The 55,765-nt window shown below is 66.4% G+C and carries 53 protein-coding genes, 4 tRNA genes and 1 riboswitch (2 of these 58 only partly in view); of the genes, 31 read left to right on the top strand and 26 right to left on the bottom strand.

The genetic code is table 11. The features are described 5' to 3' along the window. Together gorA and gabD are read right to left on the bottom strand one after the other, a co-directional pair. A protein-coding gene (gene gorA / locus AAFN89_RS08430) for a glutathione-disulfide reductase (RefSeq protein WP_347537946.1) crosses the window boundary here: on the bottom strand, positions 1–863 show its 5' portion. 523 nt of this gene lie to the left of the window's left edge; only the first 863 of its 1,386 coding nucleotides appear in the window; it begins with the start codon at positions 861–863; its stop codon lies off the left edge, out of view. Positions 864–892: 29 nt separating this feature from the next. Further along, positions 893–2,350, bottom strand: coding sequence for an NADP-dependent succinate-semialdehyde dehydrogenase (gene gabD, locus AAFN89_RS08425; RefSeq protein ID WP_347537944.1), 1,458 nt, complete (start codon positions 2,348–2,350; stop codon positions 893–895). Positions 2,351–2,488: 138 nt separating this feature from the next. Here gabD and AAFN89_RS08420 point away from each other — a divergent pair, with 138 nt between their 5' ends. Then, complete coding sequence (locus AAFN89_RS08420; protein ID WP_347537941.1) at positions 2,489–3,538, top strand: hypothetical protein; 1,050 nt, start codon at positions 2,489–2,491, stop codon at positions 3,536–3,538. 319 nt (positions 3,539–3,857) lie between these two features. Here the strand turns inward: AAFN89_RS08420 and AAFN89_RS08415 are convergent, their stop codons facing one another. The 5 genes from AAFN89_RS08415 to AAFN89_RS08395 form a co-directional block, all read right to left on the bottom strand. Beyond that, on the bottom strand, positions 3,858–6,506 hold the full coding sequence (locus AAFN89_RS08415; RefSeq protein WP_347537939.1) for a valine--tRNA ligase: 2,649 nt from the start codon (positions 6,504–6,506) through the stop codon (positions 3,858–3,860). 139 nt (positions 6,507–6,645) lie between these two features. Further along, positions 6,646–7,287, bottom strand: coding sequence for a DUF2497 domain-containing protein (locus AAFN89_RS08410; RefSeq protein ID WP_347537937.1), 642 nt, complete (start codon positions 7,285–7,287; stop codon positions 6,646–6,648). 109 nt (positions 7,288–7,396) lie between these two features. Continuing rightward, positions 7,397–8,800, bottom strand: coding sequence for a TolC family outer membrane protein (locus AAFN89_RS08405; protein WP_347537935.1), 1,404 nt, complete (start codon positions 8,798–8,800; stop codon positions 7,397–7,399). Then, positions 8,800–9,156, bottom strand: coding sequence for a rhodanese-like domain-containing protein (locus AAFN89_RS08400; protein ID WP_347537933.1), 357 nt, complete (start codon positions 9,154–9,156; stop codon positions 8,800–8,802). Before AAFN89_RS08400 ends, AAFN89_RS08405 begins: the two co-directional genes overlap by 1 nt. 1 nt (position 9,157) lies before the next feature. Next, the gene (locus AAFN89_RS08395) at positions 9,158–9,814 is read right to left on the bottom strand and encodes a protein-L-isoaspartate O-methyltransferase (protein ID WP_347537931.1); all 657 of its coding nucleotides are present in this window, start codon (positions 9,812–9,814) and stop codon (positions 9,158–9,160) included. A 246-nt stretch (positions 9,815–10,060) separates the two neighbouring features. Between AAFN89_RS08395 and AAFN89_RS08390 the strand changes: the two genes are divergently transcribed. Both AAFN89_RS08390 and AAFN89_RS08385 read left to right on the top strand, forming a co-directional pair. Continuing rightward, positions 10,061–10,134: transfer RNA gene (locus AAFN89_RS08390), tRNA-Cys, on the top strand. A gap of 121 nt (positions 10,135–10,255) precedes the next feature. Continuing rightward, a tRNA-Asn gene (locus tag AAFN89_RS08385) sits at positions 10,256–10,331 on the top strand. Positions 10,332–10,374: 43 nt separating this feature from the next. On the opposite strand, the gene AAFN89_RS08380 is transcribed toward AAFN89_RS08385, so the two are convergent. Then, the gene (locus AAFN89_RS08380) at positions 10,375–10,920 is read right to left on the bottom strand and encodes a DUF488 domain-containing protein (RefSeq protein ID WP_347538137.1); all 546 of its coding nucleotides are present in this window, start codon (positions 10,918–10,920) and stop codon (positions 10,375–10,377) included. Positions 10,921–11,104: 184 nt separating this feature from the next. Here AAFN89_RS08380 and AAFN89_RS08375 point away from each other — a divergent pair, with 184 nt between their 5' ends. Continuing rightward, positions 11,105–11,461 carry a hypothetical protein gene (locus AAFN89_RS08375; protein ID WP_347537929.1) on the top strand — a complete coding sequence of 119 codons (357 nt, stop codon included), beginning with the start codon at positions 11,105–11,107 and terminating at the stop codon, positions 11,459–11,461. A 94-nt stretch (positions 11,462–11,555) separates the two neighbouring features. Here the strand turns inward: AAFN89_RS08375 and AAFN89_RS08370 are convergent, their stop codons facing one another. The 5 genes from AAFN89_RS08370 to AAFN89_RS08350 all read right to left on the bottom strand — a co-directional run bounded on the left by AAFN89_RS08370 (position 11,556) and on the right by AAFN89_RS08350 (position 17,888). Further along, entirely contained in the window at positions 11,556–11,996 is a 441-nt protein-coding gene (locus tag AAFN89_RS08370; RefSeq protein ID WP_347537927.1) for a helix-turn-helix transcriptional regulator, read from the bottom strand. A gap of 155 nt (positions 11,997–12,151) precedes the next feature. Continuing rightward, positions 12,152–14,236: an ABC transporter ATP-binding protein gene (locus tag AAFN89_RS08365; RefSeq protein WP_347537925.1), complete on the bottom strand. Its 2,085-nt coding sequence runs from the start codon at positions 14,234–14,236 to the stop codon at positions 12,152–12,154. A 3-nt stretch (positions 14,237–14,239) separates the two neighbouring features. After that, positions 14,240–15,154, bottom strand: a complete 915-nt coding sequence (locus tag AAFN89_RS08360; RefSeq protein WP_347537923.1) for an ABC transporter permease — start codon at positions 15,152–15,154, stop codon at positions 14,240–14,242. Between the two features lie 13 nt (positions 15,155–15,167). Continuing rightward, the gene (locus AAFN89_RS08355; RefSeq protein ID WP_347537921.1) at positions 15,168–16,100 is read right to left on the bottom strand and encodes an ABC transporter permease; all 933 of its coding nucleotides are present in this window, start codon (positions 16,098–16,100) and stop codon (positions 15,168–15,170) included. Positions 16,101–16,229: 129 nt separating this feature from the next. Further along, entirely contained in the window at positions 16,230–17,888 is a 1,659-nt protein-coding gene (locus AAFN89_RS08350; protein ID WP_347537919.1) for an ABC transporter substrate-binding protein, read from the bottom strand. Between the two features lie 344 nt (positions 17,889–18,232). Between AAFN89_RS08350 and AAFN89_RS08345 the strand changes: the two genes are divergently transcribed. The 5 genes from AAFN89_RS08345 to AAFN89_RS08325 all read left to right on the top strand — a co-directional run bounded on the left by AAFN89_RS08345 (position 18,233) and on the right by AAFN89_RS08325 (position 22,129). Continuing rightward, the gene (locus AAFN89_RS08345) at positions 18,233–18,844 is read left to right on the top strand and encodes an NUDIX domain-containing protein (protein WP_347537917.1); all 612 of its coding nucleotides are present in this window, start codon (positions 18,233–18,235) and stop codon (positions 18,842–18,844) included. A 66-nt stretch (positions 18,845–18,910) separates the two neighbouring features. Next, positions 18,911–19,933 (top strand): cysteine synthase A, encoded by a 1,023-nt coding sequence (locus AAFN89_RS08340; RefSeq protein ID WP_347537915.1) that lies wholly within the window; start codon positions 18,911–18,913, stop codon positions 19,931–19,933. After that, positions 19,930–20,652, top strand: a complete 723-nt coding sequence (locus tag AAFN89_RS08335; protein WP_347537913.1) for an alanyl-tRNA editing protein — start codon at positions 19,930–19,932, stop codon at positions 20,650–20,652. Before AAFN89_RS08340 ends, AAFN89_RS08335 begins: the two co-directional genes overlap by 4 nt. Further along, entirely contained in the window at positions 20,652–21,554 is a 903-nt protein-coding gene (gene sseA, locus AAFN89_RS08330) for a 3-mercaptopyruvate sulfurtransferase (RefSeq protein ID WP_347537911.1), read from the top strand. The genes AAFN89_RS08335 and sseA overlap by 1 nt, the downstream gene beginning before the upstream one ends. Further along, complete coding sequence (locus AAFN89_RS08325; protein WP_347537909.1) at positions 21,551–22,129, top strand: GNAT family N-acetyltransferase; 579 nt, start codon at positions 21,551–21,553, stop codon at positions 22,127–22,129. Before sseA ends, AAFN89_RS08325 begins: the two co-directional genes overlap by 4 nt. Before the next feature lie 50 nt (positions 22,130–22,179). Here the strand turns inward: AAFN89_RS08325 and AAFN89_RS08320 are convergent, their stop codons facing one another. From AAFN89_RS08320 to AAFN89_RS08305, 4 genes are all read right to left on the bottom strand, one after another. Then, on the bottom strand, positions 22,180–22,962 hold the full coding sequence (locus AAFN89_RS08320; protein ID WP_347537907.1) for an amino acid ABC transporter ATP-binding protein: 783 nt from the start codon (positions 22,960–22,962) through the stop codon (positions 22,180–22,182). A gap of 15 nt (positions 22,963–22,977) precedes the next feature. Beyond that, entirely contained in the window at positions 22,978–24,093 is a 1,116-nt protein-coding gene (locus AAFN89_RS08315) for an amino acid ABC transporter permease (protein WP_347537905.1), read from the bottom strand. 1 nt (position 24,094) lies between these two features. Further along, positions 24,095–25,288 (bottom strand): amino acid ABC transporter permease, encoded by a 1,194-nt coding sequence (locus AAFN89_RS08310; RefSeq protein WP_347537902.1) that lies wholly within the window; start codon positions 25,286–25,288, stop codon positions 24,095–24,097. A 105-nt stretch (positions 25,289–25,393) separates the two neighbouring features. Further along, positions 25,394–26,425, bottom strand: coding sequence for an amino acid ABC transporter substrate-binding protein (locus tag AAFN89_RS08305; RefSeq protein WP_347537900.1), 1,032 nt, complete (start codon positions 26,423–26,425; stop codon positions 25,394–25,396). A gap of 272 nt (positions 26,426–26,697) precedes the next feature. Here AAFN89_RS08305 and metC point away from each other — a divergent pair, with 272 nt between their 5' ends. Together metC and hisI are read left to right on the top strand one after the other, a co-directional pair. Continuing rightward, complete coding sequence (gene metC, locus AAFN89_RS08300; RefSeq protein WP_347537898.1) at positions 26,698–27,882, top strand: cystathionine beta-lyase; 1,185 nt, start codon at positions 26,698–26,700, stop codon at positions 27,880–27,882. Then, entirely contained in the window at positions 27,879–28,334 is a 456-nt protein-coding gene (gene hisI / locus AAFN89_RS08295) for a phosphoribosyl-AMP cyclohydrolase (protein WP_347537896.1), read from the top strand. The genes metC and hisI overlap by 4 nt, the downstream gene beginning before the upstream one ends. Before the next feature lie 85 nt (positions 28,335–28,419). On the opposite strand, the gene AAFN89_RS08290 is transcribed toward hisI, so the two are convergent. The 3 genes from AAFN89_RS08290 to AAFN89_RS08280 all read right to left on the bottom strand — a co-directional run bounded on the left by AAFN89_RS08290 (position 28,420) and on the right by AAFN89_RS08280 (position 28,935). After that, positions 28,420–28,496, bottom strand: a tRNA-Arg gene (locus AAFN89_RS08290). A 21-nt stretch (positions 28,497–28,517) separates the two neighbouring features. Further along, a complete protein-coding gene (locus tag AAFN89_RS08285; RefSeq protein WP_347537893.1) occupies positions 28,518–28,811 on the bottom strand; it encodes an ETC complex I subunit in 294 nt (97 codons plus the stop codon). A gap of 47 nt (positions 28,812–28,858) precedes the next feature. After that, positions 28,859–28,935 (bottom strand) — tRNA-Pro (locus AAFN89_RS08280). 165 nt (positions 28,936–29,100) lie between these two features. On the opposite strand from AAFN89_RS08280, the gene AAFN89_RS08275 reads away from it, so the two are divergent. Together AAFN89_RS08275 and AAFN89_RS08270 are read left to right on the top strand one after the other, a co-directional pair. Continuing rightward, a complete protein-coding gene (locus AAFN89_RS08275) occupies positions 29,101–29,760 on the top strand; it encodes a class I SAM-dependent methyltransferase (RefSeq protein ID WP_347537891.1) in 660 nt (219 codons plus the stop codon). A gap of 138 nt (positions 29,761–29,898) precedes the next feature. Beyond that, a complete protein-coding gene (locus AAFN89_RS08270) occupies positions 29,899–30,198 on the top strand; it encodes a hypothetical protein (RefSeq protein WP_347537889.1) in 300 nt (99 codons plus the stop codon). 18 nt (positions 30,199–30,216) lie between these two features. Here the strand turns inward: AAFN89_RS08270 and AAFN89_RS08265 are convergent, their stop codons facing one another. After that, a complete protein-coding gene (locus AAFN89_RS08265; RefSeq protein ID WP_347537887.1) occupies positions 30,217–30,690 on the bottom strand; it encodes a DUF192 domain-containing protein in 474 nt (157 codons plus the stop codon). A gap of 331 nt (positions 30,691–31,021) precedes the next feature. Beyond that, positions 31,022–31,125: riboswitch (TPP riboswitch) on the top strand. A gap of 46 nt (positions 31,126–31,171) precedes the next feature. Between AAFN89_RS08265 and thiB the strand changes: the two genes are divergently transcribed. The 4 genes from thiB to AAFN89_RS08245 all read left to right on the top strand — a co-directional run bounded on the left by thiB (position 31,172) and on the right by AAFN89_RS08245 (position 35,352). Further along, positions 31,172–32,173, top strand: coding sequence for a thiamine ABC transporter substrate binding subunit (thiB, locus tag AAFN89_RS08260; RefSeq protein WP_347537885.1), 1,002 nt, complete (start codon positions 31,172–31,174; stop codon positions 32,171–32,173). Position 32,174: 1 nt separating this feature from the next. After that, positions 32,175–33,767 (top strand): thiamine/thiamine pyrophosphate ABC transporter permease, encoded by a 1,593-nt coding sequence (thiP, locus tag AAFN89_RS08255; RefSeq protein ID WP_347537883.1) that lies wholly within the window; start codon positions 32,175–32,177, stop codon positions 33,765–33,767. Beyond that, entirely contained in the window at positions 33,760–34,455 is a 696-nt protein-coding gene (gene thiQ, locus AAFN89_RS08250) for a thiamine ABC transporter ATP-binding protein (RefSeq protein WP_347537881.1), read from the top strand. Before thiP ends, thiQ begins: the two co-directional genes overlap by 8 nt. Before the next feature lie 72 nt (positions 34,456–34,527). Then, positions 34,528–35,352 carry a universal stress protein gene (locus AAFN89_RS08245; RefSeq protein WP_347537879.1) on the top strand — a complete coding sequence of 275 codons (825 nt, stop codon included), beginning with the start codon at positions 34,528–34,530 and terminating at the stop codon, positions 35,350–35,352. A gap of 4 nt (positions 35,353–35,356) precedes the next feature. Here the strand turns inward: AAFN89_RS08245 and AAFN89_RS08240 are convergent, their stop codons facing one another. Together AAFN89_RS08240 and AAFN89_RS08235 are read right to left on the bottom strand one after the other, a co-directional pair. Further along, positions 35,357–35,788, bottom strand: a complete 432-nt coding sequence (locus AAFN89_RS08240; RefSeq protein WP_347537877.1) for a GFA family protein — start codon at positions 35,786–35,788, stop codon at positions 35,357–35,359. Between the two features lie 31 nt (positions 35,789–35,819). Beyond that, positions 35,820–37,262, bottom strand: a complete 1,443-nt coding sequence (locus tag AAFN89_RS08235) for a sodium:proton antiporter (protein ID WP_347537875.1) — start codon at positions 37,260–37,262, stop codon at positions 35,820–35,822. 196 nt (positions 37,263–37,458) lie between these two features. Here AAFN89_RS08235 and AAFN89_RS08230 point away from each other — a divergent pair, with 196 nt between their 5' ends. From AAFN89_RS08230 to AAFN89_RS08185, 10 genes are all read left to right on the top strand, one after another. Next, positions 37,459–38,178: a carbon monoxide dehydrogenase subunit G gene (locus tag AAFN89_RS08230; protein WP_347537873.1), complete on the top strand. Its 720-nt coding sequence runs from the start codon at positions 37,459–37,461 to the stop codon at positions 38,176–38,178. A gap of 152 nt (positions 38,179–38,330) precedes the next feature. Then, positions 38,331–38,822, top strand: a complete 492-nt coding sequence (locus tag AAFN89_RS08225) for a (2Fe-2S)-binding protein (protein ID WP_347537871.1) — start codon at positions 38,331–38,333, stop codon at positions 38,820–38,822. A gap of 13 nt (positions 38,823–38,835) precedes the next feature. After that, positions 38,836–41,202 (top strand): xanthine dehydrogenase family protein molybdopterin-binding subunit, encoded by a 2,367-nt coding sequence (locus tag AAFN89_RS08220; RefSeq protein WP_347537868.1) that lies wholly within the window; start codon positions 38,836–38,838, stop codon positions 41,200–41,202. 13 nt (positions 41,203–41,215) lie between these two features. After that, positions 41,216–42,013, top strand: coding sequence for a xanthine dehydrogenase family protein subunit M (locus tag AAFN89_RS08215; protein ID WP_347537866.1), 798 nt, complete (start codon positions 41,216–41,218; stop codon positions 42,011–42,013). Positions 42,014–42,331: 318 nt separating this feature from the next. Then, complete coding sequence (locus tag AAFN89_RS08210) at positions 42,332–43,252, top strand: MoxR family ATPase (protein WP_347537864.1); 921 nt, start codon at positions 42,332–42,334, stop codon at positions 43,250–43,252. A gap of 4 nt (positions 43,253–43,256) precedes the next feature. After that, positions 43,257–44,492: a VWA domain-containing protein gene (locus tag AAFN89_RS08205; RefSeq protein WP_347537862.1), complete on the top strand. Its 1,236-nt coding sequence runs from the start codon at positions 43,257–43,259 to the stop codon at positions 44,490–44,492. Then, positions 44,492–44,815 (top strand): XdhC family protein, encoded by a 324-nt coding sequence (locus tag AAFN89_RS08200; protein ID WP_347537860.1) that lies wholly within the window; start codon positions 44,492–44,494, stop codon positions 44,813–44,815. Before AAFN89_RS08205 ends, AAFN89_RS08200 begins: the two co-directional genes overlap by 1 nt. Then, complete coding sequence (locus AAFN89_RS08195) at positions 44,812–45,513, top strand: XdhC family protein (RefSeq protein ID WP_347537858.1); 702 nt, start codon at positions 44,812–44,814, stop codon at positions 45,511–45,513. The genes AAFN89_RS08200 and AAFN89_RS08195 overlap by 4 nt, the downstream gene beginning before the upstream one ends. Next, positions 45,510–47,153, top strand: a complete 1,644-nt coding sequence (locus tag AAFN89_RS08190) for a molybdopterin-binding/glycosyltransferase family 2 protein (protein WP_347537856.1) — start codon at positions 45,510–45,512, stop codon at positions 47,151–47,153. The genes AAFN89_RS08195 and AAFN89_RS08190 overlap by 4 nt, the downstream gene beginning before the upstream one ends. Continuing rightward, positions 47,150–47,584 carry an iron-sulfur cluster assembly scaffold protein gene (locus AAFN89_RS08185; RefSeq protein ID WP_347537854.1) on the top strand — a complete coding sequence of 145 codons (435 nt, stop codon included), beginning with the start codon at positions 47,150–47,152 and terminating at the stop codon, positions 47,582–47,584. Before AAFN89_RS08190 ends, AAFN89_RS08185 begins: the two co-directional genes overlap by 4 nt. Here the strand turns inward: AAFN89_RS08185 and AAFN89_RS08180 are convergent. Next, positions 47,564–48,307, bottom strand: a complete 744-nt coding sequence (locus AAFN89_RS08180) for a type 1 glutamine amidotransferase (RefSeq protein ID WP_347537852.1) — start codon at positions 48,305–48,307, stop codon at positions 47,564–47,566. The two genes, AAFN89_RS08185 and AAFN89_RS08180, sit on opposite strands and share 21 nt — an antisense overlap. A gap of 50 nt (positions 48,308–48,357) precedes the next feature. Next, positions 48,358–49,692, bottom strand: coding sequence for an FAD-binding oxidoreductase (locus tag AAFN89_RS08175; RefSeq protein WP_347537850.1), 1,335 nt, complete (start codon positions 49,690–49,692; stop codon positions 48,358–48,360). Between the two features lie 156 nt (positions 49,693–49,848). On the opposite strand from AAFN89_RS08175, the gene AAFN89_RS08170 reads away from it, so the two are divergent. From AAFN89_RS08170 to AAFN89_RS08160, 3 genes are all read left to right on the top strand, one after another. Continuing rightward, positions 49,849–51,378: a 5'-nucleotidase C-terminal domain-containing protein gene (locus tag AAFN89_RS08170; RefSeq protein WP_347537848.1), complete on the top strand. Its 1,530-nt coding sequence runs from the start codon at positions 49,849–49,851 to the stop codon at positions 51,376–51,378. Between the two features lie 63 nt (positions 51,379–51,441). Next, a complete protein-coding gene (locus tag AAFN89_RS08165; RefSeq protein ID WP_347537846.1) occupies positions 51,442–52,764 on the top strand; it encodes an MATE family efflux transporter in 1,323 nt (440 codons plus the stop codon). 28 nt (positions 52,765–52,792) lie between these two features. Continuing rightward, positions 52,793–53,782 carry a patatin-like phospholipase family protein gene (locus AAFN89_RS08160; protein ID WP_347537844.1) on the top strand — a complete coding sequence of 330 codons (990 nt, stop codon included), beginning with the start codon at positions 52,793–52,795 and terminating at the stop codon, positions 53,780–53,782. Positions 53,783–53,786: 4 nt separating this feature from the next. On the opposite strand, the gene dusA is transcribed toward AAFN89_RS08160, so the two are convergent. After that, positions 53,787–54,791: a tRNA dihydrouridine(20/20a) synthase DusA gene (gene dusA / locus AAFN89_RS08155; RefSeq protein WP_347537842.1), complete on the bottom strand. Its 1,005-nt coding sequence runs from the start codon at positions 54,789–54,791 to the stop codon at positions 53,787–53,789. Between the two features lie 227 nt (positions 54,792–55,018). Here dusA and AAFN89_RS08150 point away from each other — a divergent pair, with 227 nt between their 5' ends. Further along, positions 55,019–55,765, top strand: the 5' portion of a protein-coding gene (locus AAFN89_RS08150) for a phytanoyl-CoA dioxygenase family protein (RefSeq protein WP_347537840.1). 447 nt of this gene lie beyond the right edge of the window; the window shows 747 of its 1,194 coding nt (coding positions 1–747); the start codon lies at positions 55,019–55,021; the stop codon falls past the right edge of the window.

Raw genomic sequence — 55,765 nt, 5'->3', positions numbered from 1 at the left:
TCGATGACGACAGCGCCGTTCTTCGCCATCTCCACCCCGGCGGCCTCAAGGCCAAGACCGGCGGTGTGCGGCGCACGGCCGGTGGCGAACATGACCTGGTCGGCTTGCAGCACCTCCCCATCGGTCAGATGGGCCAAGAGGCAATCCCCCGCCTTCTCGACCCGCTCCACCGTGGAGGTGAAGCGGAGGTCTATGCCGGCGCGGGTCATCTCCTCGGCCAACGTCTCCCGCAGATCGTCGTCGAAGCCGCGCAGGAACATCGCGCCCCGATGGATCAGGCTGACCTCAGCCCCCAGCCCATGGAAGATGCCCGCGAACTCCACGCCGATATAGCCGCCGCCGACGATGACGACCCGGCGGGGCATCTTCTCCAAAAAGAACGCCTCGTTGGAGGTGATGGCGAACTCCCGCGCGCCGGGGATGTCCGGCACTTCCGGCCAGCCGCCGGTGGCGATCAGCACCTTGTCGGCGGTGTAGCGGTCGTCCCCGACCGCGACGGTGTGGGCGTCGACAAGGCGGGCGCGCCCTTCGATCAGCGTGGCCCCCGCCCCTTCCAGCAGACGGCGATAGACGCCGTTCAGCCGCTGGATCTCCTCATTCTTGTTGGCGATCAGCCGCGCCCAGTCATGCCGGCTCTCCCCGACCGTCCAGCCGAAGCCGGCGGCGTCGTGGAAATCCTCGGAGAAGTGCGCGGCATAGGCCAGCAGCTTCTTCGGGACGCAGCCGACATTGACGCAGGTCCCGCCCAGATAGCGGTCCTCCGCGATCGCGACCCGCGCGCCGTGGCCGGCGGCGATCCGGGCGGAGCGCACCCCGCCCGAACCCGCGCCGATGACGAAATAGTCGAAATCGTACTGTGGCATCGGGATGTTTCCGGATTACGGGCGGAGAGTCAGCTATCGAGGCCGGCCATGCAGAGGTATTTGACCTCCAGATAGTCGTCGATGCCGTATTTCGAGCCCTCACGGCCGACGCCGGATTCCTTCATGCCGCCGAAGGGCGCGACCTCCGTGGAGATGATGCCGGTGTTGATGCCGACGATGCCGTATTCCAGCGCTTCGGACATCCGCCAGACGCGGCCGATGTCGCGGCTGTAGAAATAGGCGGCCAGCCCGAATTCCGTATCGTTCGCCATCGCGACGGCCTGCTCCTCGTCGGAGAAGCGGAAGACCGGCGCGAGCGGGCCGAACGTCTCCTCCTTCATCACCTTCATGTCGGTGGTGACGTCGGTGACAAGGGTGGGCTGGAAGAAGGTGCCGCCCAGATCATGACGGCTGCCGCCGACGACCAGCCGGCCGCCCTTGGCGACGGCGTCCTGGATATGCTCCTCCACCTTCTCCACCGCCTTCATGTCGATCAGCGGGCCGAGTTGGGCGCCGTCCTCCATGCCGTCGGCGACCTTGATCTTCTTCACGGCCTCCGCCAGCTTCGCGTTGAACGCCTCATAGACGCCGTCCTGGACGAAGATGCGGTTAGCGCAGACGCAGGTCTGGCCGGTATTGCGGTATTTCGACTGGATCGCGCCTTCGACCGCCTTGTCGAGGTCGGCGTCGTCGAACACGATGAAGGGCGCGTTGCCGCCCAGCTCCATCGACACCTTCTTCACCGTGCCCGCGCACTGCTCCATCAGCAGCTTGCCGACCGCCGTGGAGCCGGTGAAGGTCAGCTTGCGGACGATCGGGCTGGAGGTCATCTCCCCGCCGATCGCCTTCGCGCCGCCGGTCAGCACGCTGACGATGCCCTTGGGCACGCCCGCGCGTTCGGCCAGCTCGGCCATCGCGAAGGCCGAATAGGGCGTCTGGGTCGCCGGCTTGATGACGATCGGGCAGCCGGCGGCCAGCGCCGGGCCCGCCTTGCGGGTGATCATCGCGGCCGGGAAATTCCACGGTGTGATGGCCGCGACGACGCCCACCGGCTCCTTCGTCACGACGATGCGGCGGTCGGGCATGTGGGGCGGGATCGTATCGCCATAGACGCGCTTGCCCTCTTCCCCGAACCATTCCAGGAACGAGGCCGCATAGGCGATCTCACCCTTCGATTCGGCCAGCGGCTTGCCCTGCTCCAGCGTCATCAGCCGGGCGAGGTCCTCCTGGTTCTCCATCATCAAATCGTGCCAGCGGCGCAGGATGGCGGCCCGCTCCTTCGCGGTCTTCCGGCGCCAGGCCGGCCAGGCGCGGTTGGCGGCCTCGATCGCGCGCCGCGTCTCGTCCGCGCCGCAATCGGGCACCGTGCCGATCTTCGAGCCGTCGGCGGGGTTGGTCACGTCGATCGTCTTGCCGCCATCGGCATCCACCCACGCGCCGTCGATATAGGCCTGCTGACGGAAGAGCTTCGGGTCGTTGAACTTCATGATGCGGTTCCTCGGGGGATGTTCTTCGTGGAGATGCCTCTCTGGAATATAGGCGGCCTCGCCGCCGGATGAACAGGGCGGGGAATGTAACAATCCCGCGCTATGCTCCAGACGGCGTTCAGGAACGGGAGAAGATCGATGGGCAGCGATGTCAGCTTCGCCAGCTTCAACCTCTACAACCTCCAGCTTGCGGGGGAGCGGACGCGCCGCAACGCGGACCCCTTCTCTGCGGACGAGTACGAACGGAGGCTGGCATGGTGCGCCGGAGCCATCCGCGAAATGCGGGCCGACGTGATCGCCTTCCAGGAATTGTGGTCGGCCGGCGCACTGCGGGATTTGTTCGAGAGGGCCGGCCTGTCGGACGAGTACGAGCTGCATTTCATCGGGGAGGACTGGTACGACATCGCCGTGGCGGCGGCGGTCCGGCGGCCCTGGCGCGCGGCGGCGAAGCGCAACCACAAGAACTTTCCCGACCACTTCCGCCTGCTGAAGCGCGGCCACGGACAGGCCGGCGCGGACGAGGATCGCGAGGATGACGATATCGACGTGAAGATCGACATCTTCTCTCGCACCGTCCTGCAACTGACGATCGAGCATGAGGATGGGGAGACGCCGCCGATCGAGATATTCTGCGCCCATCTGAAATCGAAGCTGCCGACCCGGCTGGACGAGCCGGAAGCGGACATCGACGAGTTGCGGCCCCATCGCGAGGCGCTGGGATCGGCGCTGTCGACCATCCGCCGGACGGCGGAGGCCGCGGCGCTGCGCATGATCATGACGGAGGTGATGAAGGGAACGGACCGCGCGGCGGCGCTGCTGGGCGACCTCAACGATGACGGCCATTCCAACACGCTGGCGATATTGACGGAGCAGCCGCGCTTCCGCCGGTTCCGCCGATCGCGCATCGGCTCGTCCAGCGACAACGGGCTCTACGCCTCGGGGTTCCTCCAGGCGCTCACCGACTTCAGGGATGTCGCCTATACCCACATCCATGACGATGTCCGCGCGCAGCTCGACCATGTGCTGGTGTCGGAGCAGTTCTACGATCATTCCCGCAACCGCCGCTGGTCGTTCCGCGACCAGCGCATCTGGAACGACCATATCGACGCCGACGAGCCGAGGGGCGCGGAACGGCAGACGACGGATCATGGGATCGTCAGGGCGCGGTTTTTGTGGGATCCGGCGTAACCAACCAACGCCCCTCACCCAACCCTCTCCCCGGAGGGGCGAGGGCTACCAACCTTACTCGCGTTCCGCTTTTTTCCTTTGTGGGCTTTTGTCGGCTTTTCGCAGAATCGAGCCAATGATCGTTGAGGAATAATATCCCATCACGGCCATCCTGTCACGCGATCCGCGCGACCGGTCGCGCCGGTGCGTCGCGGTGAGGGCCAACCAACTACCCCCTCACCCAACCCTCTCCCCAAAGGGGCGAGGGCTACCAACTTTACCCTCGCCCCTTTGGGGAGAGGGAGGGACCCGACCGCGAAGCGGGCGGGAGGGTGAGGGGTTAGGCGGCGACGGCTTTCAGGGCGGCTTCCAGCTTCTTCCGGGTGGCGACGGCGTCGGCCTGGCGTTCGCGCTGTTCGGCGACGACCTCCTCCGGGGCCTTGGCGAGGAACTGCTCGTTCGACAGCTTCTTCTCGATCTTGCCGATCTCGCCGTCCAGCTTGGCGATCTCCTTCGTGAGCCGGGCGCGTTCCTGGTCCAGATCGATCACGTCGGCGAGGGGGAGGATCAGCGTCGCTTCGTCCAGCACCGATTGCGCGGAACCCTTGGGCGGCGCGTCGTCGGTCACCTGGATGGCGTCAAGCCGCGCCAGCCGCTTGACGATGTCGGCATGGGCCTCCAGCCGCCGGGCCGTCTCCGCATTGGCGTCCTTCACCCGCAGCTCGATCTCCGCGCCCGCCGGCACATTCATCTCAGACCGGACCGTGCGGACGGCCGAGACGAGGCGAACGATCCAGCCCATCTCCGCCCCGGCATCGGCGTCGACAAGGCTGTCGGGATAGTCCGGCCAGTGCGCGCCGATCAGCCGTTCGCCGCGCCCCTCGCTCAGCTGCGCCCACAGCTCCTCCGTCAGGTAGGGCATCTGCGGGTTCAGCAGGTTGAGGATCTGGTCCAGCACCCAGGCGGTCATGGCGCGGGTCTCGGCCTGGGCCGCCTCGTCGCCGCCATTCAGGATCGGCTTGGTGAACTCCAGATACCAGTCGCAGAAGGTTCCCCAGGCGAACTGGTAGAGAGCGCCCGCCGCATCGTTGAAGCGGAAGGCGTCCAGCGCCGTCTCCAGCCGCCGCGCCGTCTCCACCACCTCGCCGGCGACCCAGCGGTTGACGGTGAGCTTCGCCGCCGCGGGGTCGAAGCCCGGCACGGGAACGCAGCCGTTCATCTGGCAGTAGCGCGCCGCGTTCCACAGCTTCGTCGCGAAGTTGCGGTAGCCCTCCACCCGCTGCTCGGAAAGCTTGATGTCCCTCCCCTGCGCAGCCATGGAGATGAGGGTGAAGCGCAGCGCGTCCGCGCCGTAGCGGTCGATCAGGTCCAGCGGGTCGATGACGTTGCCCTTCGACTTCGACATCTTCTGGCCCTTCTCGTCCCGGACCAGCGCATGGATGTAGACGGTGCGGAACGGCACCTCGCCCATGAAATGGATGCCCATCATCATCATCCGGGCGACCCAGAAGAAGATGATGTCGAAGCCGGTGATGAGCGTGTCGCCCGGATAGTAGCGCGCGACCTCCGGAACATCGTCCGGCCAGCCGAGCGTGGAGAACGGCCAGAGGGCGGAGGAGAACCAGGTGTCCAGAACGTCCGGGTCGCGCTCCAGCGCCGTCGGCCGGCCGTAGTGGCGCTCGGCCTCGGCGGCGGCTTCCTCCTCCGTCTCGCCGACGAAGAACTTGCCGTCGGGCCCGTACCAGGCCGGGATCTGGTGGCCCCACCAGAGCTGTCGGCTGATGCACCAGGGCTGGATGTTGCGCATCCAGTCGAAATAGGTGTTCTCCCACTGCTTGGGGACAAACACGGTGCGCCCCTGCTCCACCGCCTCGATCGCCGGCCTGGCGAGGGTCGCGGCGTCGCAGTACCATTGGTCGGTCAGCCAGGGTTCGATCGCCACGCCGCCACGGTCGCCATAGGGCACCATGTGCGTGTGGTCCTCGATCTTCTCCAGGAGGCCCAGCTCCTCGAACGCGGCGACCACCTTCTTGCGCGCCTCGTAGCGGTCCAGCCCGCGATAATCCTCCGGCGCGTTCTCGTTCATCCGCGCATCGGCGTCGAGGACGTTGATCATCTCAAGATCGTGACGCTTGCCGACCTCGAAATCGTTGAAATCGTGCGCCGGCGTGATCTTCACCGCGCCCGACCCCTCCTCCGGATCGGAATAGTCGTCCGCCACGATCGGGATGCGCCGGCCGACGATCGGCAGCAGGACATCCTTGCCGACCAGATCGGCGTAACGCTCGTCCTCCGGATGCACGGCGACGGCGGTGTCGCCCAGCATCGTCTCCGGCCGGGTGGTGGCGACGATGATGGAGCGGGAGGGATCGTCGGCCAACGGGTAGCGCAGGTGCCAGAGATGCCCCTTCGTCTCCTTCTGCTCCACCTCCAGGTCGGAGATGGCGGTGCGGAGCTTCGGGTCCCAGTTGACCAGCCGCTTGTCGCGGTAGATCAGCCCTTCCTTGTAGAGGGTGACGAACACCTTCCGGACGGCCTTGTTCAGGCCCTCGTCCATGGTGAAGCGTTCTTTCTCCCAGTCGGGAGAAGCGCCCAGCCGGCGAAGCTGGCGGGTGATCGTGCCGCCGGATTCGGCCTTCCAGTCCCAGATACGCTCCAGGAATTTCTCCCGCCCCAGATCGTGGCGCGACACCCCTTCCTGGGCGAGCTGCCGTTCGACCACCATCTGGGTGGCGATGCCGGCATGGTCCGTGCCCGGCTGCCATAGCGCGTCGCGGCCGCGCCGGCGCTGATAGCGGGTCACGACATCCTGCAGCGTCATGTTCAGCGCGTGGCCCATATGCAGACTGCCGGTGACGTTCGGCGGCGGCATCATGATGGTGTAGGGCTGCGCGTTGGACTGCGTGTTCGCCTTGAAGGCGCCCGTCTCCTCCCATTCGGGATAGAGCTTCGCCTCAACCTCGGCAGCGCTGTAGGTCTTGTCCAGCATCGCCGAACCTTCCTCAATCTTCCAATGACCGGAGGCGCGACGGCGGACGCCGCGCGTGACGGGCAATACCTAGCGCCCGTCGCGCCGGAGCGCCAGCGTGGAGATATCGGGAGAAGGAGCCGGGGAAACCGGCCGGCCGTCAGCGGCGGCCGGTGCGGGAAAGCTTCTCGACCTCGCGCTCGACGATCCGCTCCACCATTTCCGGCAGATTGTCGTCGAGCCATTCCTTGAGCATGGGGCGGAGCAGTTCGCGCACCACATCCTCCACCGAACGGCCCTCCGCGCCGAGGGGCCAGGGCGTGGCCGAGGCGGCGGGCGTCTCGGCCGGGCGGTCGGCAAGCTTGGCAAAGGTCGCGCCGGCCGCGGCGGCCGTCACCTCGGAAACCAGCCGGTCGTCCTCCTCCGGGGCGGCATCGCCGGCCGGGTCGCCGAAATCGGCGAAGGGGTCGTCGTCTTCGGTCACGGGGTCTTCGATCGCGGGGTCTGCCATGGCGGCGACATCCTCATCTTCTGCCGGCGCGAAGGGATCGTCGTCCTCTTCCGCCGCCGGTTCCGGAGCCTCTTCGACCACTTCGGTCAATTCCAGGACGTCGTCATCCTCGACCTCATCGGTCAGGGTCAGCGTGTCGTCCTGGGCGCCGACCTGATCATCGTCCTGATCATCGGATGCGGGCGCGTCGGTCGCGCCCTCCGCGGTCGCACCATCCTCGGAGATGATCCGGCGAATCGACGCCAGGATCTCCTCCATGGACGGTTCCTGAGTGGTCTTCTGGTCGCTCATCCGCTCGTGTTCCGGCCGAGGTCTAAAGGGGCGAGACTAGGCCAGACAGCTTTAGGCATCCAGAGGTTAATAAAAACCCAACGGCAATGGCGGGATCACTGCCTCGGAGTCACTGGGCCTCGTTATCGATGGACGTGCCCCACCAACTCTGCCGCGCGTCGTCATAGTCGGGATCGAATTCGTAATAATCGACCGGCAGCGCAAGGTTGCGCGCGGTCAGCCCGCCGACCGCCGCCTTAAGCTGAAACGCCGCCACAGTCTCGTCCCGCTCCGCCCGGACCAGCGCCACACGGGCGTCCAGCAATTCCTGCTCCGCATCCAGCACATCGAGGATGGTGCGGGAGCCGACCTGGGCTTCCTGCTGCACGCCGTTCAGCGCGATCTCCGCCGCGCGGATCTGGGCGGCCAGCGACTGGATCGAGGCGCGGGACGTCTCCAGAGCCTCCCAGGAGCTGATCGCGTTCTCGATCACCGCGCGGCGGCTTTCCTCGATCCGGATGCGCTGCTCGGCAGCGAGGAACCGCGCTTCCCGCACCCGCGACGACACCGAGCCGGACTGGTAGAGCGGCACAGTCACCTGGGCGACGATCTGGGCATTGTCCCGCCTGTCGATGTTGCCGGACGGCTCGTAGTCCCGTGAGATGGAGCCGTTGAGCGATACCTGGGGCAGCATCTCGCCCCGGACCACATCGATCCCGGCCTGGGCGGCCTCCTCCGCGAACTGGGCGGCGACGATGGAGGGGTTGGCCGCCTCGGCCATCAGCACCGCCTCCTCCATGGAGGCGGGCAGCGCCAGATCCGGCTCGGGCGGCTGAAGCACGCCCGGCGTCGCGCCGACGACGCGCTCGAAGGTGGCGCGGGCGATGCGCAGCAGCCCTTCGGCCTCGATCCGCTCGGCGACGGCCCCGGCGAGCCGCGATTCGGCCTGGCTGACATCCGTCCGGGTGATCTCGCCGACCTCGAACCGGTCGCTCGCGGCGTCGAGCTGCCGCTGCAGCACCCGTTCGTTGTTGATCGCGAGGTCGAGAATCGCCTGCTCACGCACCACGTTCATATAGGCGATGACCGCGTTCAGCAGCACGTCCTGTTCCGTCAGGACGTAGTTCGCGCGGGCCGCCTGGATGTTGTTCTCCGCCTGATCGACGCTGGCCGCCGTGCTGCCGCCGCTATAGAGGGGCTGGCTGATGTCGATGCCGATGGAGGCAGGATTGATCGTCTCCGTCCCGCCGCCTTCCTCGGATTCGACGTCGCTCCAGCCGATGCCGGCGCTGGCCCCGGCCTCGACCGTGGGACGGTAGCCGCTGAGCGCCTGGGCGATCTGCTCGTTTGTCGCCCGCAGGCTCTGCCGCTGGGCGCTCAGCGTCGGGTTCGACTGGTAGCTCATGGTCATCGTATCGCGCAGGGACTGCGCCTGCGCGCCCGGCATGGCGGCGGCGGCAAGCACCAGGGACAGCGCGGAGCCGGCGGCGAGTCGGCGGAGCGGGGAAAGCCAGCGGGGCCTGGAGCCGTTCATCAGTATCGCCTCATGGTTGGATCGATGGTCGCAGCCCAGGCATCGATGCCGCCGGCAAGATTGACGGCGTTGTCGAAGCCCCTTTCGCGCAGCCACAGGGCGGCGCTCAGGCTGCGGACGCCGTGATGGCACATCACGGCGAGGGGCTGGGTTCGCGGAAGCTCCTCGAACCGGCGGGGCAGTTCGTTCAACGGGATGAGGACACTGCCCTCGATCCCGCACATCCTGATCTCCCACGGCTCGCGGACATCCAGTATGGCGACATCCACCCCCTCCCGCCTCATCCGATCGAGCGCGTCGGGATCGATATGGACGTCGTCCAGAGCGTGTCCGGGAATGGGATGTCCGTCCGCCATGCTAGAATTCGAACGCCGGCACGGGCTCGAAGCCCGGAAGGATGGGGGTGGAAGCGTCGAACAGCTCCCGCCGCGAAACGATCTCGCCGATCCGGCGATAGAGGACGGCGCGGCCCACCCTGCCCTTGCCGGCAAGCACGGTGACCAGGCGGCCGCCATCGGCAAGCTGGTCGAACAGCGCCTGTGGCACTTCCGCCACCGCGCCGTTGATCAGGATGACCGGATAGGGGCCCTGGGCCGCGTGGCCGGCCGGCAGGCCGCCCTGCACGATGACCGCGTTATCGACATGGAGATCGGACAGGAGATCGCCCGCCCTGTCGGCAAAATCGGCGTCGCTTTCCAGCGCCACCACGGTATTCGCCAGACGGGCGAGGACGGCCGTCGAGTAGCCGGTGCCGCAGCCGATATCCAGGACCACGTCTTCCTTTCCGACGCGGGCTTCCTGCACCAGCCGGGCGAAGACCATCGGCTCCAGAAGATACCGGCCGCCGCCGATGGAGATGTCCTCGTCGACATAGGCGATTCCGCGCGACGCGGCCGGCACGAAAAGTTCCCGCGGCACGTTGGCCATGGCGTTGAGAAGGGCGCCGTCGGTCACGCGGTTGGGCTTTACCTGCCCTTCGACCATGTTGAGGCGCGCCGCGGTGTAATCCGTCATGAGAAATCGGTTCCGTGAAAGAAGCTAAAGGGCGTTGGAGACGGAGCCTGGCCGACGCCCCCGCGCGGCGCCCCGATCACGGAAAGCGTTATACAAGCGCGAGCGAGGCAAGACAATCGCCGGGCGGGTCGGCCGGGACAGTGACGGCGGACACAGCGGGAGCCCGGATATGGGGAAAATGCCCCGCGAGCGCCACCCACGGATGCTTGACCGGTTCCGATGGCGGGGGCTATAGGTGCGGCCGTTGGCCCGATGGCTGAGTGGTCAGGCAGCGGACTGCAAATCCGTGTACGCCGGTTCGATTCCGGCTCGGGCCTCCAACGTTCTTTCGGCGCTTCCCGGCGACTGGCAAAAAGCCGCTTTCCGGGCTAGCATCGAAAAAAGGGCTCTGCTATAAGCGCGGCCCTGATCGAACGGCGGACGGAAAGCCCGCCGCACCGATCCCCGATAGCTCAGTTGGTAGAGCAGGTGACTGTTAATCACCGGGTCGCTGGTTCGAGTCCGGCTCGGGGAGCCAATTTCAGAAAGCAGCCGTCTCACAAGAGGCGGCTGTTTTCGTTTCAAGCTCCGCTGGTCGAGGGAGGATAGAGGATTCCGCCGTCCGGCTGTGGCTCAGCCCCGGGCGTCATCTTCGCAGGCTCGACCTTCTCCGGCCCCATGATGTGGAAGACTTCGTGCCCGGCGGCGAGGAGATAGTCGCTGATGATGCGGCGGTGGCAGCGCCACCAGACAGCCTCCGCGCACATGATGGCGCACGGGCCTTCCCGCCCCAGCCCTAACAGTTCCTCCAGCCCGTCGCTGAAATCCTCGGTCAGGGCGTAGTCCGCATAGTTCCTGAAGCTGGTGTTCCGCCAGAGGCCGTTGGGCGATGGCGCGTCGCCTTTCCGGCGGGCGCGCAGGCCTCCCAGCTTCCTCACATGGCAATAGCCGATCTGGAAGGGCCGGAGGCTTTCCGGGAGGACATCGAAATTGAACTGCGGGTTGGTGCGGGAACGCGGCATGGTCCGGACGTCGACCACGGTCCGGATGCCGGAGGGGCGCAGCAGATCGACGAATTCAGGCGTCGGCCGCGTCGAATGCCCGATGGTGAAGAAGGGATATGTCATGGAGATCAAGGGAAACGCCGGTTTCCTTTTCTTTTCGGATAGAGCAAATTCTTCTGGCGAACGCGCCGATTTGGAACCAACATCGACCTAGAGCGTTCCATTCCCACCTAATATGGTGGTGGGAGGCTCCAATCCGGGCTCACCACGATCGCCGCATGGGTCAGAATATAAAAGGAGAAGTCACGTGAAGCGCATCCACGCCATGCTTTCCACGGTCGCCCTGATGGGTTTTGCGACCGCCGCCGTCGCCCAGGACGCCATGACCACCGAAGAGCAGTTTTTCAATCTGCGCCAGGCCGTGGTCGCCTATGAGCGCTGCAACGACGTCATGTTCGACCAGACCCAGGCCGAGGCGCTGGACGAGCAGATCGAAGAGATCACCGGCGAGAATTTCGGCGCCGGCGAGAAGCTGACGATGATCCAGGACGCCAAGATGGACATGTCGCGCCAGGTCACGACCAAGGGCTGCAACGACGCTGAAGTCGCCTCCGCCCTGGCCACGTTCGAGACCGAACTGGCCCCGGCGCTGGGCGCGATGTAAACCGAATCCCGTCGGGGCGGGCAACCGCCCGACGAACGAAAGGCGGCGCCGAACGGCGCCGCCTTTTTTCGTTTCGCCCTTCGGGACCGTCGGATCAGGCGGCCGGATCCTCCCGGCCCAGCGAACGCGCCAGATCGACCAGACGCTTGCGGACGTTGGCGTCCGTGATGCGGTAGTAGGCCCGCACCAGTTCCAGCGTTTCCCGGCTGGTCATCCGGTCCGGCGTGTCGGATTCCGCCGGCGCGTTGCGTTCCTGGACCGAAGACGGCAGCCCTTCGAAGAAATAGGTGATCGGCACGTCGAGAATGCGGGTCAGAAGATGCAGGCGGCTGGCGCTGATGCGGTTGGCCCCCCTTTCATATTTCTGGACCTGCTGGAACGACACGCCGAAGGCCTGCGCGAGTTTCTCCTGGCTCATGCCCAGCAGCGTGCGGCGCTGGCGAAGCCGCATGCCGACATGCACGTCCACCGGATCGGGTCCGTCCTCGGCGATGGTCTTGCGACGACGCTTCCGGGGAGCGGTCAATGCACTCATCCCAAACTCCTATAGGTCACGCGCCTTCTTCGGGCGCGAAACTTGATCGCGGGGCATCCCGACGATTTTTCCACGGCCACGGCGCTTTTCGCCGCACCGCCTATCGTCGAAACGGATGAAAGGTCAAATTCCTTCCACTAAGAAGGAAAAATTCCTCACTCAGCCGCAGTTTTAACGACGGGATCAGCAGAGCGCAATTCATCCAAAGGTATATGGCAGCGAATTTGATGCCCGCTATCCGTGCGCTGAACGGGTGGCGGGGTAGTTTCGCAGATGCTGCCGATCTTGTGCTGGCATCGCGTGCTGAAGGGACAGCCCTTCGGCGGGTTGAGGACGCTGGGCAGCGCGCCGTCAAGGATGATCCGCTTTTTCGCGACCTTGGTGTCGGCGACCGGAACCGCCGACAGCAGCGCCTCAGTATAGGGGCAATAGGGCGGAGAGAAGACTTCCTCCGTCGTCCCCTGCTCCATGATCTGGCCCAGATACATCACCACCACCCGGTCGGCAAGATACTGGACGACGCCCAGATCGTGGCTGATGAACAGGAGCGTGGTTTCGAATTCCTTCTGGATGTCGGTCAGCAATTGCGTGACCGCCGCCTGGACGGAGACGTCCAGCGCCGACACCGGCTCGTCGGCGATGACCATCGAGGGGTTGCCGGCGAAGGCGCGGGCGATGCCGACGCGCTGCTTCTGGCCGCCGGAAAGCTGGCGCGGCCGCCGGTTGGCGAAGGCGCGCGGCAGCTTCACGAGGTCGAGCAGGTTCAGCACCCGCTCCTCCACCTTGCGGCGATCCTTCTCCACCCCGAACTTGCGGATCACCCGCGCGATCTGCCGGCCCACCGTCATGCTGGGGTTCAGCGTCTCCTGCGGGTTCTGGAAGACCATCTGGAGCGAGCCGAGCTGGTGGGCTGACCGCTTCTGCACCGGCAGGTCCGCCAGATCGTCGCCTTCGAACCGAAGAGAGCCGTCGGTCGCCGTCTCCAGCCCCATCAGCACCTTGGCGAAGGTCGACTTGCCGCAGCCGCTTTCGCCGACGATCGCCACGGTCTGGTTGCGCCGCGCCTCGAACGTCAGCGCCTCGTTCGCCTTGACCCAGCGGACGGACTTGCCCGACAGCATCGCCGCGATCGACCGGTCGTGGACCGGATAATATTTCTGCATCTCGTCGACCTGGAGGACGACATCCCCCGCCTGCCGCTCCTCCGTCGGGGCGATGGTTACCACTTCGGAACGCCAGTCGATCTCGTTCCAGCGGATGCAGCGGACGCCGCGGTCGTGGTCCTCCCCGACCGGCAGGATCGGGATGTCCTGCGCATCGCAGCGGCCGGCCTGGAAGTGGTCGCAGCGCGGCCCGAAATTGCAGCCCGGCGGCCGTTCGTGCGGCATCGGAAGCTGGCCGCGGATGGAGGTCAGGGGGCGGCTGGTCTTGCTGCGCCCCGGCGTCGGGATGCAGCCGAACAGGCCGTGGGTGTAGGGGTGGCGCGGATCGTCGAACAGCGGGCCGATCGGCCCCTCCTCCGCCACCTCGCCGGAATACATCACGCAGACGCGGCTGCAGGTGTCCAGGATCAGCCCCAGATTGTGGCTGATATAGAGCATCGCCGTCCCCGACTTGCGGCTGATCTCAGCGATCAGTTCCACGATGCCGGCCGCGACCGTCACGTCCAGCGCCGTCGTCGGCTCATCCAGCAGCAGCAGCGAGGGGCGCGACAGCAGCGCCATGGCGATGACCACGCGCTGCTGCTGCCCGCCGGAGATCTGGTGCGGATAGGCGCTCATCACGCGCTCAGGATCCGGCAGCCGGACATCGGCCAGCATCTCCAGCGCCCGCTCGTAGGCCTGCTTCTCCGTGCAATCCGGCTCATGGATCAGCGGCACTTCCATGAGCTGCTTGCCGATCGGCATGCTGGGATTGAGCGCGGCCATCGGCTCCTGGTAGATCATCGCGATCTGCGCCCCGCGAAGGTCCCGCAGCTCCGGCTCCGGCATGGTCACCAGGTCGCGGCCCTTGAAGCGGATCGACCCGCCCGTGATCCGGCCGTTGCCGCCCAGATAGCGCATGATCGCCATCGCGACCGTCGACTTGCCGCAGCCGCTCTCGCCGACAAGGCCGACAGCCTCTCCCTCCGACAGGGAGAGGTTGAAGTCGATGACCGCCGGAATCTCCCCGGCGCGGGTGAAGTAGGAGATCGAGAGGTTCTCTATCTCCAGCAGATTAGGCGTTGCGTTTCCATCCATCGGCTAGTCCCTCAACGAGATTTCACGCAAGCCGTCGGCTATGAGGTTCAGCCCCAGGACAAGCGAGGATATGGCGATGGCGGGGAAGACGGTCATGTAGGGGGCGAAGGTGGCCATCGCCCTTGTCGAGCTGATCATCCCGCCCCAGTCGGGAGTCGGCGGCGGCAGGCCGAGCCCGAGGAAGCCCAGCACCCCGATGGTGATGGTCGTGTAGCCCATCCGCAGACAGGCATCGACGATCAGCGGCCCGCGGGCGTTGGGCAGGATCTCCACCAGCATGATGTGCCAGGTGCTTTCCCCCCTGGTCTGCGCAGCGGCGACATAGTCGCGGTTGCGCAGGTCGAGCGTCAGCCCGCGCACGATGCGCATGATCCCCGGCGCGCTGGCGAAGGTGACGGCGAACACGATGTTGATCCCCGACGGGCCGAAGGTCGTGATGATGACGACGTAGAGCACCAGGATCGGGAAGGAGAGGATGATGTCGCTGACCCGGCTCAGCACATCGTCGATCCAGCCCCGCTTGTAGCCGGCCGCCAGCCCCATGACGATGCCGACGATGTAGGCGCAGGCGGTCGCCAGCGTGGCGTAGACCAGAACGGTGCGGGAGCCGTAGATGATGCGCGAGAGGATGTCGCGGCCCAGATTGTCAGACCCCAGCCAGAAGGTGCCGCCGTCCGGCGCCGTCGTTCCCGGCGGCTGGAACGGCATCAGAAGCTGCACGGGATCGTAGGGCGCCAGCAGCGGCGCGAAGATCGCGACCAGCACCCAGAAGAGGATGATGCCCGCGCCGATCATCCCGACCCAGCTTTCGCGCAGCAGGGCGATGGATTTCAGCGCCTTGAGGACGGGGTTCGGCCGCTTCCAGGCGGCGGGCTCCTCGGTCGTGCGGTCGTCGACCGTGGCGTCTGCTTCGGTCATGGTCCGCGCCTCCTCAGGTGAACCGGATGCGGGGATTGAGGTAGGTGTACCCGATATCCGCGATGGTCTGCGTGCCCACGGCGACAAACACCGCCACCATGGCGCAGGCCTGGATGACATAGATGTCCTGGTTGAGCGCAGCTTCCAGCAGCAGCGCCCCGAAGCCGCGATAGCCGAAGGCGAACTCCACTACGATCACGCCGGACAGCAGCCAGTTGATCTGCAGGATGATGACCGTGAAGGGAGCGATCAGCGCGTTGCGGAGGGCGTGCCGCACCACCACGCGCCGGTAAGGCAGCCCTTTCAGCACGGCTGTGCGGATATAGGGGCTCTGCATCACCTCCGCCATGGAGGCGCGCATCATGCGGGCGATGTAGCCGAATCCGTAGAGCACCAGCACGGCGACGGGCAGCACGAGCTGGCTGGCGTCGAAGCCCTGCGTCATACCGCTGGTGCCGGGCAGCCAGCCCAGCCAGAAGACGAAGACGAAGGCGAGCAGCACAGCCGAGGCGAATTCCGGCACCGATGTCGTGACGATCGACGCGATGGAGATCGTCCGGTCCAGCTTGGACCCTTCATTCATGCCCGACAGCACGCCCAGCAGTAGCGCCAGCGGCACCATGATGGCGAAGACGCAGGCGCCCAGCAGCGCCGTATTGCCCAGCCTGTCCCAGAGGATATCGGAGACCGGCACCTTGAAGACGATGGATTCGCCGAAATCCCCGCCGATGATGCTGCCCAGCCAACCCAGATAACGCACATACCAGGGCCGGAAGTAGCCGTTCGCCTCCAGCCATAAATTGCGCTGTTCCTCCGACGTGTAGGGGCCGAGCACCTTGATGGCGACGGACTCGCCGTTCACTTCGAGAAGCAGGAAGACGAGAAAAGACACGACCAGCATGGTCAACGCCATGAGGGCCGCGCGCTTGGTAAGGAAGACGATCATGCGCGCCCTCCCCCCGCCCTGGGGCGGAAAGCGGCGTTCCGCGCCGGAAGGCGGGGAACGGCCGCGTGACCGGGCGGCGCCTGGATGGCGCCGCCGCGATCACGTTGGATATCTACCACCTACGCCGACTCACGCGCTCAACGACACGTCGTGGAACGTTATCTCCCGGGCGAAGTGGTATTCGAAGCCCTGCACCTTCTGGGCGCTGGCGGTGAAGATCTTGCACCAGAACGGAATGACGGCGATCGCGTCCGCCTGCATGATCTCTTCAAGCTGCTTGATGAGACCTTTCCGCTCCTCGACGTCGATCGTGGCCTGCGCCTGATCGAGAAGCCGATCGAACTCCGGATTGGAATAGGCGGTTTCGTTCCAGGCAACGCCCGTGCGGTACGCCAGGGACAGCACCTGCACCGCCAGCGGCCGGGTCGTCCATTGGGTGATGGAGAAGGGCCAGGTCGTCCAGCGATCCCAATAGGTGCCGCCCGGCAGGATATTGACGTTCAGCCTGATGCCGGCCGGCGCCAGTTGCTGGGCCATGACGACGGCGATGTCGCTTTCCCATTTGGGATCGGACACGCAGTTGATCTCCAGGTCGATGCCGTCCGGATGGCCGGCCTCCGCCAGGAGGCGCTTGGCCTCCTCCACATTCTGCTCAAGCGGCGGCAGTTCGGTATATCCCGGATGGATCGGGGAGACGTGGTAATCCTGGCCGACCGTGCCGTAGCCCTGATAGGCCAGGTTCATGATCTGCTCACGATCGAGGCAGAGCTGAACGGCCTTCCTGACCTGCGGATTGTCGTAGGGCGCCTCCGTGGTGCGCATCCGCGCAACGCCGGTGATCGCCGTGACCTTCTCATAGGTCTTGAGGTTCGGCATCCCTTGCAGGGCCGGAAGCAGGCTGACGTCGAGCACGTAGAGAAGGTCGACCTGACCAGAGCTCAGCGCGGCCAGATGGGCCGCAGGGTCGGAGCCCAGATCGATGAACTGTGCGCCGTCCAGCGCGACCGCGCCGTTCCAATAGTCATCCTTCCGCGTGAAGCTTGCCTGCGCGCCGATCTCGAAACTTTCGAGGTTGAAGGGGCCGGTGCCGATCGGGTTTTCGATCAGGTTGGCGCCGTCAGCGGCGAAATTGCGGTGGGTGATCAGCGCCGGGTAGTCGCCCAGGCTCTCCGGGAACGCCAGCATCGGCGAGGAGAGGTTGAAGCGGACGGTATAGTCGTCGACCCGCTCGATCGCGCCGGGCGCCTGTTTGGTCGTGCCGTCCTCGGTCACCGTCAGGCCGATGAACCGGCCCTGGTTGGAAGAGCCGGTGGCGGGGTCGAGCCAGCGTTCGAAGGTCGCGATCACGTCGTCGGCGTTGAATTCGTCGCCGTTCGACCATTTGATGCCCTGGCGCAGCTTGAACGTCCATTGCGAGACGTCGTCGTTGGGCTCCCAGCTTTCCGCCAGGAGAGGATGCGCGATGTCGTCGGTGCCGATCTTGACCATCGGTTCGATGATCTGGCGGGCGAGGTTGCCCTTCTCGGACCAGTCGTAGACGGCGGGATCGGAGATGTCCATGACCGCCATGCCGACCCGGATCGTCCCGCCCGAAGCCCCCTGTGCGTGGGCCTGGGGAACGAATTCCTCACCGGTGATCTTGCCGGCGACGGCGTAGGCCGTGGCAGCCGACAGGCCGAGAAGCGTGGAGGTGCGCAAGAATTCCCGGCGGTCGAGCTTCCCGGATTCCAGTTGCTCGACAAGCTTGGGGATCGCGACGTGCACTTTTCCCAGATCGGTCCTGTTCATTATCTTCTCCCTGCTTTGGTTGGTTTGCAGCCGGCGAGTGAAAGGTCCGGACATTCGCTGTAAAAGCGATGATGTCGAACCGCATTCACCTGCGGCTATCGCATGTTCGACCCTCGATTTAGGATGGAATTCTTGTTATCAGTATTTCGGCCGGGCACGGTGATGTCAAACCAAAAACCCTTTTTTGTCTGCCTCCTCCCCCTTTACTTTTCTTTCGATGATAGGGCAGGACCGCCTCCGCGCTGTCCGTCCTGCGACGGCAACCTTTCCGAAGACGACTCTTTACACCGCTGCCGCGAAAATAAATTTCGCGGAACCGCCTCTTTTCTTGAAGAGAACTATCAATGAGCGACGGTAATAAACTGAAGATAAACGACAGCACTCGTCTCTATGACGGTTTCCTGAAGATCGATTGTCTGCGTTTGCGTTTCCGGCGCTTCGACGGCGACTGGTCTCCGGAGATGGAGCGCGAGGTCCTGGTGCGCGATCCTGCGGTGGCGGTGCTGCCCTATGATCCCGGTCGCGACCAGGTTGTGCTGATCGAGCAGTTCCGCGTCGGCGGCCTTGTCGCCGGCCAGCCCGCCTGGATGATCGAGGCGCCGGCGGGCATCGTGGAGCCGGGCGAGACGCATGAGGAGGTGGCGCGGCGGGAGCTGCGCGAGGAATCGGGCCTGGAGGCCGACCGGCTGGAGCATATCGCCGACATCATGCCCTCCCCCGGCGGCTCGTCCGAAGTCGTCCGCCTCTTTGCCGGAAGGGTCGAAGCTCCGGCGGCGGAGGGCTTCCACGGCGTCGCCGACGAGGGGGAGGATATCCGGACGCTGATAATCCCGGCGGAGGAGGCTTTGGCGCGGCTGGGCGTGCCGGAGCGGACGACGAACGCCTTCACCCTGATCGCGCTGCAATGGCTGGCGCTGAACCGCCGGGAGCTTAGGGCGCGCTGGCTGGCGACATGAGTGCGGCTTGATGCGGGTCGCGTACGGACGCTACCTTGGCGTCCCCGCCCGAAGCAGGAGACACCCTTGTCCGCAATCCGCGAAGGCTTCATCGACGCGATCGGCAACACCCCGCTGATCCGGCTGAAGGGTCCGTCGGAGGCGACGGGCTGCACGATCCTGGGCAAGGCGGAGTTCCTGAACCCCGGTGGATCGGTGAAGGACCGGGCCGCGCTGGCGATCGTCCGCGACGCCGAGGCGAGAGGCGCGCTGAAGCCGGGCGGCGTGATCGTCGAAGGCACCGCCGGCAATACCGGGATCGGCCTGGCGCTGGTCGGCAACGCGCTGGGCTACCGCACCGTCATCGTGATGCCGGAAACCCAGAGCCAGGAGAAGAAGGACATGCTGCGCCTCTGCGGCGCGGACCTCAGGCTGGTGAAGGCCGCCCCCTATAAGGACCCCGGCAACTATGTCCGCGTGTCGGAGCGGCTGGCGGCGGAGCTGGCGAAGACAGAGCCGAAAGGCGCGATCTGGGCGAACCAGTTCGACAACATCGCCAACCGCGACGGCCATTACGCCACGACCGGCGCGGAGATCTGGGAGCAGACAGGCGGCCGGATCGACGGCTTCACCTGCGCGGTCGGCACCGGCGGCACGCTGGCCGGCGTCGGCATGGCGCTGAAGGAGAGGAATTCGGCGATCCGGATCGTCCTTTCCGACCCGATGGGGTCGGCGCTCTACGGACATTACGCCCGGGGCGAGTTGAAGGCCGAAGGCAGCTCGATCACCGAGGGGATCGGCCAGGGCCGGATCACGGCCAATCTGGAGGGCGCGCCGATCGACGCCGCGCAGCAGGTGACCGACGAGGAGGCCTTGTCCATGATCTTCCGGCTGCTGAAGGAAGAAGGACTGGTGCTGGGCGGATCGAGCGGCATCAATGTCTGCGGGGCCGTCAAGCTGGCGCGGGAGCTGGGGCCTGGTCATACAGTCGTGACGGTCCTCTGCGACTACGGCACCCGCTATCAATCCAAACTGTTCAACCCCGACTTCCTGCGATCCAAGGGGCTGCCGACGCCCGACTGGATGGAACCGATGGAGACCATGGCGTGACCCTTCTTTTCCGCGATGACCCGACCCTCAGGCGCTGCGCCGCGACCGTCACCGCAGTCGAGGACGGCGCGGTCAGGCTGGACCGGACGGTTTTCTACGCCACCAGCGGCGGGCAGCCCGGCGATTGCGGCCTGCTTCGCTTCGACGGCGGGACGATCGAAGTGGCCGAGGCGGTCAAGGGAGACGGGCCCGAGGATATCCTCCATCGGCTGGCCGATGGCGCGACGGCCCCCGAGATCGGGACGGAAGTGGAGGCGCAGATCGACTGGGATCGTCGTCATCGCCACATGCGGATGCACACCGCGCTGCACCTGATGTGCGCCTGCATCGAGGGCGATGTGACCGGCGGGCAGATCGGCGCGGAGAAGAGCCGGCTGGACTTCAACCTGCCGGCCGGCGCCATCGACAAGGACGCGCTGGCGGAACGGCTGAACGCGCTGGTCGCGGAGGATCATCCGATCGCCACCCTGTGGATCACCGAGGAGGAGCTGGCGGCGCAGCCGCAGCTCGTGCGGACGCTGTCGGTCAAGCCGCCTTCCGGAAGCGGCCGTGTGCGGCTGGTGCGGATCGGGCCCGAGGGTTCGCCCGTCGACCTTCAGCCCTGCGGCGGCACCCATGTCGCCCGGACGGGAGAGATCGGCCGGCTGGAGGTGCTGAAGGTGGAGAACAAGGGCAAGCAGAACCGCCGCGTCAGCATCGCCCTGGCGGGAGATTCCTGATGGAGCAGCCGATGATCGACGGCGCTACGCAGCCCCTGGTGACGACGGAATGGTTGGCCGAACGCCTGTCGTCGCCCACGCTGAGGGTCCTGGACGCCACCTACATGATGCCGGCGCTGAAACGCGACGCCGAGGCGGAGTTCCGGGAGGGCCACATCCCCGGCGCGCGGTTCTTCGACATCGACGCGATCAGCGATCCCGAAAGCACGCCGGACGGTAGCGGCCTGCCGCACATGCTGCCGTCGGCGGAGCGGTTCGCCTCCATGGTCGGCGCGCTGGGCGTGGATGGCGGATGCGACGTCGTGGTCTACGACACGCACGGGCTGATGACCGCCGCGCGAGCCTGGTGGATGTTCCGCGTGTTCGGCCATGACCGTGTCGCGGTGCTGGATGGCGGATTTCCGAAATGGCGGGCCGAGGGACGGCCGGTCGAGGCCGGTGAGGCCGAAACGGGCGCGCCGGGGCGCTTCCCGGCGCGGTTCCGTCCGGAACTCGTCCGTACCGTCGACCAGATGGCACAGAACCTCCAGACCCGGCGGGAGACGGTGATCGACGCGCGCGCCGCCGGGCGGTTCGACGGCAGCGAGGATGAGACGTGGCCCGGACGGCGGCGCGGCCACATTCCGGGAAGTCAAAACCTGCCCTTCACCCAGCTGATCGACCCCAAGACCAGGACGATGCTGCCGCCCGATCGCCTGCGCGAACGTTTCGCCGCCGCCGGTACGCCGCTGGACGACAGGCCGATCGTCACGAGCTGCGGCAGCGGCGTGACGGCGGCCATCCTGTCGCTGGGGCTGGCGATGCTCGGCCGGCCGAACGCCGCGCTCTATGACGGGTCGTGGGCCGAATGGGGCGTGAGGCCCGATCTGGAGGCGGAGACCGGCCCGGCGCGGCGGCCGTGAGCGCGCGGGCATCGGGGCGGCTCAACGTCACCATAACGCATCTGGAGATGCGGTCGCGGCCGCGCCTGACGCTGCCCCATCCGGGGGTGAAGCTGGCGCTCCTGCGCGCGGAGGAGCCGACGGCGTCCTTCTACCGCTATCTCTATAATTGCGTCGGCGAGAACTGGCTGTGGACCGACCGCCGGATTTTGGACGACGAGCGGCTGCTGGCGGTGATCCGCGACCCGAACGTCGAGATCTACGTGCTGCATGTCGCCGGCGTTCCAGCCGGCTATGCCGAGCTGGCGCGCCTGGATGGCGGCGTGGAGCTTTCCTATTTCGGGCTGATGCCGGAGTTCATCGGCCGCCGCCTCGGCCCCTGGTTCCTGGAGGCGAGCGTGGATCTGGCCTGGAGCGGCGAGCCGGAGAAGCTGTTCGTCCAGACCTGCACGCTGGACCACCCCAAGGCGCTGGCGCTCTACCAGCGCGCGGGCTTCGTCCCCGTCCGGCAGGAAAAGATCACGCGGGCCGATCCGCGGCTGTCCGGAATCGTGCCCATGACCACCGCGCCGCACGTGCCGATCGGCGGGGCCTGACGCCCCTCACCCACCCAGGTTAGCAGCCGGAGGATGAGGGGAGAGCCGGATCAGTGGCCGAGCACCTGGCTCAGGAACAGCTTCGTGCGATCGGACTTCGGGTTGTTGAAGAAGGATTCCGGATCGTTCTGTTCGACGATCTGGCCGTAATCCATGAAGATGACGCGGTTGGCGACCTGCCGCGCGAAGCCCATCTCATGGGTCACGCAAAGCATGGTCATGCCTTCCTCCGCCAGTTCGATCATGGTGTCCAGCACCTCCTTGATCATCTCCGGATCCAGCGCCGAGGTCGGCTCGTCGAACAGCATGATCTTGGGCTTCATGCACAGAGAGCGGGCGATCGCCACGCGCTGCTGCTGGCCGCCGGAAAGCTGCCCCGGATATTTGTTCGCCTGTTCGGGGATCTTCACCCGCTCCAGATAGTACATCGCCGTCTCCTCGGCCTCCTTCTTCGGGGTCTTGCGGACCCAGATCGGGGCGAGGGTCAGGTTCTCCAGCACCGTCAGATGCGGGAACAGGTTGAACTGCTGGAACACCATGCCGACTTCCGACCGGATGGCGTCGATGTTCTTCAGGTCGTTCGTCAGCGTGATGCCGTCGACATAGATACGGCCCTTCTGATGTTCCTCCAGCGCGTTGATGCAGCGGATCATCGTCGACTTGCCGGACCCTGACGGCCCGCAGATGACGATCTTCTCCCCCTGGTCGACGGAGAGGTCGATGTCCTTCAGGACATGGAACTCCCCGAACCATTTATTGACCTTCTGGAGCTGGATGACCGGATCCTTGGCCTGGGATTCATCCTGCCGGGCGGCGTTTGCTGTTGCGGTCATGGACAAGTGGTCTCCCTAGCGGCGGGTGCCGACATTGGTTCGTTTCTCCAGATGCTGGCTGTAGCGGGACATGGAGAAGCAGAAGATGAAGTAGAGAAGCGCGGTGAAGATGTAGGCTTCCTTGTAGAAGCCCCGCCACGCCGGATCGGTCAGCGCCGCCTTGGCCGCGCCCAGAAGATCGAACAGCCCGATGATGATGACCAGCGAGGTGTCCTTGAAGAACCCGATGAAGGTGTTCACCAGGGGCGGAATCGATATCCGCAGCGCCTGGGGCAGCACGATCAGCCGGGTCTTCTGCCAGTATGTCAGGCCGAGGCTGTCGGCGGCTTCGTACTGGCCCTTGGGGATCGCCTGCAGGCCGCCCCTGACGACCTCGGCCAGATAGGCGGCGGCGAACAGGATCAGGCCGATCTGGGCGCGCAGCAGATTGTCGATATCCGTGCCGACCGGCATGAACAGCGGGAACAGCAGCGACGCCATGAACAGGACCGTGATCAGCGGCACGCCGCGGATCAGCTCGATATAGGCGACGCAGATGGTCTTGATGGCCGGCATGTTCGACCGCCGCCCCAGCGCCAGCAGGATGCTCAGCGGGAAAGCCAGCACCAGGCCGATCACCGACAGGCCGACGGTCAGCGGCAGGCCGCCCCAGCGGGTGGTGTAGACGACTTCCAGGCCGAAGACCCCGCCCTGCATCAGCATCAGGATGACGAACCAGGCGACGATCCAGCCCGCGATCAGCCAGCGCCAGTAGGGCCAGAATTTCGGCGTGCAACTGACGATCAGGAGCGTGATCGCGATGATCATCGCGATCGTCGGGCGCCATTGTTCGTCATAGGGATAGAGCCCGAAGACGATCAGCCGCCATTTCTCATGGACGAAAGGCCAGCAGGCCCCGACGCCCTCGACGCGGCATGCGTCGGAGGGGGCCGCGCCCCACAGCGCGTCGATGAACATCCAGTCGATGATCGGCGGGATGACCTGCCACAGCACCCAGATGGCGAGCACCGTGAAGAGCGCGTTGTACCAGGTGTTGAACAGGTTCTGACGGGCCCAGCCCAGCGGGCCTACCGACAAGGTCGGCGGGCGTTCCTCGCTCTGGATTGGCTGATTGATGATCGGTTCAGCCATGTCAACGCTCCACCAGCGCGATGCGCTTGTCGTAGATGTTCATGCCCAGCGAGATGCTCAGGCTGATCGTCAGGTAGACCAGCATGTAGATGCTGATCGCCTCGATCGCCTGGCCTGTCTGGTTGAGCGTCGTGTTGCCCACGGAGACCAGGTCGGGATAGCCGACCGCGACAGCCAGGGAGCTGTTCTTGGTCAGGTTGAGATACTGGCTGGTCGTCGGCGGGATGATGATCCTGAGCGCCTGGGGCAGGACCACCAGCCGCAGCACCCGCGTCGGCCGGAGGCCCAGCGCGCTCGCTGCTTCGGTCTGGCCATAGCTGACGGCCTGGATGCCGCTGCGCACGATCTCCGCGATGAAGGAGGCGGTGTAGAAGGTGAGGCCGAACAGAACCGCGGCGAATTCCGGGGAGAAGGTGACGCCGCCGGCGAAGTTGAAGCCCTGGAGCGTCGGCACGTCCATGTCGGTCGGCGCGCCGCCGATCAGCCAGACGATCAGCGGCAGGCCGATAATGGCCGCCAGCCCTGCGCGGAAGGCCGGGAACTGCTGCCCGGTCGCCGCCTGCCTGCGGGCGGCCCAGCGGCGGATGAACCATGTGATGGCGAGCCCGACGAAGAAGGCGATCCACATCCAGAGATGGATGGGATGATCCGCCGGCACCGCGAACATCAGGCCCCGGTTGCTGAGAACGATGCCCTCGATCGGCATGATCGCCACCCGGGGGTGCGGCAGGCTGACCGTGATGACCGCATACCAGATGAACAGCCAGAGCAGCACCGGGATGTTGCGCATGCCTTCGACATAGACCGTCGCCAGCTTGGCGATGAGCCAGTTGGACGAAAGCCGCGCGACGCCGACGATGGTTCCGATGATCGTCGCCAGCACGATGCCCAGCGCCGCGACCCTGAGCGTGTTCAGGATGCCGACGATGAAGGCGCGCCCGTAGGTGTCGGCGGCGGAATAGCTGATGAAATGTTCGCTGATGGCGAAGCCGGATTCCTCGGTGAGGAAACCGTAGCCGGTGGAGATTCCCCGCTGGGCCAGATTGGCGACCAGGTTCGAATAAAGGAACCAGCCGGTGAGGATAACCACCAGGACGACCAGGATCTGGTAGATGATCGAACGGATCCTGGGATCGTTCCAGAACCGCGTGGTGGTCGTCGAGTCTCGCGCGCTGTCTTGGGTGTCAACCGCCAAAGGGTTAGCCTCCCGCAATGCCGTTGACCGGCAGACTTATCAAATTTTTCTGGACCCGAAGCACCGCCGCCCCGCGATGGGCGGGGCGGCGGGTTCTTCGGCTACTTACCGGAGCGGCGGAGCGTACTGCAGCCCGCCTTCGGTCCACAGCGCGTTCAGGCCGCGCTCCAGGCCAAGCGGAGTTTCGGCGCCGACATTGCGCTCGAAAATCTCGCCATAGTTGCCCACGGCCTTGATGACCTGGACCAGCCAGTCCTCGGAAACGCCCAGCGATTCGCCGTTGCCGGCGGTCACGCCCAGCATCCGCTGGATGTCCGGGTTGGTCGTCGTGGAAGCGATCTCCTCGACATTCTCAGACGTGATGCCCTTCTCCTCGGCCTCGATCAGGCCGAACACCGTCCACTTCACGATGTCGAAGAACTCGTCGTCGCCATGGCGCACGGCCGGGGCCAGCGGCTCCTTGGAGATCAGCTCCGGCAGGATCACGTAATCCTCGGGATTCGGCGCGACCGTCGAACGGATCGAGGCGAGGCCCGAGGCGTCGGTCGTGTAGACGTCGCAACGGCCGGCGAAGAACGCCGCGTTGACCTCTTCCAGCGATTCGATGACGACCGGCTCGAACTCCATCTCGTTGGCGCGGAAGAAGTCCGCCAGGTTCAGTTCGGTCGTGGTGCCGGGCTGCACGCAGACCGCGGCGCCGCTGAGTTCCAGCGCGCTGGTGACGCCCAGCGCCTTGGGAACCATGAAGCCCTGGCCGTCATAGAAGGTGACCGGCGCAAAGTTCAGACCCAGCGCGGTGTCGCGGGACAGGGTCCAGGTCGTGTTACGCGACAGGACGTCCACTTCGCCCGACTGCAGGGCGGTGAAACGCTGCTGCGCGGTGAGCGGCGTGAAGCGCACGGCTTCCGGATCGCCGAAGATGGCGGTGGCGATGGCGTGGCAGACATCCACATCCAGGCCCGACCAGACGCCCTGGCTGTCCGGGTTGGAGAAGCCGGCAAGGCCAGTGCTGACGCCGCACTGCAGGTAGCCCCGTTCACGGACAGCGTCCAGCGTCTCGCCCGCGAAGGCCGGCATGGTCGCGCCGACGGCAGTGGCAAGAACGGCGCTAGTGGCCAGAACTGTTTTAAATCTCATTGGTTTCCCACCCATGTTTGACGTTGATAGCCTCAGGACGACTTCGCGCCCTAATGAGGTTTTTAGCAAGTTTTGCGGGGTTTGTAGAAGCGATTGATCGGCACAATTTTCGAATTTCTTCCAGCGCACTCATCGGATATGCTGACAAGACACTGAAAATGCTTATTTTTGAGTGAGACATTTCAGAGCAAGATTTTACATTTGACCGACCGGTCCCGGCCGCCAACGATGGCCGACCTTTCGAAATCGCCGCCCACAGGTAACGGAAGACCATGACCTCCACACGCAAGAGCGACACCATCCTGACCCATGCCGGACGGAAGCCGCGGGCCAATCACGGCATCGTCAATCCGCCGGTCTATCATGCCTCGACCATCCTCTTTCCGACGGTCGCGGCGCTGGAGGATGTCGGCAAGCCGTTCGAGACATACCGGTATGGGAGGCAAGGCACACCGACCAGCGACGCCTTCGAGGAGGCGGTGTCGGCGATGGAGGGCGGGCATCGGGCGATCGCCGTCGAATCGGGCCTCGCCGCGATCACCGGCGCGCTGACCGCCTTCCTCAAGGCCGGCGACCACCTGCTGATGGTCGATTCGGTCTACGGCCCGACGCGCATCTTCTGCGACAAGGTGCTGAAGCGGTTCGGCGTGGAGACGACCTATTACGACCCGCTGATCGGCGGCGGGATCGCGGAGCTGATCCGCGAGGAGACCAGGGTGGTCTTCATGGAAAGCCCCGGCTCCCACACCTTCGAGGTCCAGGACGTGCCGGCGATCGTGGAGGCCGCGCGGGCGCGCGGCGTGGTCACCATGATCGACAACACCTGGGCGACGCCCCTCTTCTTCCGGCCGTTCGACCATGGCGTCGACATCTCCCTCCACGCCGCGACCAAATACATGGTCGGCCATTCCGACGCGATGATGGGGGTGATCGCGGCGCGGACGGAGGCGCATTTCATCACCGCCAAGACCGGGACCTATCAGCTTGGCCATTGCGCCGGCCCGGACGACCTCTACCTCGCCCAGCGCGGCCTGCGGACCATGGCGGTGCGCCTGCGCCACCACCAGGACGCCGCGCTGAAGGTGGCGGAATGGCTGCAAGGCCGGCCGGAAGTGTCGCGGGTGCTGCACCCCGCCCTGCCGGACGATCCGGGCCACGCCCTCTGGAAGCGCGATTTCACGGGCTCGTCCGGGCTGTTCGGCGTCATTCTCAACCCCGCCTCCAAGCCGGCGGTGGACGCGCTGCTGGACGGCATGGAGCTGTTCGCCATGGGCTATAGCTGGGGCGGCTATGAAAGCCTGATCATCCCGACGCATCCGGAGAAGATCCGCAGCGCCACGACATGGAAGGCCGAGGGACCGACCCTGCGGCTGCATATCGGACTGGAGGATGTGGACGACCTGATCGACGATCTGGCGCGGGGCCTGGAACGACTGAATCGCGCTGCGGCGGCATGATTCCCGCCGCCCCCGTCCCTGCCCTGCCCTCGGCGCTGCTGGAGGCGCTGGCCTTCGACGAGAAGGGGCTGATCCCGGCCATAGCCCAGCAGCACGATACCGGCGAGGTGCTGATGGTCGCCTGGATGAACCGCGAGGCGATCGAGGAGACGGTCGCAACCGGCCGCGTCTGCTACTGGTCGCGGTCCCGCAAGGCGCTGTGGCGGAAGGGCGAGACGTCCGGCCAGGTCCAGGCGCTGGTCGAACTGCGCCTGGATTGCGACGGCGATTGCCTGCTGCTGCTGGTCGACCAGACCGGCGTCGCCTGCCACACCGGCCGCCGAAGCTGCTTCTTCAGGGCGCTGCGCGACGGAAAGCTGGAGACGATCGCGGAGGTGGTGAGCGATCCGGGGGAGTTGTACGGGCGGATAAGCCCCCTCACCCAACCCTCTCCCACGAGGGGAGAGGGCTAACAACTTTACCCTCTCCCCTCGTGGGAGAGGGATCGACGTATACGTCGATCCCGCGAAGCGGGAGGGTGAGGGGAATATGTCAGGATGGCGACCCCGGCAGGATTCGAACCTGCGACCTAGTGCTTAGAAGGCACTTGCTCTATCCAACTGAGCTACGGGGTCTTTTGGCCGGGCGGGCCTTCGTCAGCGAGCCGGGCGGGGTTTGAAATTGTCCGAATAGTTGCGCGGCACGACGCGGCGGACCTGCTCCGGCTCCACATTGTAGGCGAGGTTCTTGCGTTCCGCATAGGCCACCGCCTCCTCCTTCGTCGGGAAGCGGAGGCGCACCTGATTGAGCGTGTCGCCCGAGCTGATCCAGCCCATCAGCGGATCGGGCCGGCGCGGCGTCTCCAGCTCATATTCCAGAATCCAGCTATCGAGCCGTCCGCGTCCGGACTGCATGGCCGTTCTGGTCGGCCGGTAGATGCGCACCTGCATGATCGCGTCCCGAAAATCGTCCTGACGTCGTCGTTCAAGGTGCCGGATGGTCGGGGCGACTGGATTCGAACCAGCGACATCCTGCTCCCAAAGCAGGCGCGCTACCAGGCTGCGCTACGCCCCGAAACCCGCACCGGACCCTTGATCCCGCGTCAGATACACCATGGCGACCGGCGGGAGCAAGGTTCGGCGGGACCGCCGCCGCCGCGTTTGTGATGGAAGACACTTTCGTTACGGCCCGCCATCGTCTAGAGCGGCGCGAACGATCCCGAAGCGGAACCCTGCGCCCATGACCATCAGTTCATCCTTCCTGCCTGAAGGCATCCGGACCTACCTCGTCCAGCATGGCGTGCGGGAGCCCGAGATCCTGGCGCGGCTGCGGGCGGAGACGGGGACGCTGGCCCAGGCGCATTACCAGATCGCGCCGGAGGAAGGGCAGTTCCTGAGCTGGCTGCTGGAAACGACGGGAACGCGGCGGGCGCTGGATATCGGGACCTTCACCGGCTACAGCGCGCTGGTCGCGGCCCTGGCCATGGGGCCGGAGGGAAGGATCGTCACCTGCGACGTCTCCGACGAGTTCACCGCCATCGCCCGGCGCTATTGGCAGGAGGCGGAAGTCGAAGACCGGATCGATCTCCGGCTGGGGCCGGCGGTGGAGACGGTGGGCCGGCTGGCGGAAAGCGAAGTGGGCAGCTTCGACTTCGCCTTCATTGATGCCGACAAGGAGAACTACCCTGCCTATTACGAGGCGGCGCTTACCCTGCTGAGACCCGGCGGGACCGTTGCCATCGACAACACGCTGTGGCGCGGCAAGGTGGCCGACCCGGCCGAGACAGGCTCGAAGACCCGTCTGTTCCGCCAGTTCAACGCCTTCCTCCACGCCGACGAGCGGGTGACGCTGACCATCGTCCCGGTCGGCGACGGGCTGACGCTCGCCCGCAAGCGGTGAGAACGGCGGAGCATTTTGTGCCGATGCCACAATACTTGTGGCGTTTTCCCGGGAACGGCGTTAACTGATAATTCATAAAGAGTTGCGGAGAATCGCAACAGTAATCGTCGGATCATCCTCTTTTCGAGGGCGCGGGACATGATGCGTTGGCCGGTCGTGGCGTCGCTGTGCTGTGGAGTGGCCCTGCCCGCACAGGCGCAGGAGAATTGCGCCGCGCGCGAGGCGGTGATCGATTACCTGTCCGACCGTTATCAGGAAGCGCCGATCGCCATGGGGATGACCAATGGTGGCGAGGTGCTGGAGATCCTGACCAGCGCCGACGGCGCGACCTGGACCATCCTGGTGACTTCCTCAGACGGGCGGAGTTGCATGGTCGCCGCCGGCGATAGCTGGCGATCCGCCCCGCTGGCGATGAGCCAGTTGGAGCCCACGAGCTAAACAGCAGCCAGTTGGCCGCTATCCCGCGTCTTCTGTATTCTCCAGCAATTCATGGACCACCCGGTCGCCCGGCCGGATGTTCAGAAGGTCGGTCACGCCGGCGTTGAGTTCCAGCACCGCCTTGGCCTCGCCGTCCGACGGAACCGATTCGGTCGACATCGGCGTCGTGCGCTTGGCGATGTTCAGGATCGCGCCGTCCGGCCCGATGAAGATGATGTCCAGCGGCAGGATCGTGTTCTTCATCCAGAAGGATGCCGGGCGCGCCCGGGGGAAGACGAACAGCATCCCGGAATCAGCCGCCATCTCCTCCCGATGCATCAGCCCCTGAGCCTGCTGGGCCGGCGTCAGCGCAAGCTCCACGTCGAAATCGAAGGATTGCCCGCGCGCCGTCTCCACGGTCAGGCGCGATTTTTCGAACGTCTGACCGGACTGGGCGAAACCCGAAGCCGGCAGAAGGACAAGGAGCAGGAGAATCGGGACGAAACGGCGCATGGCTTTGAGAATCCGGGTTCTTTCGAAAGGGCGACTATAGCGAAGGGATCATGGCCGCAAAACGGCCTCCCCCAACATCGTCATGCCGGACCCCGATCCGGCATCCATGCGGCGTCGATGGAAGCCGGGACGGCGCACCGCCCTTCACCGCCGGTGAAGCGGCGCCGACCTATGGATTCCCGATCAAGTCGGGAATGACCAACAAGAGAACATGGGGAATCTTCGAACCATATAGGCCCCAGGGCCGTTCCAGCGACCCGGCGACCTGTCGCGGAAAACTCCGCGTCCGGAATGGCGGTTGACGACGATGCCGATGCCTGATTACTTCCGCTCCGTCTCAACGGGGTGCCCCTTCCGGGGCTGAGAGGCTTTCGAGCCAACCCGACGAACCTGATCCGGGTCATGCCGGCGGAGGGAGCTGAGGCGGGAACCCGATGGGTTCCGCTCTCTTCCGAACCACGATGCAAGGAGGAGAGCCGTCTTGAAACGCCTGACATTCCTATCCGCGTCCGCCGCGCTGCTGACGGCGACGCCCGCCATGGCGCAGGACCGGCCGGCGCTGACCGTCTACACCTACGACTCCTTCGTCTCCGAATGGGGGCCGGGGCCGGCGATCGAGGAAGCGTTCGAGGCCGTGTGCGGCTGCGATCTTGAGATGATCGGAGTCGAGGATGGGGTGGCCCTCCTCTCCCGCCTGCGGCTGGAGGGCGGCGGGTCTGATGCGGATGTGGTCGTCGGGCTGGACACCAACCTGATCGCCGACGCCAAGGAGACCGGCCTGTTCGCCCCCCACGGGCTGGACCTGCCGGAAACCGACGTGCCCGGCGGCTGGGACGATCCGGTCTTCGTGCCATACGACTGGAGCTATTTCGCCTTCGTCTATGACACGGAAGCCATGGAGACCCCGCCCGCGAGCCTGAAGGCGCTGGTGGAGGAGAGCGAGGCGGAGATCCTGATCCAGGACCCGCGCACCAGCACGCCCGGCCTGGGCCTCCTGCTGTGGATGAAGAAGATCTATGGCGAGAACGCGGCCGACGCCTGGGCGCAACTCGCGCCCCGGATCGTCACGGTCAGCGCGGGCTGGAGCGAATCCTACGGGCTGTTCCAGGAGGACGAGGCGCCGATGGTGCTGAGCTACACCACCTCTCCCGCCTATCACATGCTGATGGAAGAGACCGACCGCTACCAGGCGGCGGCGTTCGAGGACGGGCACTACCTCCAGATCGAGGTGGCGGGCCGGCTGACGGGATCGGACCAGCCGGAGTTGGCGAGCGACTTCCTGGCCTTCCTGATCGGCCCGGAGGCGCAATCGATCCTGCCGACGACCAACTGGATGTACCCGGCCATAATGCCCGAGGATGGCCTGCCGGACGCCTTCGACACGGCCGTGAAGCCGGAGACGGCGCTGCTGTTCACGCCGGAAGAGGTGGCCGCGAACCGGTCCGATTGGGTGGATGAATGGCTGCGGGCGCTCAGCCGGTAGGATGATCGCGTCGCTTGCTCCCGGCGCGCTGACGGGCGCGGCGCTGCTGCTGGTCGTCGGGGGCGCGTTCCTGGGCGTCTTCTCCGTCGCGCCGGAAAGCGATCTGAGCGGCCTGCTGACCGACCGCTACGTCCTCAGCGTCCTGCGGTTCACAGTCTGGCAGGCCTTCCTTTCCGCGGGTTTGAGCGTCCTGCTGGCGATCCCGGTCGCCCGCGCGCTGGCCCGACGGCCGGAATTTCCGGGGCGCGGCCTGCTGGTCAAGGCGCTGGGCCTGCCGATGGTCGTGCCGACGATCATCGGCGTGCTGGGCATCGTAACGGTCTATGGCCGCTCAGGCATCGCCAACGATGCGCTGGGCGCGATCGGAATCGAGCGGGCGCTGGACATATACGGCCTGCCCGGAATCCTGATCGCCCATGTCTTCTTCAACATGCCGTTCGCGGCGCGCCTGCTGCTGCAGGGCTGGACCGCCATTCCCGGCGAAAGCTGGCGGCTGGCCGCGCAGTTCGGCATGACCGGGGCGCAGATATTCCGGCTGATCGAGGCGCCGATGCTGCGTCGGCTGGCGCCCGGCATATTCGGGCTGGCTTTCCTGCTGTGCTTCACCAGCTTCACCGTCGTGCTGGTGCTGGGTGGCGGGCCGCCGAACGCGACGCTGGAGGTCGCGATCTATCAGGCGCTGACCTTCGATTTCGACCTGAAGCGGGTGCTGGCCTTCGCCGTATTGCAGATCATGCTGTGCGGCGTTCTGGTCGGGCTGGGGCACCGGCTGGCGCGGCCGATGGCGATCCAGCCGACGCTGGCGCGGCTGGACCTTCGGCCGGATCGCGACCAGAGGATCGGCAGGATCGCCGACATCGCGGCGATCGGCGCGGGCGCGGCCTTCCTGCTGATCCCGCTGCTGGCCGTCTTTCATTCGGCGGCGACCGGGCCGGTGCTGCGCGCGCTGAGCTATCCCGCCGTGTGGCAGGCGGCGGGACGCAGCGTCGCCATCGGCCTTTCGGCGGGATGCCTTTCCCTGCTGCTGGGATGGGGGATCATCCTGACCACCCGCGACCTGCGCACGCGACATCACCGTCACGGCGCGGCCGACGCCTTCGATTTGGCGGGGTCGCTGATTCTTGTGATCCCGCCCTTCGTCATCGCCGCCGGACTGTTCGTGCTGCTGCGGCCGGTGGCGGACGTGTTCGCGCTGGCGCCCTATCTGGTCGTCATCGTGAACGCGCTGATGGGCCTGCCCTTCGTGCTGCGCATCCTGGGCCCGGCGGCGACGGACGCGCAGGAACGGCACCTCCGCCTCGCCGACAGTCTGGGGATGCATGGCTGGCGACGCTTCCGCCATGTCGACTGGCCGCTGGTGCGGCGGCCGGCGGCGCTGGCGCTGGCCTTGACCACCGCCCTCTCCATGGGGGATTTCGGGGTCATCGCGCTGTTCGGCAGCCAGGATACGGCGACCCTGCCGCTGGTGCTCTACCGGCAGATGGGGGCATACCGGATCGACGAGGCGGCGGTGACCGGCATCCTGCTGATCGCCATCACGCTGCTGCTGTTCGTCGCGATCGAGAGAGGGTTGGGCGGCCGTGCCGATGATTGAGCTGGATGGGGTTGCGTTCCGCTATCAGGAAATGCGGATGGCGTTCGACCTCTCGGTCGAGCGCGGCGCGTTCGTCGCGATCATCGGACCCTCCGGGGCCGGCAAGACGACGCTGCTAAACCTGATCGCGGGCTTCGACAGGCCGGCCAGCGGCCGGGTGCTGATCGACGGCGTGGACGTGACGGGCAGGAAGCCGGCGGATCGGCCGGTCACCACGCTATTCCAGGAACACAATCTGTTCGCCCATCTGACGGTATTCCAGAATATCGGGCTGGGCATCCACCCCGGCCTGAAGCTGACGGCGGAGGACAGGCGACGCATGGAAGAGGCCCTGTCGCTGGTCGGGCTGGACGGTTTCGCCGATCGGCTGCCCCGACAGCTTTCGGGCGGCGAGCGGCAGAGGGTGGCGCTGGCGCGGTCCATCGTGCGCGACCGGCCGATCCTGCTGCTGGACGAACCATTCGCCGCGCTGGGTCCGGCGCAGCGGCGGGAGATGATGGGGCTGGTTCCCCGCCTGCGGGAAGACCGGAAGCTGACCGTGCTGATGGTCAGCCACCAATTGGACGACGCCGAGGCTCTGCCCGGTCGCGCGCTGTTCGTCCAGGATGGCCGCATCCTCTGCGACGGCCTTATCCGCGATTTCCTGACCGATCCGCCGATTCCGGAGATCGCGGACTATCTGGGCTGATCTATCAAGGCTGTGGCGCCGGCGGCGCGCGGGCGTTAGCCTTCGGCGATTCTCAAGAACCGGGAAACGCCGATGTCCATCAAGACGATCCTGCTGCACATGGCTCACGATGCGGTCCGCGCCGACCGGCTGTCGCTGGCGGTAGACCTCGCCAGGGAGCATGACGCCCATCTGGAGGTGGCGGTAATCGCGGTGCCCGTCATCACCCCGGCCGCGATCGCCGGACGCGCCGCGGCCGTTGGCTATATCGGCGACACGCGGGAGATCGCGGAGAAGCGTACCGCCACCGTCCAGGCGGAGGTGGAGGAGGCCTGCAACGCCGCCGGCATAAGCTGGAACGCACAGACACTTGGAGAGGACGAGCAGAAGGGGCTGGCGCGGCTTTCGCATTGCGCCGACCTGCTGGTGGTAAGCGAGCGGGAAGGGCTGATCCCGGAGGATTATATCGGCCTGCACAATCCCGACGCGATCCTCACCACGGCCTCCTGTCCCGTGCTGATCGTGCCGCGCGAGGGCCGGCCGGCGCGCGCCGGAAGCCGGGTGCTGATCGCCTGGAAGGACAATAGGGAATCCTCCCGCGCGGTGCGCGACGGCATGCCCTTCATCTGCAACGCTGACAAGGTCTATCTCCTGACGGGCGACCCCGCCAGGCACCGGTTCGAAAGCGGCAAGCAGATCATGGCGTTCCTGCAGCGCCACGGGGTTGAGGCGGAAGCGGTGAGCGATGTCGGCAACGACCATTTCGGCGAGGTGGTCCTCAGCTACGCCAAGGATTTGTCAGTCGATCTGGTCGTCATGGGCGCCTACAGCACCAGCCGCTGGCGTGAGGTGTTGTTCGGCGGCGCCACGCACGAGGTCCTGTCAGGCATGACCCTGCCGGTCCTGATGTCGCATTAGTCCGTCAGGCGCTCGGGTCTCTGCGCGCGCTCGGCGTCGCGGAATGCTCAACGTCGTCGCCCAGCACCACCGTCCAGTGATGTTTGCGATGTTCGTAGACCGAAAAGCGCGGAGCCGGAAAGGTCGGATCGGCGAAGGCGCCGAGCGGAATAGCCGTAACGCCGAGCCAGGCTTCGATGACATAGGCGACTGTCGAGCCGCATTCGGGGCAGAAGCGATATGTCGCTCGGTGGCCGCTGTCGGCGGTTCGCACCCAGCTTGACGACTTGCCGGTGATGGTCACCCGGGCGTCAGGCCATCGCGCCTGCGCGGCGAAGGCACTGCCGGTTCGCTTCTGGCAGGCGAGACAGTGGCAGACGGACACGCGAACCGGCTCACCTTCGCATTCCGCGCGAAGCTGACCGCAGCGACAGGTTGCTACGCGAGTGGAGGTCATGCCGATCCTTCCACCGGGTTTGGGCCGTGCCCTATACAAAGAACACGAAAGTCACCAGGACGAACATCGGCATCAGGAAAATGATGGACCATCCCATATAGCCGAAGAAGCTGGGCATCGGCACGCCACGTTCCACCGCGATCGACCGAACCATGAAGTTCGGGGCGTTGCCGATATAGGTGTTGGCGCCCATGAAGACCGCGCCGGCGGAGATCGCCAGCAGCGTCTCCGCCATCGGACCCATCAGCGCCTCTGCGTCCCCGCCAGCCGTGTTGAAGAAGACGAGATAGGTCGGCGCATTGTCCAGGAAGCTGGAGAGCAGCCCCGTCAGCCAGAAATACATCACATTGACCGGCTGTCCGTCATTGCTGACGAGGTCGACGACCGACGCCAGCGCGCCGTCGGACCCTGCGCGCAGGATGGCGATCGCCGGCACGATTGTGATGAAGATCGCGGCGAACAGCTTCGCGACCTCGACGATCGGGAACCAGGAGAAGCCGTTCTTCCTGCGGCTTTCGTCCACGGTCAGCCTGATCGACAGGAGCGCGATCATGATCAGCAGGACATCGCGGGCGAGATTCTGGATCTGCACCTCCACATGATAGACGGTGAAGGATATGCCGGGCTTCCAGACGCCGCTTAGCAGCACCGCGCCGACGATGGCGAGGAGCAGGAGGAAGTTGACCTTGCCCTCCACGCCCAGCTTCTCCTCATGGGATTCGACCGATGCGGCGCGCTTCGGTCCTTCCCGGCTATAGAGAATCGTGTCCAGCACGAAATAGACGGCCAGCAGCAGGACGGAAACGAGCGCCATCGGCGCCAGCATATGCGTCGTCGTCCAGAAGAAGTCGACGCCGTTGAGGAAGCCCAGGAACAGCGGCGGATCGCCCAGCGGGGTCAGCGATCCCCCGACATTGGCGACCAGGAAGATGAAGAAGACCACGGTGTGGACCATCGACCCGCGATGTTCGTTGGCGTTGATGAGCGGCCGGATCAGCAGCATCGCCGCGCCCGTGGTGCCCATCCAGCTTGCCATGACCGTGCCGACGAAGAGCATGCCGGTATTGACGGCCGGCGTGCCGACGAGACTGCCGGTGACGCGTACGCCGCCCGCTACCGTGAACAGCGCGCCCAGCAGGATGATGAAGGGCAGGTATTCCAGAAGCCCGACATGCAGCGTCTCATAGAGGGCGAGATCCCAGCCATAGAAGATCGCGAAGGGGATGAGAAAGGCCAGTCCCCAGAAGGCCGAGACCTTGCCGAAATGGTGGTGCCAGAAATGCGGCAGGGCCAGCGGCATCAGGGCGATGGAAAGCAGGATGCCGACGAAGGGCGCGATCCAGAGCAGCCCCAGTTCGCCGCCGTCGAGATGAGGGATGCCCCCCTCCCCCACGGCCGCGAGGGCGCTTCCCGACGACAGGATCAGGAGCGACGCTAGAACGGCTCCGACGCAGCGAACGGCACGATGCTTCAAGGGCCCAACCTCCAAGGGGGAGATCCGCGCGGAACTGCGCCGACGGGGTTGAGTTAGAATCATGTGGGTGCCCTTGTCAAAGGAAGCCGGCAGGAAGAAAGGGTTGGCGGACACCTGTCCCGAGCGGTTGAAGAACCCGAAGCCGGCGACTAGCCTTCGTTCAAATCGGATAACGATCCTTGGGGGAGAGCGCGTCATGGACATGAAGGGCGAATACCGGATCAACGCTTCGCGGGAAGCGGTCTGGGCGGGGCTGAACGATCCCGACGTGCTGCGCCAGAGCATCCCCGGCTGCGAATCGCTGGAGAAGACTTCCGACACCGATTTCGCCGCCCAGGTGACGGCGAAGGTCGGTCCGGTGAAGGCGAAATTCAAAGGCGCCGTCACCTTGAGCGACCTGAACCCGCCGGAGAGCTATCGCATCAGCGGCGAGGGCAAGGGCGGGGCGGCGGGCTTCGCCAAGGGCGGCGCCTTCGTGCGGCTGACGCCCGACGGCGACGGCACGCTGCTTTCCTATGAGGTCAACGCCAATGTCGGCGGCAAGCTGGCGCAGCTTGGCGGACGGCTGATCGACAGCACGGCCAAGAAGATGGCCGACGATTTCTTCCGCCGGTTCGGCGAGATCGTCGAGGGCGCGGGCGCGCCGGTCGTTCCGCCGGTTCCGCCGCATATCGAGGAACGGCCGGAGGCCGAGGCTGTGAAGCCGCCCGAACCCGCCCCCGAACCTGTCGCCACGCCCGAGCCGCCGGCGGCGGAGCCCGCGCCCGAGGAGCGTCCGGCGGAAGCGCCCGCCTATCGTCCCACCCGCCCGGCCGAGCCGGAACGGGAGGAGGTGCGCCCGGGCGGGCTCAGCCCCGTCACCTGGATCGCCGGGCTGATCCTGATCATCCTGGTCCTGGTGCTGATCCTGTCCTGACCGACGAGGGCGATGGTCAGGACCCGCCTTGACCGGAAGGGTGGACGATCCTAGCCTTCCTCCCGGGTGACTTGTGGGTGACCCGACAAGCGGCGAATACAAGCCGCAAGGGCCGCCAGACGAGTCTGTGACGCCACGTTTGGGAGGATACAATGCCCCTCACCGTTTCGATGACGGTGAACGGCAAGGCGGTGTCGAAGGACATCGAACCTCGGACCTTGCTCGTTCAATTCCTGCGAGAAAATCTCGGCCTGACCGGAACCCATGTGGGATGCGATACGAGCCAGTGCGGCGCGTGCGTGGTCCATATCGACGGGAAGTCGGTGAAAAGCTGCACCATGTTCGCGACGCAGGCGGAGGGCGGCGAGGTCACGACGATCGAGGGTCTGGCCGCGAAGGACGGGACGCTGCATCCGATGCAGGCGGCCTTCCGGGAACATCACGGCCTGCAATGCGGCTTCTGCACGCCGGGCATGGTCATGAGTTCGGTCGACCTCCTGAAAAACAACCCCTCCCCCACCGAGAAGGAAGTCCGGGAGTGGCTGGAAGGCAATATCTGCCGCTGCACCGGCTACCACAACATCGTCAAGGCCGTGCTGTCGGCCGCCGACGAGATGCGCGGCGTCGCCCGCGCCGCGGAATGAGGGAGGCACGACCATGGCGCCAGACGGCATCGGCGCGCCCCTGCGGCGCAAGGAAGACCAGCGGTTCCTGACCGGCAAGGGTCACTATACCGACGACATCAACCGGCCCGGACAGGCCTACGCCTATTTCCTCCGATCCCCTCACGCCCACGCGGCAATCAGGGGGATCGACAAGGGCGCGGCGGAATCCGCGCCGGGCGTGCTGGGCATCTTCACCGGCGAGGATCTGGCGGCCGACAAGATCGGCGGGCTGATCTGCGGGTGGATGATCCATTCCAAGGACGGGTCGCCGATGAAGGCCGGCCCCCATCCCGCGCTGGCGCAGGGCAAAGTGCGCTATGTCGGCGACCATGTCGCGCTGATCGTCGCGGAAACCTACGCCCAGGCGAAGGACGCGGCCGAACTGATCGAGGTGGATTACGACGTGCTGCCTGCGGTCGTCAGCACGAAGGACGCAAGATCGTCCACGGCGCTGGTCCATGACGAAGCCCCGGCGAACACCGTCTTCGAATGGGAATTGGGCAACCAGGCGGAGACCGAAGCCGCCTTCGCCAGCGCCCATCACGTGACGAAGCTGGACATCGTCAACAACCGGCTGGTGCCCAACGCGATCGAGCCCAGGGCCGCCATCGGCGACTATGACAGCGGCAGCGACGGCTTCACGCTCTACACCACCAGCCAGAACCCGCATGTGGCGCGGCTGGTGCTGTCGGCCTTCGTCGGCATCGCGCCGGAGCACAAGCTGCGGGTGATCGCGCCCGATGTCGGCGGCGGCTTCGGGTCGAAGATCTTCATCTATGCGGAGGAAACGGCCTGCGTCTGGGCGGCGAAGAAGGTCGGCCGCCCAGTGAAATGGACCGGGGACCGCAGCGAGGCCTTCCTGGCCGACGCCCATGGCCGCGACCATGTCACCACCGCCCAGCTTGCGATGGACCAGGACGGCCGGATCACCGGCATGAAGGTCCATACGATCGCGAACCTTGGGGCGTACCTCTCCACCTTCTCCTCCTGCGTGCCGACCTATCTCTACGCCACGCTGCTGTCGGGCCAGTACGCCATCCCGGCGATTCATGCGGAGGTCGACGCGGTCTACACCAACACCGCCCCGGTCGACGCCTATCGGGGCGCGGGCCGGCCGGAAGCCACCTATGTCGTGGAGCGGCTGGTGGAGACGGCGGCGCGGGAGATGAAGATCGACCCGGCGGAATTCCGGCGGCGGAACTTCATCCGGCCGGACCAGTACCCCTACCAGACGCCGGTCATCCTGACCTACGATTGCGGCAACTACGAAGCCTCGCTGGACAAGGCGCTGGAACTGGCCAACTACGCCGATTTCCCGGCGCGGAAGGCCGAGAGCGCATCCCGGGGCAAGCTGAGGGGCATCGGCTTCTCCAGCTATATCGAAGCCTGCGGCCTGGCGCCGTCGGCCGCCGTCGGGTCGCTGGGCGCCGGGGTCGGCCTGTGGGAAAGCGCGAAGATCCGCTTCAACCCGACCGGCAACGTGCTGGTCTATACCGGCTCCCACAGCCACGGCCAGGGACATGAGACGACCTTCTCCCAGCTTATCTCCACCCAGCTCGGCGTGCCGGCCGATCAGGTGGAGGTGATCCACGGCGATACGGAGAAGACGCCGTTCGGCATGGGCACCTACGGGTCCCGCTCGCTGGCGGTCGGCGGATCGGCGATCCACAAGGCGGCGGAGAAGATCATCGCCAAGGGACGGAAGATCGCCGCCCATCTGATGGAGGCGGCCGAGGCCGACATCGAGTTCAAGGACGGCAAGTTCACCGTCGCCGGGACCGACAAGGCCAAGACGATCCAGGAAGTCGCCTTCTCCGCCTACGTTCCGCACAATTATCCGACGGACCTGGAGCCGGGGCTGGAGGAGAGCGCCTTCTACGATCCGGTCAATTTCACCTTCCCGGCCGGAACGCAGATCTGCGAAGTGGAAATCGACCCCGATACGGGCGGGGTCGAGATCGTCAATTTCGTTGCGGTCGACGATTTCGGGAAGATCATCAACCCGATGATCGTGGAAGGCCAGGTTCATGGCGGCATCGCCCAGGGCATCGGCCAGGCGCTGCTGGAGAATTGCGTCTACGATCCCGAATCGGGCCAGCTCCTGACCGGGTCCTACATGGATTACTGCATGCCCAGAGCCGACAACCTTCCCAGCTTCAAGGTCGGGCTGACGGAAACGGCGAACCCGTCCAACCCGCTGGGTGTCAAGGGCTGCGGCGAGGCCGGCGCGATCGCCTCCCCGCCGGCGGTGATGAACGCGGTCACGGACGCCATCGGAGTCGACATGCAGATGCCGGCGACGCCGGACCGGGTATGGAACGCCATGCAGCAGGGCCGCATGGCCCAGGCCGCCGAATAGAGGGAACGGAACGATGTACGCTTTCGACTATCACAAGCCCTCGTCGGTGGCCGATGCCGTGTCCGCCCTCGGCGGCGCGTCGGACGGCAAGTTCGTCGCCGGCGGCATGACACTGATCCCGACGATGAAGCAGCGGCTGGCCTCGCCTTCCGACATCGTCGACCTGAACGGAATCGGCGAGTTGAAGGGGATCAGGGAGGATGGCGACGCGCTGGTCATCGGCGCCATGACGACCCATGCGGAGGTCGCGTCCTCCGACATTGTGAAGCGGGTCATCCCCGCACTCGCCGTCCTGGCCGACTGGATCGGCGACGCGCAGGTGCGCAACCGGGGCACGCTGGGCGGGTCCATCGCCAACAATGACCCGACGGCGGACTACCCGGCGGCGGTGCTGGCCCTGGACGCGACGGTCCAGACCAGCAAGCGCACCCTTGCGGCGGCGGATTTCTTCCAGGGCCTGTTCACCACGGCGCTGGAGGAGGACGAGTTGATCCTCGCCGTCCGGTTCCCGAAACCGGAGAAGGCCGCCTACATGAAGTTCCGGAATCCGGCCAGCCGCTATGCGATGGTCGGCGTGATGGTGGCGAAGACGGCGGACGGCCTCCGCGTGGCCGTGACCGGCGCGGGGCAGGACGGCGTCTTCCGGGCGACGGAGATGGAGAAGGCGCTGGAGAATGATTTCTCCGAAGACGCGCTGAAGGGCGTCGCCATCGATCCGGGCGGGTTGAACGCCGACATCCACGGATCGGCCGCCTACCGGGCCAACCTGGTGAACGTGATGGCGAGACGCGCCGTCGCGGCGTGCCGGTGAAGAGAGGGTTTCCAGACCGCAAAACCCGTCATGCTGGACTTGATCCAGCATCCATGGGGAGCCGACAAGGGCGGGGACGGCGTTCGTTCTTCGCCGCCGGTGAAGTGGCGACGGCCTATGGATTCCGGATCAGGTCCGGAATGACCAACAAAAACAATAAAAACAACGTCATGCTGGACTTGGTCCAGCATCCATGGGGCGTCGAGGACGAGCGAGGGCGTACCCGGTTCCTGGTCGTCAGTGATGCGGCGAGGGCCTATGGATTCCGGCTCGGGGGCCGGAATGACCGATACATAAAAGCGCCCGGCGGTTAAGCCAATGACATCCCCTCCCCCCGATTCCGTCGATGCGACGCTTCGCCTGCTCGGCGACGGCGGCTATGTCGGCGACCGGTCGCTGGCGACGGCCCTGTTCCTGGCGCTGCGGCTGAACCGGCCGCTGTTCCTGGAGGGCGAGGCCGGCGTCGGCAAGACGGAGATCGCCAAGGTGCTGGCGGCGACGCTGGGCCGGCGGCTGATCCGGTTGCAATGCTATGAGGGGCTGGACGTCTCGTCGGCCGTCTATGAATGGAACTACCCGCGGCAGATGCTGGAGATCAGGCTGGCGGAGGCCGCCGGCAGCCATGACCGGGAGGCGATCGCCAAGGACATCTTCTCCGACGCCTTCCTGGTGCGCCGGCCGCTGCTTCAGGCCATCGCCCACGACGATCCCGAACCGCCGGTGTTGCTGATCGACGAGTTGGACCGGACGGACGAACCGTTCGAGGCCTACCTGCTGGAGGTGCTGTCGGACTTCCAGATCACGATCCCGGAACTGGGCCCGATCGTCGCCAAAAACGCGCCGATCGTCATCGTCACCTCCAACCGGACGCGGGAAATCCACGACGCGCTGAAGCGCCGCTGCTTCTACCATTGGGTCGACTATCCCGACGCGGCACGGGAGCGCCGGATCATCGCCGTCAAGGCCCCCGGCACGCCGGAGCGGCTTTCGGCGCAGATCGTCGGGTTCGTGCAGCGCCTCCGGCGGGAGGATCTGTTCAAGAGCCCCGGCGTCGCGGAGACGCTGGATTGGGCGCAGGCGCTGGTGCAGCTCGACGCGCTGGAGCTGGACCCGCATACGATCAACGACACGCTGGGCACGCTGTTGAAATACCAGGACGATATCGAGAAGATCCGCGGCAGCGAGGCGAGCCGGCTGCTGGCCGACGTGAAGGCGGAGCTCGCTCACGCGGAGGCATGATCCGATGACCGAAGCGCCGACGGGCCAACTGGCGAATAACGTTATGGAGTTCTGCCGTGTGCTGAGGGCGGCCGGCCTGCCGGTCGGTCCCGGCCGAACCCTTGCCGCGCTGGAGGCGGCGGAGACCGTGGGCGTCGCCAGCCGGCAGGATTTCTACTGGGCCCTGCACGCCGCCATCGTCACCCGCCGCGACCAGCGGGCGGTGTTCGATCAGGCGTTCCATATCTTCTGGCGCAATCCCGACCTGCTGCGGCGGGCCCTCCAGACCATGCTGCCCGGCATGAAGGTGGACCGCGAGGGCGAGGAGGAGCAAATCAACCGCCGCCTGGCGGAAGCCTTCGCGATGGACAGGAGGCCAGGCGAAGGTGAAAGCCCGGAGGATGGGGAGCCGGAACTGGAGATCGACGCCTCGCTCACCTTCTCCGACCGCGAACTGCTTCAGAAGATGGATTTCGAGCAGATGACGACGGCGGAGATCGAGCGGGCGAAGGCTCTGATCGCCCGGATGACGCTGCCGGCGCGGCCGATGCGGACGCGCCGCTTTCGGCCGGACGCGGCGGGGCCGGCGGTCGATCTGCGCCGGACGCTCAAGGCCAGCCTGCGCGGCGGCGGCGGGGCCATAGACCTTGCCCGCAAGCGGCGCGCCACGCGGCCGCCGCCGCTGGTCGCGCTGTGCGACATCTCAGGCTCGATGAGCCGGTATTCGCGGATGCTGCTGCATTTCCTCCATGCCGTGACCAACGATCGCGACCGGGTCCACAACTTCGTCTTCGGCACGCGGCTGACCAACATCACCCGGCACCTGCGTCATCGCGACGTCGACCGGGCGCTGTCCAGGGTCGGCGAGGCCGTGGAGGACTGGTCGGGCGGAACCCGCATCGGTGGATGCCTGGAGGATTTCAACCGAATCTGGTCGCGCCGCGTGCTGGGCCAGGGCGCGGTCGCGCTGCTGATCACCGACGGGCTGGACCGGGAAGCCGGGGACCGGCTGGATAGGGCGATGGAGCGGCTGCACAAGAGCTGCCGCCGGCTGATCTGGCTGAACCCGCTCTTGCGCTATGACGGCTATGCGCCAAAATCCCAGGGTGCGCGGGCGATGATTCCCCATGTCGACGATTTCAGGCCCGTCCACTCGCTGGACAGCCTGGCCGATCTGGTCGACGCGCTGGACGCCCGGCCGCAGACCGCCCAGCGCCACATGGCGCAATGGCGGATGCTGGCGGAGGAAGCGAGAGGCTGATGAGTGTGGCGCATGACGACATCCTTGAGCAGGCGGCCGCCTGGCGGGAGGCCGGCCGGCAGGTCGCGCTGGCGACGGTGGTGACCACCTGGGGCTCTTCCCCCCGCCCGGTCGGCAGCCAGCTTGCGATCGACGAGTCCGGCCGGATGGCGGGATCGGTCAGCGGCGGCTGCATCGAGGGCGCGGTGGTCGGCGAGGCGCTGGAGGTCATGGCCGAAGGCCGGCCGCGCCTGCTGGATTTCGGCGTGACCGATGAGCAGGCATGGGATGTCGGCCTGGCCTGCGGCGGGCGCGTCCAGGTTTTCGTTGAGAAAGTGGAATGAAGCAACCGACATTGCAGTTGCTGCTGGCGGCACGCCGGGAGACGCGGCCGGCGGTTCTGGTGACCGAGCTGTCGGACGGCGGCCAGACGCTGATCGCCGAGGGCGCGCCAGAAGGCGATCTCCCGCTGACGCCGGCGCTCCGCGAGGCCGTGGAAAAGGCGCGGCGGGACGATCGCAGCGGCGTCGCGGAGACCGATGGAAAGTCGTTCTTCATCCATGTGCTGCAACCGCCGCTTCGGCTGATCGTCGTGGGGGCGGTGCATATCGCCCAGTCGCTGGCGCCGATGGCGGCGCTGGCCGGCTACGCCGTGACGATCGTCGACCCCAGACGGTCGTTCGCGACCGACGAGCGGTTCCCGGATCTCGTTGTCCGGAACGACTGGCCCGACGAGGCGATGGTGGAACTGAAGCCCGACGGGCGCACCGCGATCGTCACCCTGACGCACGATCCGAAGATCGACGATCCGGCGCTGGATTGCGCGCTTCGCTCCTCCGCCTTCTACATCGCGGCGCTGGGCAGCAGGAAGACCCATGCCGGAAGGCTGGAACGGCTGAGGGAGATGGGCCATGACGCCCACGCCCTGGCCCGCATCCACGGGCCGGCCGGACTATCGCTGGGCGCGGTGTCACCGGCGGAGATCGCGGTGTCGATCCTGGCCCAGATGACGGGCGTTCTCAGGAACGGGGCGGCGGCATGATCTTCGGCGATCTTCCCCTGGCCGAGGCCGAAGGCGCGATTCTGGCCCATTCGGTTCGGGAGGGCGGGCTGTCCTTCAAGAAGGGCCGGGTCCTGACCGCCGAGGACATCGCCGCCCTGAAAGCCGCCAATATCAGGACGGTGACAGCCGCGAGGCTGGGGCCGGACGACATCCATGAGGACGAGGCGGCCGAACGGCTGGCCCGCGCGATGATCGGCGACGGGCTGGAGGCCGCCGCCCCCTTCACCGGGCGGGTCAATCTCCACGCCACCCGACCGGGCCTCTGCGTCGTCGACCGGGAGCGGCTCAATCGCATCAACCGGGTGGATGAGGCGATCACCGTGGCGACGCTGGACCAGTATGCGGTGGTCGACCCGGGCCGGATGGCGGCGACGATCAAGATCATCCCCTTCGCCGCGCCGCGCGGCGACCTGGCGTTGTGCGAGGCGGTCGCCGCGCAACGGGATCTAGGCCCGGTGGTGCGTATCGCGCCCTTCCGCCCACGGAAGGTGGGGCTGATCCAGACCCGGCTGCCGGCGACCAACCCGAAGATGCTGGACAAGACCGTCGCGGTGACGAATGCGCGGGTGACGGCGCTGGAGGGCGTCATGGCCCCTGACCGGCGCTGCGCCCACAATGCGAAGACACTGGCCGGGGAGATCCGCCAGCAGATCGCCAACGGGGTGGAACTGCTGCTGATCGCCGGCGCTTCGGCGATCACCGACCGGCGGGACGTACTGCCGGCGGCGGTCGAGGCGGCGGGCGGCGAGGTGGAGCATTTCGGCATGCCGGTCGATCCCGGCAATCTGCTGCTGCTGGCCCGGTTGGGCCGGACAGTGATCCTGGGGCTGCCCGGCTGCGCGCGGTCCCCGAAGCCGAACGGGTTCGACTGGGTGCTGCGCCGGGTGATGGCGGACGTGCCGGTGACCAGGGCAGACATCATGGCGATGGGCGTGGGCGGGCTGCTGATGGAGATCCCGACCCGGCCCCAGCCGCGTCATGGCGAGACGGAGGACAGCGCCGCGCGCGCGCCGCGGATCGCCGCGATCGTCCTGGCGGCCGGCCGCTCCACGCGGATGGGCCAGGACAACAAGCTGCTGACGCCGGTCGATGGCGCGCCGATGGTGGTGAAGGCGGTGGACGCCGCCCTCGCCTCACAGGCCACGCCGGTCATCGTGGTGACAGGCCATGAGGCGGAGGCCGTGGCGGCGGCGCTGGGCGGCCGGAACGTCACCATCGTGCAGAGCCCGCTTTACGCTGAGGGGCTGAGCCGGTCGCTGAAAGCCGGCCTCGCGGCCGTGCCGCCGGACAGCGACGGCGTGCTGGTCTGCCTGGGCGACATGCCGCGGATCACGGCCGCGCATCTCAACCGGCTGATCGCCGCCTATAACCCGGCCGAGGGCCGCGCGATCGTGGTGCCGACCTTCAACGGCAAGCGCGGCAATCCCGTGCTGTGGGATCGCCGCTTCCTGGCGGAGATGGGCGAACTGGCCGGCGATGTCGGCGCTCGGCACATGATCGGCACCTATGAGGATCTGGCGGTCGAAACGCCGATGCCGGACGATTCCGTGCTGCTGGATGTGGACACGCCGGACGCGCTGGCCGCGCTGACGGTTCCGGAGCCGAGAGAGGCGTTATGACCGATATAGCGGAATCGCTCTACCAGAAGGCCATCCTGGCCCATGCCCGGTCCGGCCATGGCGCCGGCCGGCTGGAACGGCCGACCCATTCCGCCACCGTCGACAATCCGCTCTGCGGCGATCGGGTGACCATCGATCTGACGGTCGGGAAGGACGGGATCGTGGAGGCGGTGGGCCATCGCGTCCGGGGCTGTCTGCTGTGCGAGGCGTCGGCGGCCCTGCTGGCGGAAGGCGCAATCGGGCGGGACGAGGCGGCGCTGCGGACGGCCGATCGCGATTTCCAGACGATGATCCGGGAGGGCGGCGTCGTGCCGGAGGAATGGCCGGCACTGGAGGTCTTCACCCCCGTCAAATCGGCGAAAAGCCGACATGAATGCGTATTGCTGCCGTTCGAAGCGGCGGTGCGCGCGCTAGACGGAGAGGACGGCTGATCCGGCGCGGGATCGTTCGACCAGCGCCAGCCAGCGATCCGCAAGGGTGCGCCCAAATGATTCGGCTGCCGCCAGATGGTCGCGCATCTGGGCTTCCATCTCGTCTTCGGAGATCGCGTCCGGCGAGACGCCCTCGGCGCGGAAGCGGCGCAGCCAGTCGCGTATGATCTCCGCCGTCACCTCCGGATGGAACTGGACGGCATGGACCTCCTGCCCCAGCCGGAACGCCTGGTTGCGGCAGACGCTGTTGGTCGCCAGCAGCACCGCCCCGTCGGGGAGGTCGAACGTGTCGTAATGCCAGTGCATCAGGCGGGGCAGCGTATCGAAACCGCCCATGAGATGATCTCCGGCGGCGTCTTTAGTCAGTTCTATCTGCGTGAAGCCGATTTCGGGTATGTCATGCCGTCTGGCTGTTCCGCCGAACGCGCGGGCGATCAACTGCGCGCCAAGGCAGATGCCGAGCACCGGGCGGCCGGACGCAGCGAAAGCGCGGATCAACTCCCGTTCCGCCTTGAGCCCCGGATAGTCGTCATCATCATTGGGACTCATCGGCCCGCCCAAGACCAGCAAGCCGTCATATCCCTCCGGCGCGGAAGGCAACGGATCGCCACCAAGCGCCAGCCGGGTGTCCAGCGATGCGCCGGCGCGCGCCAACTGATCTCCGACCACCCCTGCCGGCGCGCCGGGGCTGTTCTGAAGGATGAGAATTTTCGGTGCGGACATGGGCAGAATATCCATGGGAATCTTCAGGCGATCACTATCATCTCGGGTCGCTAAAGGGCATCGCGAACGCGGTAACCCAGATACGCGGCGCGAAGATACCAGGCGCGCAGCGCCGGCAGCGGGAAGCGGCGCGGCGGACGGGCCACCGGCGCGGGCAACTGATCGTCCTCGCCGGCGACCATCCGGGCGAGCGCCCGGCCCGTCCAGGTCGCCGAGGCGACGCCGTTGCCGTGATAGGCCAGCCCGTAATGGACGCCGGGATCATCCGCCACGCGGCCGATCAGTGGCGTCAGGTTCGCCGACAGGCAGACCAGCCCCGTCCAGAAATGGCTGACCTCCACCCCCGCCCAGGCCGGGAACATCTCCCCCAGCCGGCGGTGGAGCCAGCCTTTCATGCGATCGGCGGCGGCCGGCCCGCCATGGGTGTCGCCGCGCGTGCCCAACAGGAACCGCCCGTCCTTCAGCATCCGGAAATAGAACAGGAGCCGGCGCGTGTCGAAGACCGGAAGCTCCGTCACCCAGCCCTGCGCGGCCCGTTCGTCCGGCGTCAGCGGCCGGGTCGTCAGGATGTTGGAGAAGGCGGGCAGGAACGTTCCCACCAGCGCCGGGTGAAGTTCGTCCGGCGTATAGCCGTTGGTGGCGATCACCACCCGCCGGGCGCTGATCGCGCCCCGTTCCGTCCGCAGCCGATGGCGGCCGCCTTCTCTTTCCCACCCCAAGACCCGGCTTTGATGGTGGATCCGCGCGCCATGGCGGCGGGCGGCGGCCAGGAGGCCGTGATGATATTTCAACGGGTGGAGCCCGAATCCCGCCGGCTGGTGGAGCGCGCCATGCGCCTCCGGCCCCACGAACCCGCGCTCCGCCAGTTCCTCCCTGGTCCAGATGGCGGAGGCGAGGCCGGCAAGCTCGCGGTCGAGGCGCGCATCCTCCTCCAACTCCGCCATCCGGGACGGACGGTGGGCGACCTCGAGCACGCCGTCCCCCTGCCGGTCGAAATCGATCTCCTCCGCGCCGGCAAGGTCGGCCACCAACTCCACCGCCTCCCGCTGCATCGTGAAATAGCGGCGCGTTTCCTCGATCCCGAAAAGGGAGAGCATCCGGGATGCCGGCAGCTTGGAAGCGCCCATGCAGCAGAAGCCGCCATTGCGGCCCGACGCGCCCCAGCCGGGGCTTCCAGCCTCCAGCACCCGGACATCGACGCCATGGTCGCGGGCCAGGTGAAGGGCGGTGGAGAGGCCGGTGTAGCCGCCGCCGATCACCGCCACGTCGCAGCTTTCGTCCCCTTCCAGCGGATCGTCGGCCGGCCGTTCGGCCACGGAGGATCGCCAGTAGCTGTCGGGGAAGCGGCCGGAATCATAGGCGGCGGGATGGAAGAGCGGCGGCATCGGCGGAGGGCTCGCTGTTTGGGTTGGCGCGATCCATAACACGTGCAAACTGTAACATTCGCGGGATACACTTCCGCCACTCGCAAGACGGGACCGGCGGAAACTTCGCCGCCGGCCAACCGTCAATCCAATCGCCTTGAGGGAGGCAATCCATCCATGACAGACCGTTTCTCCATGTCCTCCGCCCGCCTTGGCCGATATCTGCTGCTGGGCGTCGCCGCCTCTGCCCTGTGCGCCGGAGCGGCGCAGGCCGAACCGCTGGACCTGACCATCCTGCTGGTGAACGATTTCGACCGGATGGATGAATCCGACGGCCAGGGCGGCTTCGCCCGGATGATGGCGGTGGTCAATGACGAGATCGCGAGCGCCGAAGGCGGGACCGTTTTGCTGGCCCATGGCGGCGACGCCATCTCGCCGTCCCTGCTGTCCAGCTTCGACAATGGCGCGCACATGATCGAACTGCTGAACCAGACGCCGCTGGCGGTCATGGTTCCCGGCAATCATGAATTCGACCTGGGCGCGGACGTGGCGATCGCGCGCTTCAACGAGGCGAACTTCCCGATCGTCTCCACCAACACCTCGCTCAACGGCGAGGTCGTGGACGGCACCGTGGACACGCATACGGTGGAGGTGGGCGGCTATACGATCGGCTTCCTCGGCCTGACGACGCCCGACACGGTCCAGCTCGCCTCCCCCGGCGACATCGAATTCGCGCCGGTGCTGGAGACGGCCGAAGCGACGGCCGCGGAATTGCGGGAAGGTGGCGCCGACATCGTCATCGCGCTGGCCCATACGGCGATCGACGAGGATTTCGAACTGATCCGCCAGGGAGCGGTCGACATCATCCTGGGCGGCCACGACCATAACCTCATGACCTTCTACAATGGCGACGTGGCGTTCGCCGAATCGGGATCGCAGGCGGAATACGTGACGGCGATCGACCTCACCATCGACCGGGTCGGCGAGGGCGAGGATGAGGAACTGGTCTGGACTCCCAGCTTCCGGACGCTCAACACCGCCAATTACGAGCCCGACGCCGAGATGGCGGCCAAGGTCCAGACCTATCTGGACCAGCTGTCGGCGGAGCTGGATATCGAGATCGGGACGACGGAAACCCCGCTCGACAGCCGGCGGGCGACCATCCGCGGCGAGGAAGCGGCGATCGGCAACCTGATCGCCGATGCGATCCGCGACGCCGTCGACGCCGAGGTCGGCCTGACCAATGGCGGCGGCATCCGGGCCGACCGCGAATACGCCGCCGGCACGGTGCTGACCCGCCGCGACATCCAGAGCGAGCTTCCCTTCGGCAACAAGACGGTGAAGCTGGAAGTCACGGGCGAGCAGATCGTGGAGGCGCTGGAGAATGGCTTCAGCCAGGTCGAGGAAGGGGCCGGCCGGTTCCCCCATGTCTCCGGCATGACCGTGACCGCCGACCTGTCCCAGCCGCCCGGCGACCGCGTGGTCGAGGTGCTGGTCGACGGCCAGCCGATCGATCCGGACGCGACTTACACCATGGCGACCAACGACTACATGGCGAGCGGCGGCGACGGCTACACCGCGCTTGCCGGGTCGGTGAACCTGATCGATCCCTCGGCCGCCAACTTCATGGCGTCCCAGGTGATCGACTATATCGAGGAGAAGGGCACGATCAGCCCGGAGGTGGAAGGACGCATCGTCTTCCAGTAAGCCTCGCTCAAACGCGAAGCAGCGGACCCCGCCCTTCTGGCGGGGTCCTTCTTTTGAGGGATCATGACAACCACCGACGACAGCGTCCGGGACTGGCACCGGCGGGTCTGGCGACTGGCCGTCCCGATCATGCTCGGCACCGTTTCCACGCCCCTGCTGGGGCTGGTCGACACCGCCGTGGTCGGCCATCTGGATTCGCCTCATTATCTGGGCGCGGTCGCCATCGGCAGCCTGATCTTCAACTTCCTGTTCTGGGGGTTCGGCTTCCTCAGGATGAGCACCACGGGGCTGACCGCGCAGGCGGTCGGCGCGGGCGCGGAGAGGGAGGCGGGCGCGATCCTGACCCGCGCGGTGGCGCTGGCGGCAGGCTTCGGCCTGCTGCTCATCCTCCTCCAGACGCCGGTCTCCGCCGCCGCGCTGGCGCTGATCGACAGCAGCAGCGACGTCGAAGGCGGAGCCGCGACCTACATCGCCGTGCGCATCTGGGCGGCCCCGGCGACGCTTGCGAACTACGCGATCCTGGGATTTCTGCTGGGCCGGCAGCGGCCGGGCCTGGCGCTGGCGATACAGCTTGTCCTGAACGGGACGAATATCGCGCTTGACCTCCTGTTCGTGCTGGGCTTCGGCTGGAACGTGGCGGGCGTCGCGGCGGCGTCGGTGCTGGCGGAATTCGTGGCGCTGGGCGCGGGCCTCCTTCTCGTCCGCCGAGTGATGGCGGGGCCCGGCGTTCTCTGGCATGTCTCCGCGCTGAAGGACCGGCTGGCGTTCCGGCGGCTGGTCACGGTCAATGGCGACATCTTCGTGCGCACCCTGTGCCTCGTCGGCGGCTTCGGCTGGTTCACCGCCCAGGGGGCGGAGTTCGGGGAAATCGTGCTGGCCGCCAACGCCATCCTGCTGAACTTCCAGACCTTCACCGGCTACGCGCTGGACGGCTTCGCCCATGCCGCCGAAGCGCTGGTCGGCCAGGCCATCGGCGCGCGCGACCGGCGGGGGCTCGACATGGCGGTCAGGGTCTCGACCCTTTGGGCGGCGGTCACGGCCTGCCTGTTCTCCCTCCTCTACCTGGTCGCCGGGCCGCTGGTGATCGACGGGCTGACGGGCATCGACAGCGTCCGGGAGACGGCCCGCGAATATCTTCCCTGGGTCGTGGCGCTGCCGATGGTGTCCATCTGGGCCTTCCAGTGGGACGGCGTCTTCCTGGGCGCCGTCAGGACAACCGCCCTGCGCAACGCCATGATCGTGAGCCTTCTCACCTTCCTGGCGATAAGCTGGGTTCTGGTCCCCTGGGGCGGCAATCATGGGCTGTGGGCCGCATTCACGATTTTCGCGGCCATGCGGGGTGTGACGCTCACCTTCGCCTACCCGGCGTTGCGTCGGGCGGTGTAGGCTTCACGGGAACAGGGAGCGACATCGGATGACGGCACTGCTTACGATAAACTCCGAAAGACCGAGGCTGGGCCTGGCGCTGGGCGGCGGCGTCGCTCGCGGGTGGGCCCATATCGGGGTGGTGCGCGCCCTCGCCCGCGCGGGGATCGAACCCGATATCATCTGCGGCACCTCGATCGGCGCTGTGGTCGGCGGCTGCCATCTGGCTGGCAAGCTGGACGAGTTGGAGGAATGGGCGCGGTCGCTCAATCGCCTGCGCGTCATGAGCTATATGGATTTCCGGGTGCGCCAGCCCGGACTGATAGGCGGCGACAAGCTGGCCCGCGAACTCCGCAACAATCTGGGTGACCGAACGATAGAATCCCTCGACCGGCCATTCGTCACGGTCGCGGCCGATCTCTCTACCGGGCATGAGATATGGCTGAACAAGGGTTCGATCGTCGACGCCATGCGCGCCTCCTTCTCGTTGCCGGGGATATTCTCACCAATGCTGGTGGACAATCGCTGGCTGATCGATGGCGCGCTGGTCAATCCGGTACCTGTTTCCGTGTGCGTGGCGCAGGGCGCGGACATGGTGATCGCCGTCAATCTGAACGCCGACATCATCGGCAGGGCGCGGGCGCCGGGGAACAGCTTTCCCACCGTCGCCGGCTTCGATGTCCTGGATGAAATGGAGAACGCCGCCCCCGTCGAGCCGGGAATGCTCAGCGGTCTGGTCAGACGCGTCTTCCGCCGCGAGCGCGACACGCCCAGCCTGTTCGGCGTGATGGCGTCGTCGCTTGCGATCGTGATGGACAGGATCACCCGGTCGCGGCTGGCCGGAGATCCGCCGGATGTCCATATCGGCCCGAAGCTGGGTCACATCGGCCTGATGGAATTCGATCGCGCGGAGGAGATGATCCGGCTGGGCGAGGAAGCCACTGAAGCGACCCTTCCCGACATCATGACGGCGATGGAGACCCTGAATATCGGCCATCAGCGCAGGGGCGCGGTCGAGGTCCCGCAGGAAGCCTCGTAGGCGGTCAGGCCGCCTCGCGGTCGGGCCGCCGGGCGAGGGCTTCGCCCACATGGGTCGCGGCGTCCTTCACGACCTCCGCCCCCGCGCCGGGCAGATGCGCGTTCTCCGCCAGATGCCGCCGCCAGGCCCGAGCTCCCGGCATCCCCTGGAACAGGCCCAGTATATGACGCGAGACGGCGTTGAGCGGCGTCCCGCGCTCCCGCTGCGCCTCGATATAGGGCAGTAGCCGGTCGACGACCTGGAACCGGTCGGGCGGCGGCGTCTCCTCGCCGAACAGTCGGCGGTCCACATCCGCCAGCATATAGGGGTTGTGGTAGGCCTCCCGGCCCATCATCACCCCGTCGACATGGCGCAGATGGGCCTCCGCCTCGTCCAGTGAGCGGACGCCGCCATTGATGGCGATCTCCAATTCGGGGAATTCCTGCTTCAGCCGATAGACGCGATCGTACTGCAGCGGCGGGATGTCCCGGTTCTCCTTCGGGCTCAGCCCGTTCAGCCAGGCCTTGCGCGCATGGACGGTGATGCTGCGGGTTCCCGCTTCCGACACCAGCGTCACGAACCGCGCGAGGTCGAGATAGTCGTCCTGATCGTCGATGCCGATCCGGCATTTGACGGTCACCGGCGCGGAGACGGCGCGGATCATGGCGCGGACGCAGGCGGCGACGGTTTCCGGCTCCGCCATCAGGCAGGCGCCGAACCGGCCCGACTGGACGCGGTCGCTGGGGCAGCCGACATTGATGTTGATCTCGTCATAGCCGTACGCTTCGCCGATCCGCGCCGCCTCCGCCATGGCGTCGGGATCGCTGCCGCCCAGTTGCAGCGCCACGGGGTGTTCCGCCGGGGAGAAACCCAGAAGCCGGTCGCGATCGCCGCGGATCACGGCAGCGCTGGTCACCATCTCCGTATAAAGAAGCGCGCGCGTCGACAGCAGGCGCAGGAAGAACCGGTCATGCCGGTCCGTCCAGTCCATCATGGGCGCAATGCTGAAACGACGATCCACTGTCTCCATCGACTCCGTCACCGGTTCCCGCCGAAAACGGGCATTCTATAGCACATGGTCCGTCAGGCTCACCATGAAGGGGAAAGGATAGAGCTTTTCCGCCCCCTCATCCTGAGCCTGTCGAAGGATGCGGGCACACATGGTTCGACAGGCTCACCATAAGGGAATGGCGGGAACGGGGGTGGCGTCGGAGGCGGGGTCGGGTCTAGCGTAGAGCGTCCATCAGGGAGAGTTCCATGAAGGCCGACAATATCGCAAAGCTTCGCGCGGAGCGGGTGTGGCTGACCGAGGATGGCTGCCGCATCGAGGATTTCGCCCGGCTGGTCGAACGGACGACCGAGGCCGCCGACTATCCGTTCGCCGAGAGCGTCCGTTCGAACGTCCTGGTCTATGATTGCGACGCCCTGCGCGGCGTCGCCGCCTCCGACGAGGACCGGAAGGCGCTGATGGCGGAATGGGTCGAGGCGATGATGGAGGGGCCGGGGATCGTCGTCCTGAAGCGCGCCTTCCCCGATCCCGCGCCGATCGACGCGGCGACCGTGCAGTTCGAGGCGATGATCGAGGAGCAGAAGGCCAGCAAAACAGGCGGCGGCGATCATTTCGCCAAGCCGGGCGCGAACGACCGGGTCTGGAACGCGCTGGAGAAGCTGTGCCTGCGCGATCCGGAGGTCTTCGCCGCCTACTACGCCAACGACATGATCGCGCTGGTCAGCGAGGCGTGGCTGGGGCCGGGCTATCAGGTCACCTCCCAGGTCAATGTCGTCAATCCGGGCGGCGAGGCGCAGTCGCCGCACCGGGACTACCATCTGGGTTTCCAGACGGCGGCGGAGGTTGCGCGCTATCCAGCGCACATCCACCGCCTGTCCCCGGCCCTGACGCTCCAGGGCGCGGTGGCCCATTGCGACATGCCGCTGGAAAGCGGGCCGACGCTCTATTTGCCTTATTCCCAGACCTACCTTCCCGGCTACCTCGCCTGGCGGAAG

The organism is Inquilinus sp. CAU 1745, from assembly GCF_039839375.1.
GTDB lineage: Bacteria > Pseudomonadota > Alphaproteobacteria > DSM-16000 > Inquilinaceae > JBDOQU01.
Note: the sequence above shows the minus strand (reverse complement) of the source record. Positions and strands in the feature narration are given on the sequence as shown.

Coding starts and splice junctions, on each gene's coding strand:
- gabD (WP_347537944.1), bottom strand. CDS start 2,350: ATGAAGTTCAACGACCCGAAGCTCTTCCGTCAGCAGGCCTATATCGAC.
- AAFN89_RS08420 (WP_347537941.1), top strand. CDS start 2,489: ATGGGCAGCGATGTCAGCTTCGCCAGCTTCAACCTCTACAACCTCCAG.
- AAFN89_RS08415 (WP_347537939.1), bottom strand. CDS start 6,506: ATGCTGGACAAGACCTACAGCGCTGCCGAGGTTGAGGCGAAGCTCTAT.
- AAFN89_RS08410 (WP_347537937.1), bottom strand. CDS start 7,287: ATGAGCGACCAGAAGACCACTCAGGAACCGTCCATGGAGGAGATCCTG.
- AAFN89_RS08405 (WP_347537935.1), bottom strand. CDS start 8,800: ATGAACGGCTCCAGGCCCCGCTGGCTTTCCCCGCTCCGCCGACTCGCC.
- AAFN89_RS08400 (WP_347537933.1), bottom strand. CDS start 9,156: ATGGCGGACGGACATCCCATTCCCGGACACGCTCTGGACGACGTCCAT.
- AAFN89_RS08395 (WP_347537931.1), bottom strand. CDS start 9,814: ATGACGGATTACACCGCGGCGCGCCTCAACATGGTCGAAGGGCAGGTA.
- AAFN89_RS08380 (WP_347538137.1), bottom strand. CDS start 10,920: ATGACATATCCCTTCTTCACCATCGGGCATTCGACGCGGCCGACGCCT.
- AAFN89_RS08370 (WP_347537927.1), bottom strand. CDS start 11,996: ATGAGTGCATTGACCGCTCCCCGGAAGCGTCGTCGCAAGACCATCGCC.
- AAFN89_RS08365 (WP_347537925.1), bottom strand. CDS start 14,236: ATGGATGGAAACGCAACGCCTAATCTGCTGGAGATAGAGAACCTCTCG.
- AAFN89_RS08360 (WP_347537923.1), bottom strand. CDS start 15,154: ATGACCGAAGCAGACGCCACGGTCGACGACCGCACGACCGAGGAGCCC.
- AAFN89_RS08355 (WP_347537921.1), bottom strand. CDS start 16,100: ATGATCGTCTTCCTTACCAAGCGCGCGGCCCTCATGGCGTTGACCATG.
- AAFN89_RS08350 (WP_347537919.1), bottom strand. CDS start 17,888: ATGAACAGGACCGATCTGGGAAAAGTGCACGTCGCGATCCCCAAGCTT.
- AAFN89_RS08345 (WP_347537917.1), top strand. CDS start 18,233: ATGAGCGACGGTAATAAACTGAAGATAAACGACAGCACTCGTCTCTAT.
- sseA (WP_347537911.1), top strand. CDS start 20,652: ATGGAGCAGCCGATGATCGACGGCGCTACGCAGCCCCTGGTGACGACG.
- AAFN89_RS08320 (WP_347537907.1), bottom strand. CDS start 22,962: ATGACCGCAACAGCAAACGCCGCCCGGCAGGATGAATCCCAGGCCAAG.
- AAFN89_RS08315 (WP_347537905.1), bottom strand. CDS start 24,093: ATGGCTGAACCGATCATCAATCAGCCAATCCAGAGCGAGGAACGCCCG.
- AAFN89_RS08305 (WP_347537900.1), bottom strand. CDS start 26,425: ATGAGATTTAAAACAGTTCTGGCCACTAGCGCCGTTCTTGCCACTGCC.
- metC (WP_347537898.1), top strand. CDS start 26,698: ATGACCTCCACACGCAAGAGCGACACCATCCTGACCCATGCCGGACGG.
- hisI (WP_347537896.1), top strand. CDS start 27,879: ATGATTCCCGCCGCCCCCGTCCCTGCCCTGCCCTCGGCGCTGCTGGAG.
- AAFN89_RS08285 (WP_347537893.1), bottom strand. CDS start 28,811: ATGCAGGTGCGCATCTACCGGCCGACCAGAACGGCCATGCAGTCCGGA.
- AAFN89_RS08275 (WP_347537891.1), top strand. CDS start 29,101: ATGACCATCAGTTCATCCTTCCTGCCTGAAGGCATCCGGACCTACCTC.
- AAFN89_RS08270 (WP_347537889.1), top strand. CDS start 29,899: ATGATGCGTTGGCCGGTCGTGGCGTCGCTGTGCTGTGGAGTGGCCCTG.
- AAFN89_RS08265 (WP_347537887.1), bottom strand. CDS start 30,690: ATGCGCCGTTTCGTCCCGATTCTCCTGCTCCTTGTCCTTCTGCCGGCT.
- thiP (WP_347537883.1), top strand. CDS start 32,175: ATGATCGCGTCGCTTGCTCCCGGCGCGCTGACGGGCGCGGCGCTGCTG.
- thiQ (WP_347537881.1), top strand. CDS start 33,760: ATGATTGAGCTGGATGGGGTTGCGTTCCGCTATCAGGAAATGCGGATG.
- AAFN89_RS08245 (WP_347537879.1), top strand. CDS start 34,528: ATGTCCATCAAGACGATCCTGCTGCACATGGCTCACGATGCGGTCCGC.
- AAFN89_RS08240 (WP_347537877.1), bottom strand. CDS start 35,788: ATGACCTCCACTCGCGTAGCAACCTGTCGCTGCGGTCAGCTTCGCGCG.
- AAFN89_RS08230 (WP_347537873.1), top strand. CDS start 37,459: ATGGACATGAAGGGCGAATACCGGATCAACGCTTCGCGGGAAGCGGTC.
- AAFN89_RS08225 (WP_347537871.1), top strand. CDS start 38,331: ATGCCCCTCACCGTTTCGATGACGGTGAACGGCAAGGCGGTGTCGAAG.
- AAFN89_RS08220 (WP_347537868.1), top strand. CDS start 38,836: ATGGCGCCAGACGGCATCGGCGCGCCCCTGCGGCGCAAGGAAGACCAG.
- AAFN89_RS08215 (WP_347537866.1), top strand. CDS start 41,216: ATGTACGCTTTCGACTATCACAAGCCCTCGTCGGTGGCCGATGCCGTG.
- AAFN89_RS08210 (WP_347537864.1), top strand. CDS start 42,332: ATGACATCCCCTCCCCCCGATTCCGTCGATGCGACGCTTCGCCTGCTC.
- AAFN89_RS08205 (WP_347537862.1), top strand. CDS start 43,257: ATGACCGAAGCGCCGACGGGCCAACTGGCGAATAACGTTATGGAGTTC.
- AAFN89_RS08200 (WP_347537860.1), top strand. CDS start 44,492: ATGAGTGTGGCGCATGACGACATCCTTGAGCAGGCGGCCGCCTGGCGG.
- AAFN89_RS08195 (WP_347537858.1), top strand. CDS start 44,812: ATGAAGCAACCGACATTGCAGTTGCTGCTGGCGGCACGCCGGGAGACG.
- AAFN89_RS08190 (WP_347537856.1), top strand. CDS start 45,510: ATGATCTTCGGCGATCTTCCCCTGGCCGAGGCCGAAGGCGCGATTCTG.
- AAFN89_RS08185 (WP_347537854.1), top strand. CDS start 47,150: ATGACCGATATAGCGGAATCGCTCTACCAGAAGGCCATCCTGGCCCAT.
- AAFN89_RS08180 (WP_347537852.1), bottom strand. CDS start 48,307: ATGTCCGCACCGAAAATTCTCATCCTTCAGAACAGCCCCGGCGCGCCG.
- AAFN89_RS08175 (WP_347537850.1), bottom strand. CDS start 49,692: ATGCCGCCGCTCTTCCATCCCGCCGCCTATGATTCCGGCCGCTTCCCC.
- AAFN89_RS08170 (WP_347537848.1), top strand. CDS start 49,849: ATGACAGACCGTTTCTCCATGTCCTCCGCCCGCCTTGGCCGATATCTG.
- AAFN89_RS08165 (WP_347537846.1), top strand. CDS start 51,442: ATGACAACCACCGACGACAGCGTCCGGGACTGGCACCGGCGGGTCTGG.
- AAFN89_RS08160 (WP_347537844.1), top strand. CDS start 52,793: ATGACGGCACTGCTTACGATAAACTCCGAAAGACCGAGGCTGGGCCTG.
- dusA (WP_347537842.1), bottom strand. CDS start 54,791: ATGGAGACAGTGGATCGTCGTTTCAGCATTGCGCCCATGATGGACTGG.